This is a genomic window from Streptomyces sp. NPDC002669 (assembly GCF_042889165.1).
Lineage (GTDB): Bacteria > Actinomycetota > Actinomycetes > Streptomycetales > Streptomycetaceae > Streptomyces.
Window position 1 is genome coordinate 115,344 of record NZ_JBIAQQ010000019.1, and the last position, 55,323, is coordinate 170,666.

General features: G+C 72.5%; 42 protein-coding genes and 2 pseudogenes. 31 read left to right on the forward strand and 13 right to left on the reverse strand.

Annotated features, from left to right (window positions below; genetic code table 11):
- Nucleotides 1-29: 29 nt before the first annotated feature.
- On the forward strand, nucleotides 30-1,139 hold the full coding sequence (locus ACFYW1_RS25995) for an NAD(P)-binding domain-containing protein (RefSeq protein ID WP_388997840.1): 1,110 nt from the start codon (nucleotides 30-32) through the stop codon (nucleotides 1,137-1,139).
- Nucleotides 1,140-1,604: 465 nt separating this feature from the next.
- Here the strand turns inward: ACFYW1_RS25995 and ACFYW1_RS26000 are convergent, their stop codons facing one another.
- Nucleotides 1,605-3,410, reverse strand: a complete 1,806-nt coding sequence (locus tag ACFYW1_RS26000; protein WP_388997843.1) for an ABC transporter ATP-binding protein — start codon at nucleotides 3,408-3,410, stop codon at nucleotides 1,605-1,607.
- Nucleotides 3,411-3,554: 144 nt separating this feature from the next.
- Between ACFYW1_RS26000 and ACFYW1_RS26005 the strand changes: the two genes are divergently transcribed.
- From ACFYW1_RS26005 to ACFYW1_RS26025, 5 genes are all read left to right on the forward strand, one after another.
- A complete protein-coding gene (locus ACFYW1_RS26005; RefSeq protein WP_148837886.1) occupies nucleotides 3,555-3,998 on the forward strand; it encodes a MarR family winged helix-turn-helix transcriptional regulator in 444 nt (147 codons plus the stop codon).
- A gap of 80 nt (nucleotides 3,999-4,078) precedes the next feature.
- Nucleotides 4,079-7,030 (forward strand): FAD-binding and (Fe-S)-binding domain-containing protein, encoded by a 2,952-nt coding sequence (locus ACFYW1_RS26010; protein ID WP_388997847.1) that lies wholly within the window; start codon nucleotides 4,079-4,081, stop codon nucleotides 7,028-7,030.
- A 367-nt stretch (nucleotides 7,031-7,397) separates the two neighbouring features.
- Complete coding sequence (locus tag ACFYW1_RS26015; RefSeq protein ID WP_388997850.1) at nucleotides 7,398-8,852, forward strand: Gfo/Idh/MocA family protein; 1,455 nt, start codon at nucleotides 7,398-7,400, stop codon at nucleotides 8,850-8,852.
- Nucleotides 8,853-9,023: 171 nt separating this feature from the next.
- Nucleotides 9,024-10,883: an ABC transporter transmembrane domain-containing protein gene (locus ACFYW1_RS26020; protein WP_388997853.1), complete on the forward strand. Its 1,860-nt coding sequence runs from the start codon at nucleotides 9,024-9,026 to the stop codon at nucleotides 10,881-10,883.
- Entirely contained in the window at nucleotides 10,880-12,661 is a 1,782-nt protein-coding gene (locus ACFYW1_RS26025) for an ABC transporter ATP-binding protein (RefSeq protein ID WP_388997856.1), read from the forward strand. The genes ACFYW1_RS26020 and ACFYW1_RS26025 overlap by 4 nt, the downstream gene beginning before the upstream one ends.
- A 112-nt stretch (nucleotides 12,662-12,773) precedes the next feature.
- Here the strand turns inward: ACFYW1_RS26025 and ACFYW1_RS26030 are convergent, their stop codons facing one another.
- Nucleotides 12,774-13,565: a metal-dependent hydrolase gene (locus ACFYW1_RS26030; RefSeq protein WP_388997859.1), complete on the reverse strand. Its 792-nt coding sequence runs from the start codon at nucleotides 13,563-13,565 to the stop codon at nucleotides 12,774-12,776.
- Between the two features lie 78 nt (nucleotides 13,566-13,643).
- On the opposite strand from ACFYW1_RS26030, the gene ACFYW1_RS26035 reads away from it, so the two are divergent.
- Nucleotides 13,644-16,217: a DEAD/DEAH box helicase gene (locus ACFYW1_RS26035; protein ID WP_388997862.1), complete on the forward strand. Its 2,574-nt coding sequence runs from the start codon at nucleotides 13,644-13,646 to the stop codon at nucleotides 16,215-16,217.
- Between the two features lie 46 nt (nucleotides 16,218-16,263).
- Nucleotides 16,264-17,136 (forward strand): acyl-CoA thioesterase, encoded by an 873-nt coding sequence (locus tag ACFYW1_RS26040; RefSeq protein WP_388997865.1) that lies wholly within the window; start codon nucleotides 16,264-16,266, stop codon nucleotides 17,134-17,136.
- A gap of 32 nt (nucleotides 17,137-17,168) precedes the next feature.
- Here ACFYW1_RS26040 and ACFYW1_RS26045 read toward each other — a convergent pair whose 3' ends face one another.
- Complete coding sequence (locus tag ACFYW1_RS26045; protein WP_283850398.1) at nucleotides 17,169-17,417, reverse strand: DUF6011 domain-containing protein; 249 nt, start codon at nucleotides 17,415-17,417, stop codon at nucleotides 17,169-17,171.
- Between the two features lie 67 nt (nucleotides 17,418-17,484).
- Between ACFYW1_RS26045 and ACFYW1_RS26050 the strand changes: the two genes are divergently transcribed.
- Together ACFYW1_RS26050 and ACFYW1_RS26055 are read left to right on the forward strand one after the other, a co-directional pair.
- The gene (locus tag ACFYW1_RS26050) at nucleotides 17,485-18,189 is read left to right on the forward strand and encodes a hypothetical protein (RefSeq protein WP_388997868.1); all 705 of its coding nucleotides are present in this window, start codon (nucleotides 17,485-17,487) and stop codon (nucleotides 18,187-18,189) included.
- Between the two features lie 203 nt (nucleotides 18,190-18,392).
- Nucleotides 18,393-19,838 (forward strand): DUF2252 domain-containing protein, encoded by a 1,446-nt coding sequence (locus ACFYW1_RS26055; RefSeq protein ID WP_388997871.1) that lies wholly within the window; start codon nucleotides 18,393-18,395, stop codon nucleotides 19,836-19,838.
- Between the two features lie 33 nt (nucleotides 19,839-19,871).
- On the opposite strand, the gene ACFYW1_RS26060 is transcribed toward ACFYW1_RS26055, so the two are convergent.
- Nucleotides 19,872-20,306, reverse strand: a complete 435-nt coding sequence (locus ACFYW1_RS26060) for a hypothetical protein (RefSeq protein ID WP_388997874.1) — start codon at nucleotides 20,304-20,306, stop codon at nucleotides 19,872-19,874.
- Nucleotides 20,307-20,468: 162 nt separating this feature from the next.
- Here ACFYW1_RS26060 and ACFYW1_RS26065 point away from each other — a divergent pair, with 162 nt between their 5' ends.
- The 3 genes from ACFYW1_RS26065 to ACFYW1_RS26075 all read left to right on the forward strand — a co-directional run bounded on the left by ACFYW1_RS26065 (nucleotide 20,469) and on the right by ACFYW1_RS26075 (nucleotide 22,368).
- The gene (locus ACFYW1_RS26065; RefSeq protein WP_388997877.1) at nucleotides 20,469-21,050 is read left to right on the forward strand and encodes a helix-turn-helix domain-containing protein; all 582 of its coding nucleotides are present in this window, start codon (nucleotides 20,469-20,471) and stop codon (nucleotides 21,048-21,050) included.
- Between the two features lie 69 nt (nucleotides 21,051-21,119).
- Nucleotides 21,120-21,662, forward strand: coding sequence for a GNAT family N-acetyltransferase (locus ACFYW1_RS26070; RefSeq protein WP_388997880.1), 543 nt, complete (start codon nucleotides 21,120-21,122; stop codon nucleotides 21,660-21,662).
- A gap of 217 nt (nucleotides 21,663-21,879) precedes the next feature.
- The gene (locus ACFYW1_RS26075) at nucleotides 21,880-22,368 is read left to right on the forward strand and encodes a glutathione peroxidase (protein ID WP_388998014.1); all 489 of its coding nucleotides are present in this window, start codon (nucleotides 21,880-21,882) and stop codon (nucleotides 22,366-22,368) included.
- Nucleotides 22,369-22,472: 104 nt separating this feature from the next.
- Here ACFYW1_RS26075 and ACFYW1_RS26080 read toward each other — a convergent pair whose 3' ends face one another.
- The gene (locus ACFYW1_RS26080; RefSeq protein ID WP_388997883.1) at nucleotides 22,473-23,699 is read right to left on the reverse strand and encodes an acyl-CoA dehydrogenase family protein; all 1,227 of its coding nucleotides are present in this window, start codon (nucleotides 23,697-23,699) and stop codon (nucleotides 22,473-22,475) included.
- A gap of 173 nt (nucleotides 23,700-23,872) precedes the next feature.
- On the opposite strand from ACFYW1_RS26080, the gene ACFYW1_RS26085 reads away from it, so the two are divergent.
- Nucleotides 23,873-24,523: a TetR family transcriptional regulator gene (locus ACFYW1_RS26085; RefSeq protein WP_388997886.1), complete on the forward strand. Its 651-nt coding sequence runs from the start codon at nucleotides 23,873-23,875 to the stop codon at nucleotides 24,521-24,523.
- Nucleotides 24,524-24,540: 17 nt separating this feature from the next.
- Here the strand turns inward: ACFYW1_RS26085 and def are convergent, their stop codons facing one another.
- Nucleotides 24,541-25,089 (reverse strand): peptide deformylase, encoded by a 549-nt coding sequence (def, locus tag ACFYW1_RS26090; protein ID WP_388997889.1) that lies wholly within the window; start codon nucleotides 25,087-25,089, stop codon nucleotides 24,541-24,543.
- Between the two features lie 114 nt (nucleotides 25,090-25,203).
- Here def and ACFYW1_RS26095 point away from each other — a divergent pair, with 114 nt between their 5' ends.
- The 5 genes from ACFYW1_RS26095 (at nucleotide 25,204) to ACFYW1_RS26115 (ending at nucleotide 29,664) form a co-directional block, all read left to right on the forward strand.
- A complete protein-coding gene (locus ACFYW1_RS26095; RefSeq protein ID WP_388997892.1) occupies nucleotides 25,204-26,442 on the forward strand; it encodes a MurT ligase domain-containing protein in 1,239 nt (412 codons plus the stop codon).
- Between the two features lie 34 nt (nucleotides 26,443-26,476).
- Nucleotides 26,477-27,205 (forward strand): type 1 glutamine amidotransferase, encoded by a 729-nt coding sequence (locus ACFYW1_RS26100; protein ID WP_388997895.1) that lies wholly within the window; start codon nucleotides 26,477-26,479, stop codon nucleotides 27,203-27,205.
- A gap of 143 nt (nucleotides 27,206-27,348) precedes the next feature.
- On the forward strand, nucleotides 27,349-28,377 hold the full coding sequence (locus ACFYW1_RS26105) for a 6-phosphofructokinase (protein ID WP_388997898.1): 1,029 nt from the start codon (nucleotides 27,349-27,351) through the stop codon (nucleotides 28,375-28,377).
- 111 nt (nucleotides 28,378-28,488) lie between these two features.
- On the forward strand, nucleotides 28,489-29,439 hold the full coding sequence (locus ACFYW1_RS26110; RefSeq protein ID WP_388997901.1) for a cytochrome c oxidase assembly protein: 951 nt from the start codon (nucleotides 28,489-28,491) through the stop codon (nucleotides 29,437-29,439).
- Nucleotides 29,440-29,505: 66 nt separating this feature from the next.
- Entirely contained in the window at nucleotides 29,506-29,664 is a 159-nt protein-coding gene (locus ACFYW1_RS26115; protein WP_384230573.1) for a hypothetical protein, read from the forward strand.
- A gap of 120 nt (nucleotides 29,665-29,784) precedes the next feature.
- On the opposite strand, the gene ACFYW1_RS26120 is transcribed toward ACFYW1_RS26115, so the two are convergent.
- From ACFYW1_RS26120 to ACFYW1_RS26130, 3 genes and pseudogenes are all read right to left on the reverse strand, one after another.
- Nucleotides 29,785-30,171 carry a hypothetical protein gene (locus ACFYW1_RS26120; RefSeq protein ID WP_388998023.1) on the reverse strand — a complete coding sequence of 129 codons (387 nt, stop codon included), beginning with the start codon at nucleotides 30,169-30,171 and terminating at the stop codon, nucleotides 29,785-29,787.
- A 61-nt stretch (nucleotides 30,172-30,232) separates the two neighbouring features.
- Nucleotides 30,233-30,607, reverse strand: a pseudogene (locus ACFYW1_RS26125) (class I SAM-dependent methyltransferase); the annotation flags it as partial.
- Nucleotides 30,553-30,918, reverse strand: a complete 366-nt coding sequence (locus ACFYW1_RS26130) for a MerR family DNA-binding transcriptional regulator (protein WP_388997904.1) — start codon at nucleotides 30,916-30,918, stop codon at nucleotides 30,553-30,555. The pseudogene ACFYW1_RS26125 and the gene ACFYW1_RS26130, both read right to left, overlap by 55 nt.
- A gap of 695 nt (nucleotides 30,919-31,613) precedes the next feature.
- Here ACFYW1_RS26130 and ACFYW1_RS26135 point away from each other — a divergent pair.
- Nucleotides 31,614-33,002 (forward strand): annotated as a pseudogene (locus tag ACFYW1_RS26135) (glycoside hydrolase family 6 protein); the annotation flags it as partial.
- Nucleotides 33,003-33,144: 142 nt separating this feature from the next.
- Here the strand turns inward: ACFYW1_RS26135 and ACFYW1_RS26140 are convergent.
- The gene (locus ACFYW1_RS26140) at nucleotides 33,145-34,749 is read right to left on the reverse strand and encodes an alkaline phosphatase D family protein (RefSeq protein WP_388997907.1); all 1,605 of its coding nucleotides are present in this window, start codon (nucleotides 34,747-34,749) and stop codon (nucleotides 33,145-33,147) included.
- 309 nt (nucleotides 34,750-35,058) lie between these two features.
- On the opposite strand from ACFYW1_RS26140, the gene ACFYW1_RS26145 reads away from it, so the two are divergent.
- The 6 genes from ACFYW1_RS26145 (at nucleotide 35,059) to ACFYW1_RS26170 (ending at nucleotide 45,606) form a co-directional block, all read left to right on the forward strand.
- Nucleotides 35,059-37,959, forward strand: coding sequence for a family 78 glycoside hydrolase catalytic domain (locus ACFYW1_RS26145; RefSeq protein WP_388997910.1), 2,901 nt, complete (start codon nucleotides 35,059-35,061; stop codon nucleotides 37,957-37,959).
- A complete protein-coding gene (locus ACFYW1_RS26150; protein ID WP_388997913.1) occupies nucleotides 37,956-39,263 on the forward strand; it encodes an extracellular solute-binding protein in 1,308 nt (435 codons plus the stop codon). Before ACFYW1_RS26145 ends, ACFYW1_RS26150 begins: the two co-directional genes overlap by 4 nt.
- Nucleotides 39,260-40,216 (forward strand): carbohydrate ABC transporter permease, encoded by a 957-nt coding sequence (locus ACFYW1_RS26155; RefSeq protein ID WP_388997916.1) that lies wholly within the window; start codon nucleotides 39,260-39,262, stop codon nucleotides 40,214-40,216. Before ACFYW1_RS26150 ends, ACFYW1_RS26155 begins: the two co-directional genes overlap by 4 nt.
- A complete protein-coding gene (locus ACFYW1_RS26160; RefSeq protein WP_388997919.1) occupies nucleotides 40,213-41,085 on the forward strand; it encodes a carbohydrate ABC transporter permease in 873 nt (290 codons plus the stop codon). The genes ACFYW1_RS26155 and ACFYW1_RS26160 overlap by 4 nt, the downstream gene beginning before the upstream one ends.
- A 9-nt stretch (nucleotides 41,086-41,094) precedes the next feature.
- Nucleotides 41,095-45,171 (forward strand): hypothetical protein, encoded by a 4,077-nt coding sequence (locus ACFYW1_RS26165; RefSeq protein WP_388997922.1) that lies wholly within the window; start codon nucleotides 41,095-41,097, stop codon nucleotides 45,169-45,171.
- A 111-nt stretch (nucleotides 45,172-45,282) separates the two neighbouring features.
- Complete coding sequence (locus ACFYW1_RS26170) at nucleotides 45,283-45,606, forward strand: hypothetical protein (RefSeq protein WP_388997925.1); 324 nt, start codon at nucleotides 45,283-45,285, stop codon at nucleotides 45,604-45,606.
- A gap of 120 nt (nucleotides 45,607-45,726) precedes the next feature.
- On the opposite strand, the gene ACFYW1_RS26175 is transcribed toward ACFYW1_RS26170, so the two are convergent.
- From ACFYW1_RS26175 to ACFYW1_RS26185, 3 genes are all read right to left on the reverse strand, one after another.
- Nucleotides 45,727-47,094, reverse strand: coding sequence for an MFS transporter (locus tag ACFYW1_RS26175; RefSeq protein WP_388997928.1), 1,368 nt, complete (start codon nucleotides 47,092-47,094; stop codon nucleotides 45,727-45,729).
- Between the two features lie 70 nt (nucleotides 47,095-47,164).
- A complete protein-coding gene (locus ACFYW1_RS26180) occupies nucleotides 47,165-47,953 on the reverse strand; it encodes a 3-hydroxybutyrate dehydrogenase (protein ID WP_388997931.1) in 789 nt (262 codons plus the stop codon).
- Between the two features lie 213 nt (nucleotides 47,954-48,166).
- Entirely contained in the window at nucleotides 48,167-49,615 is a 1,449-nt protein-coding gene (locus ACFYW1_RS26185; RefSeq protein ID WP_388997934.1) for a 3-hydroxybutyrate oligomer hydrolase family protein, read from the reverse strand.
- A 389-nt stretch (nucleotides 49,616-50,004) separates the two neighbouring features.
- Between ACFYW1_RS26185 and ACFYW1_RS26190 the strand changes: the two genes are divergently transcribed.
- The 5 genes from ACFYW1_RS26190 to ACFYW1_RS26210 all read left to right on the forward strand — a co-directional run bounded on the left by ACFYW1_RS26190 (nucleotide 50,005) and on the right by ACFYW1_RS26210 (nucleotide 55,191).
- Nucleotides 50,005-51,486 carry a PHB depolymerase family esterase gene (locus ACFYW1_RS26190; RefSeq protein ID WP_388997937.1) on the forward strand — a complete coding sequence of 494 codons (1,482 nt, stop codon included), beginning with the start codon at nucleotides 50,005-50,007 and terminating at the stop codon, nucleotides 51,484-51,486.
- 227 nt (nucleotides 51,487-51,713) lie between these two features.
- Nucleotides 51,714-52,490, forward strand: coding sequence for a CoA transferase subunit A (locus ACFYW1_RS26195; protein WP_388997940.1), 777 nt, complete (start codon nucleotides 51,714-51,716; stop codon nucleotides 52,488-52,490).
- Nucleotide 52,491: 1 nt separating this feature from the next.
- Nucleotides 52,492-53,151 (forward strand): CoA transferase subunit B, encoded by a 660-nt coding sequence (locus tag ACFYW1_RS26200; protein ID WP_388997943.1) that lies wholly within the window; start codon nucleotides 52,492-52,494, stop codon nucleotides 53,149-53,151.
- A gap of 206 nt (nucleotides 53,152-53,357) precedes the next feature.
- Complete coding sequence (locus tag ACFYW1_RS26205) at nucleotides 53,358-54,098, forward strand: lysophospholipid acyltransferase family protein (RefSeq protein WP_388997946.1); 741 nt, start codon at nucleotides 53,358-53,360, stop codon at nucleotides 54,096-54,098.
- A 43-nt stretch (nucleotides 54,099-54,141) separates the two neighbouring features.
- On the forward strand, nucleotides 54,142-55,191 hold the full coding sequence (locus ACFYW1_RS26210; protein ID WP_388997949.1) for an NAD-dependent epimerase/dehydratase family protein: 1,050 nt from the start codon (nucleotides 54,142-54,144) through the stop codon (nucleotides 55,189-55,191).
- Nucleotides 55,192-55,323 lie beyond the last annotated feature (132 nt).

A 55,323-nucleotide genomic window follows, 5' to 3' on the forward strand; every position in this document is an offset into this window, starting at 1 on the left:
CGGTTAGTAGAAACGTGAACAACTTTGGGGTGGCTGCGGCACGTGCGGTCGATGTCGTCGTGATCGGCGCCGGACAGGCGGGACTGTCCGGCGCCCACCATCTGCGGCGCGCCGGCCTGGAACCCGATCGCGACTTCGTCGTGCTCGACCACGCCCCGCGCCCCGGCGGCGCCTGGCAGTTCCGCTGGCCGTCGCTGACCTACGGCAAGGTCCACGGCATGCACGCCCTGCCGGGCATGGAGCTCACCGGGGCCGACGACGACCGCCCCTCCTCCGAGGTCATCGGTGAGTACTTCGAACGGTACGAGCACGCCTTCGACCTGCGGGTCCACCGCCCCGTCGAGGTGAGCGCGGTACGCGAGGGCGGGGACGGGCGGCTGCTCGTCGAGACGTCCGAGGGCACGTACGCCACCCGCGCCCTCATCAACGCCACCGGCACCTGGGACCGGCCGTTCTGGCCGCGCTACCCGGGCCAGGAGAGCTTCCGGGGGCGGCAGTTGCACACCGCGAACTACCCCGGCCCGGCCGAGTTCGCCGGACAGCGCGTGGTGGTGGTCGGCGGGGGCGCCTCCGGTACGCAGCACCTGATGGAGATCGCCGACGTGGCGGCCGAGACGTACTGGGTGACGCGCCGGCCGCCGGTCTTCCGGGAAGGCCCGTTCGACGCGGACCGGGGCCGGGCCGCGGTGGCGATGGTGGAGGAGCGGGTCAGGCGGGGACTGCCGCCGCAGAGCGTGGTGAGCGTGACCGGGCTGCCGCTCACCGACGCCGTCCGGCGCGCCCGCGAGCAGGGGGTGCTCGACCGGCTGCCGATGTTCGACCGCATCACGCCCGACGGGGTCGCCTGGGACGACGGCCGGTCGGTCGAGGCGGACGTCATCCTCTGGGCGACCGGCTTCCGGGCCGCCATCGACCACCTCGCACCGCTGAAGCTGCGCGAGCCGGGCGGCGGCATCCGGGTCGAGGGCACACGGGCGGTGCGGGACCCCCGCATCCATCTCGTCGGCTACGGGCCGTCCGCCAGCACGATCGGCGCCAACCGGGCGGGGCGGGCCGCGGTGCACGAGATCACCCGGCTGCTGGAGGGGCGCGACACGCCGGCGCGTACCGACGAGGAATTCGCGCCCGTCACACCGTGAGGGGACGCCCCCCGGATCGCGCGGGCCCCGGGCGGTGCGGGTTCGGAACCTCACGAGCCGGGCACCGCATGCCCCCACCTCGGAAACAGAACACGCGAACAAGGGATCGGATGTTCGCTGGAACGCGTGATCGTTTCGCCATTCGTTGCCCGGGGCACCCGCGGCGGCTGATGATTACAGGGCGCAAGCGACGGGCTGCAGACCGCGACTGTGCTGTCCCACATATGCATACGCACAAGGAGAAACACCGAATGAACGTCATCACCAACCTGCTCGCCGGCATCGTCCACTTCGTGGGTTGGCTCGTCTGACCATCGCTCCGCCCGACGCCGTCGCTCCCCGTCCCACGGGAGCGGCGGCGTCGTCGCGTTTCCGGACGGGTCGCGATCGGGATCGGCGAAACCGGGCGCAGACGCAGTCGGACCATATGGGCCGGGCAGGCGGGGGCGGGGCCGCCGTCCCCGATCACCCCGTGGCAGGGGTGAGTTGGGTGTCCCGGCGGACCAGGGCGGCATAGCGGCCCTCCTGTTCCAGGAGTTCCTCGTGGGTGCCGCGCTCGGCGATCCGGCCGCCGTCCAGGACGACGATCTGGTCCGCGTCGCGGACGGTGGAGAGCCGGTGCGCGATGGTGATGGTGGTGCGGCCCGCGGAAAGCGCGTCGATCGCCTCCTGCACGGCGAACTCCGTGCGGGTGTCCAGGGCGCTCGTCGCCTCGTCGAGCACCAGTACGGGCGGGTCCCGCAGGATCGTGCGGGCGATGGCGAGGCGCTGCTTCTCGCCTCCCGAGAAGCGGTGACCGCGCTCGCCGACGAGGGTGTCGTAGCCGTCGGGGAGCGATGCGATGTGGTCGTGGATCTGCGCCGCGCGGGCCGCCGCCTCGATCTCCTCGTCGGTCGCGTCCGGCTTGGCGAAGCGCAGGTTGTCGGCGACCGAGGCGTGGAAGAGGTACGTCTCCTGGGAGACCACTCCCACGGCTCTCGCCAGGGTGTCGAAGTCCAGGTCGCGCACGTCGATGCCGTCGAGCGTGACCCTGCCGCCGGTGACGTCGTAGAGCCTGGGCACCAGATGGCCGAGGGTCGACTTGCCCGATCCGGTCGGTCCGACGACCGCCAGGCTGCTTCCGGCCGGGACGGTGAGGTCGATGCCGCCGAGCGTCGGCCCGCTCTTGGCGTCGTAGCCGAAGTCGACGTCCTCGAAGCGGATCTCGCCGCGGATCTCCGCCGGCCGGACGGGGTTCTCGGGTTCGGTGATGTCGACGTCGAGGTCCAGGTACTCGAAGATCCGCTGGAAGAGCGCGAGGGACGTCTGCATCTGCACCCCGGTGGAGAGCAGGCTCACGGCGGGCCGGAAGAGTCCCTGCTGGAGCGAGACGAAGGCGACGAGCGTGCCGATGGAGACCGCCGGTCCGCCGGACTGCAGGGCGATCCCCGCCGCCCAGTAGATGACGGCGGGCATGGCGGCCATGACGATGCCGATCGTCGACATCCGCCACCGCCCGGCCATGCTGGAGCGCACTTCGAGGTCGACGAGCTTCTCGGACTCCTCGGCGAAGTTCTTGACGAGGGAGTCCGAGCGGCCCATCGTCCGGCCGAGCAGGATGCCGCTGACGGAGAGCGACTCGGTGACCGTGGCCGCCATGGCGGCCATCTGCTTCTGGCGGCGGGTGGTGATCCTCTTGCGCTCCCGGCCGACCCGGCGGCTGATCCACACGAAGACCGGCAGCAGGAGCAGCGAGACCAGGGTGAGCCGCCAGTCGAGCGCCAGCATGGCGACGACCGTGGCGACGACGGCGGTGAGGTTGGAGACCAGCGACGTCGCGGTGGAGGTGACGGTCGCCTGCATGCCGCCGATGTCGTTGGCGATGCGGGACTGCACCTCACCGGTGCGGGTCCGGGTGAAGAAGGCGAGCGACATCCGCTGCAACTGGGCGTAGACCGCGGTGCGCAGGTCGTGCATGACGCGCTGGCCGACCGTGGTGGAGATCAGGGTCTGCAGGACTCCGAAGACGCTGTTCATCACGGCGGTGAGGATCATGCCGAGGGCGAGCAGCGACAGCAGTCCCGTACGCCCCTGGGGAATGGCCGTGTCCAGGATCTCGCGCAGCAGGAACGGCGAGGCGACCGACACCAGCGACGAGGCGCCGACGAGCAGTCCGACCAGCGCGAGCCGGCCGCGGTAGGGGCGGAAGAGGCGCAGGATGCGTCGCACCTCGGCGGGCGGGCGCTCCTCGTCCCGCGGCGGGGGCGTCCAGTTGATTTCGTCGGGCTTCATGGGCTCCTTCGTCGGGCGTGCGAGAGCCGTCGGCCGTGCGGCAGCGGCGGCTCGACCCCGAGGGATCGACCGGTCAGGACTTTTGGGAGCATAGCTCATTGTTACCCATACTCACAATGCACAAGGTCCTGATACTGTTCCCCCATGGACTCCTCCGACGCCGACGGCGTCCTCGCCGAGCAGCTGTTGCGGGTCACCCGCAGGCTCCAGCGGATCCAGAGCCGCCAGCTGGAGCCGATCGGCATCACCCCCGCGCAGTTCCGCCTGCTCCGCACCGTCGCGCATTACGACGGCCCGCCCCGGATGGCGGATCTGGCCCAGCGCCTGGACGTGGTCCCGCGTGCCGTGACGAGCCTGGTCGACGGCCTGGAGGCGAGCGGCCGGGTGCGCCGCGCCCCCGATCCGGACAACCGCCGGGTGGTCCGGATCGAGATGACCGAGGAGGGCCGCGCCACCCTCCGGTCGCTGCGCGACGCGCGCCGGGCCGCCGCGGAGGAGATCCTGGCTCCATTGACCGTCGAACAGCGCGAGGTGCTCGGCGGACTGCTGACCGCCCTGGTCAACGGAATGCCGGAGCGCCGCTGTTAGACGCGCGGCCGCGCTCCGCCCGTCGGGCGTGGGCATGTCCGCCGCCGCCGTACCGACCGAACCGCCGAGGAGAACCCGACATGCCACTGCTGGAGCCGAAGCCGGAAACACTCCGCCCCGAGGTGCCGCGCACGCCCTCCGTGGACAGGGTTCCCGCCCGCCAGGCTCCGGGCACCCCCGACGCGCTGCGCGACGAGCTGGTCGCCCTGCTCGGGCCGGAGAAGGTGCTGTGGAAGGTCTCCGACCTGGTGAAGTACGCCTCCGACGCCAGTCCCTACCGGTTCGTCCCCCAGGTCGTCGTGGTCCCGGAGGACATCGACGACGTCTCCGCGATCCTGTCGTACGCGCACGGCAGGGGCCGCGAAGTGGTCTTCCGGGCAGCCGGCACCAGCCTGAACGGGCAGGCCCAGGGCGAGGACATCCTCGTCGACGTGCGCCACCACTGGGCGGGCATCGAGGTCCTGGACGACGGCGCGCGGGCCCGCGTCCGCCCGGGGACGACGGTCCTGCGGGCCAACGCCACCCTCGCCCGGTACGGGCGGCTGCTGGGCCCCGACCCGGCCAGCGCCATCGCCTGCACGATCGGCGGAGTCGTCGCCAACAACGCCTCCGGGATGACCGCGGGCACGACCCGCAATTCCTACCGCACCGTCTCCTCCCTCACCTTCGTACTGCCGAGCGGCACCGTCGTCGACACCGGCGACCCGAGGGCGGACGAGGACCTGGCCCACGCCGAGCCGCGGCTGTGCGAGTCGCTGATGGCGCTGAAGGCGGAGATCGAGGCGGACGCCGGACTCACCGCCCGGATCCGTGCCAAGTACGAGATCAAGAACACCAACGGCTACCGGCTCGACGCCTTCCTGGACGGCGCCACGCCCGTGCAGATCCTGCGCGGTCTGATGGTCGGTTCCGAGGGCACCTTCGGCTTCATCTCCGAGGTCGTCTTCGACACCCTGCCGCTCGACCGCCATGTCTCGACGGCCCTGCTGTTCTTCCCGTCCCTGACCGCCGCGGCGGCGGCCGTGCCCCGTTTCAACGAGGCGGGGGCGATCGCCGTCGAGCTGATGGACGGCAACACGCTGCGCGCGTCGGTGAGCGTCCGGGGCGTGCCCGCGGACTGGGCCGGGCTCCCCAAGGAGACCGCGGCGCTGCTGGTGGAGTTCCGGGCCCCGGACGAGGCGGGCCAGGAGGCGTACGAGCGGGCGGCGGCGGCCGTCGTCGAGGAACTCGACCTGGTCGCCCCGGTGGCCTCGGTGACCAACTGCTTCACCCGTGACGCCGGGACCATCGCGGGCTACTGGAAGGCCCGCAAGGCGTTCGTCACCGCGGTCGGCGGCTCCCGGCCCTCGGGCACGACGCTGATCACGGAGGACTTCGCGGTGCCGCCCTCCAGGCTGGCCGACGCCTGCGAGGCCCTGCTCGCGCTCCAGGAGGAACACGGCTTCGACGCCGCCGTGGCGGGCCACGCGGCCCACGGAAATCTGCACTTCCTGCTCGCCTTCGACGCGGCGAAACCGTCCGACGTCGACCGCTACGCCGCGTTCATGGACGACTTCTGCCGGCTGACGGTGGAGCGCTTCGACGGCTCGCTGAAGGCCGAACACGCCACCGGCCGCAACATCGCCCCCTTCCTGGAGCTGGAGTGGGGTCCGAAGGCGACCGAACTGATGTGGCGCACCAAGCAGGCCATCGATCCCGACGGGGTGCTGGCCCCCCGCATCGTCCTCGACCGCGACCCGAGGGCCCATCTGCGCGGGCTGAAGACCATTCCCGAGGTCGAACCGGTCGCCGACCCCTGCATCGAGTGCGGTTTCTGCGAACCCACCTGCCCCAGCCACGACCTGACGACCTCGCCGCGCCAACGGATCGTGCTGCGCCGGGAGATGATGCGGCAGCCGGACGGCTCCCCCGTGCAGACACAGCTGCTCGACTCGTACGGCTACGACGCCGTCGACACCTGCGCGGGCGATTCGACCTGCAAGCTCGCCTGCCCGGTCGGCATCGACACCGGCGCCATGATGAAGGACTTCCGCCACCGGCGGCACTCGCCCCGCGAGGAACGGATCGCGGCGCTCACCGCGAAGAACTTCAAGGCGGTGGAGGCCGCGGCCCGGCTCGCGGTCGCCGCGGCCGACCGGATCGGCGACCGCATCGGCGACGGGCCGCTGGAGACCATCACCGGGCTCGCCCGCCGGGCCGTGCGCCCCGATCTGGTGCCCGAGTGGCTGCCCGAGATCCCCGGCGCCGCCGCCCGGCAGCTGCCCCGTACCTCCCGCACCGGAGCGAGCGCCGTCTACTACCCGGCGTGCGTGAACCGCATCTTCGGCGGCCCCGAGGGGCATCGCGGCCCGTCGCTGCCGGAGGCGGTCGTCGCGGTCTCCGCCCGTGCCGGGAAGCCGGTGTGGATCCCGGACGACGTCGCGGGGACCTGCTGCGCGACGATCTGGCACTCCAAGGGGTACGACGAGGGCAACACCGTGATGGCCAACCGCATCGTGGAGGCCGCCTGGGGCTGGACGGCGGGCGGAAAGCTGCCGCTGGTCGTGGACGCCTCCTCGTGCACCCTGGGCATCGCCCACGAGGTGGTGCCGTACCTCACCGAGGACAACCTCGCACTGCACCGGGAGCTGACCGTCGTCGACTCCCTCGTCTGGGCGGCCGACGAACTGCTCCCGGAGCTGACCGTGCTGCGGAAGACCGGTTCGGCGGTGCTGCACCCGACGTGCTCCATGCAGCACCTGGGCGATGTGGAGCAGTTGCGCGCGGTCGCCGAGGCGTGCGCGGAGGAGGTCGTGATCCCCGACGACGCCGGATGCTGTGCCTTCGCGGGCGACCGCGGCATGCTGCACAAGGAGTTGACGCGATCCGCCACGGCGAAGGAGGCCGCCGAGGTGAAGCAGCGGGAGTACGACGCCCATCTCTCGGCCAACCGGATGTGCGAGATCGGGATGGACCGGGCCACGGGCCGTTCGTACTACTCGGTCCTGATGGAGCTGGAGCGGGCGACGCGACCGGGGCCGGTCGGGCGGTGACGCCCTCGTCCCCCGGGCAGCGGTAGACGGCGAACCCGCGGACCGACCCGCCGGACGGGCCCGATCCTTCGGGCCCGTCCGGCTTTTCCGTGCTTGCGCGCGCGAGGAGTTCGCGGGACAGGCCCGCGTGCACGGCACGTTCGCGCATGCAGCAGGCTCGCGCACACAGCACGTGGACATACGCGCAAGTGCCCGCGCGCGTGAAAGTTCGCACGTGCGCGAAAAGCCCTTCCCTCGCGCACAAAAGTCCATGGTTTCAAAGCAGGAGTCCAATCGCTCCCCTTGCGCACCAGCAGCGCCAACTACCAAGGTCCTTAACCAGGTTCATTCAGAAGCCGCGCACATCAGACCCCCTTCCGGAGGATCGATGAACGACGCAGCACAGCAGGACGACGGCGCTCGGGGCCGCGACGAGGGCTCGATGAGCCGTCGCTCGGTCCTGCGCACGACCGCCGGTGCGGCCGGTGCCGGGCTCGGGCTCGGCGCCCTCGCCGGTGGTACCGCATCCGCCGCCACTCCGGCCCGGGGCCCCGAGGGCGCCGCCGCGGAACCGGCGTCCGTCCCCGAGCGCCAGGGGCGCACCATGGCCGGGGTGCCGTTCGACCGGCGCTCCACCGTCCGGGTCGGCATCGTCGGCCTCGGCAACCGCGGTGGCAGCATGATCGACCTCTTCCTCGCCGTCAGCGGTGTGCAGGTCGTCGCCGTCTGCGACCCGGTCAAGGCCAAGGCGCAACGGGCCGCCGCGAAGGTGACCGCGGCGGGCCAACCTGCGCCCGCCGTCTACACCAACGGCGAGGACGACTACGAGAACCTCTGCAGGCGCGGGGACATCGACTTCGTCTATGTGGCGACGCCCTGGGACTTCCACTTCCAGATGGCGAAGACCGCCATGCTGAACGGCAAGCACGTCGGCGTGGAGTGTCCGATCGCGCTCCGGCTCGACCAGCTCTGGGAGCTGGTCGACCTCTCCGAGCGCACCAGACGCCACTGCATGCAGTTGGAGAACTGCTGTTACGGGCGCAACGAGATGCGGGTGCTGCGCATGGCGCACGCCGGGCTCTTCGGCGACCTCCTGCACGGCGCGGGCGCGTACAACCACGATCTGCGCGGCCTGATGTTCGACCCGGACTACTACGAGGGGCCCTGGCGCAGGCTGTGGCACACCCGGCTGCGCGGCGACCTCTACCCCAACCACGGTTTCGGGCCGGTCGCCAACTACATGGACATCAACCGCGGTGACCGCGCGGTGAGCATCACCAGCGTCGGTTCCCCGGCGCTCGGGCTCGCCGAGTACCGCGAGAAGCACATGCCGGCCGGTGACCCGAGCTGGAAGGAGACCTACATCGAGTCCGACCGGACGATCAGTCTCGTCCAGACAGCCAAGGGACGGGTCATCCGGCTGGAGCACGACGTCTCCACCCCGCACCCCTACTCCCGGATCAACAGCCTCGGCGGGACGAAGGGCGTCTTCGAGGACTATCCCGCGCGCATCTACATCGAGCCCGACCACACGAACGACAGCTGGGGCGACTTCTCCAAGTACCAGGACTGGGACCACTGGCTGTGGAAGGAGCACGCCAACCCGCCCGGCGGTCACGGCGGCATGGACTACATGCTGGTGTTCCGGCTGATGCAGTGCATGCGGCTCGGCCTCGTCCCCGACTTCGACGTGTACGACGCGGCGACGTGGACGGCGCCCGTACCGCTCAGTCATCTGTCGATCAAGGCGAAGGGCGCGCCGCAGCAGATCCCCGACTTCACCCGCGGCGAGTGGAAGAAGGCCCGTTCCGGAATGGACTCGCAGGATCCGGAAAAGGCCTGACGTCCCAGGTCGGGGCCGTGGGTCCGGTGCTGCTCGGCCGAGCCGTTCCGGACACCGCGGCCCCGTCCGGAACGTCCAGAAAATCAATTGCTCCGACTGACGTTCCGGGGCGAACCTGGGACGGTTCGCGGCATTCGCTGCACGAACCGGCACATCGAACCATGGGACGTCATGCAGATTCGCGATCTTCCGTACTCGGATCCCGGCGACCCCGATATCCGGTCGGGCCCACGCTTTCTGCTCTGGCTCGGCCGCAACCAGCTCCGCGGACAGCTCGCCTCGATGGCCTGGGGTCTGCTGCACCAGTGTTCGCTGGCCGGTCTACCCCTCGCCGCGGGTCTCGCCGTGCAGGCCGTCGTGGACCGTTCCGGCGACCGGCTCGCATGGGCGGGCGGTCTGATTCTGGTCCTGGGCGTACTGATCGCCCTGGGCGACACCATGCTCCACCGCACCGCCGTCACCAACTGGATCACCGCCGCGGCGCGGGTGCAGCAGCTGCTGGCGCGCAAGACCGCCGAGCTCGGCTCCGCGCTGACCCGCCGGGTCGCCGCGGGCGAGGTCGTCGCCGTGTCCACCGGCGACGTCGAGAAGATCGGCTGGTTCGTCGAGGCGCTCTCCCGCTTCGCCTCGGCCGCCGCCGCCCTCGTGCTGATCTGTACGGGGCTCCTGCTCTATCTGCCGTCGCTGGGCCTCCTGGTGACCCTCTCCGTGCCCCTGCTGGCCCTGGCGGTGCTGCCGCTGCTCCCCCGGGCCACCCGGCGCGCCGACCTCCAGCGGGAGAAGGCGGGCCGGGCGACCGAGCTGGCCTCGGACACCGTCGCCGGGCTGCGGGTGCTGCGCGGGATCGGCGGCGAGGAGCTGTTCCTCGGCCGCTACCGGCGCGCCTCGCAGGAGGTCCGCGAGGCCGCGGTGCACAGTGCGCGGATGTGGTCGCTGATCTCGGCGATCCAGGTGCTGCTGCCCGGCGTGCTGCTCATCTCGCTGGTCGTGTACGGGGCGGCGCTGGCCCGGGACGGCCGGATCGAGGTCGGTCAGCTGGTCACGGTGTACAGTGCGGCGGCGCTGCTGCTGTTCCCGTTGCGGCACTTCGAGGAGATCGCGATGGCGTACTCCTTCTCCCGGCCCTCCGCCAGGCGCGCGGTGCGGGTCCTGTCGCTGGACCACACGGACCGGCCGGCGAGCCTCGACACCGCACCGGCCGGCGATCTGTACGACCCGGTGACCGGGCTGATGGCCCCGGCGGGCCTGTTCACCGCGGTGGTCTGCGGCGATCCGGACGAGGCGGGGCGGCTGGCCGAACGCCTGGGCGGGCACGCGCAGGCGGACCCGGAACCCGGCCCGGCCACGGACGGGAACGAACCCGGGGACGGGAACGCGTCGAAGCCGGAAACGGTCCCCTCCGTCCTGCTCGGCGGCGTACCGCTGGACGAACTCCCGCTGGACACCGCCCGGACCGCCGTACTCGTCCAGGACAAGGACCCGGTGCTGCTCTCCGGCACGCTGGGCGAGTTGCTGGACGTGCCGTCGTCCGGCCTGGTGACAGCCGAGGACGCGCTGGCCGCCGCCCGGTGCGGTGACGTGCTGGACGCGTTGGCGCAGGCGTCCGCCGACGCGGGCGGCGATCCGATGACCACGCGCATCACCGAGCGCGGCCGTTCGCTCTCGGGCGGCCAGCGCCAGCGCCTGGCCCTGGCCCGCTCGTTGGTGGCCGACCCGGAGGTGCTGGTTCTCGACGAGCCGACCTCCGCCGTCGACTCGCACACGGAGTCCCGGGTGGCCGCCGGGATCAAGGAGCTGCGCCGGGGCCGCACCACCGTGGTGCTCGCCTCGTCGCCGCTGCTGCTCGACCTGGCCGACCGGGTGGTGCTGGCGCACCGGGGCACGGTCGTCGCGGTCGGTTCGCACCGCGAGCTGCTGCGCACGGAGCCCCGCTACCGGGCGGTCGTGACGCGCGAGACGGACGACGAGATCGCCGCCCCGGATGCCGGGGACGCGTTCAGGACGATCGAGGAAATAGGGGAACGGGCATGATCGGCGTCGCGGAACCGGCGTACGACCCGGCCGCGCCGGAATCGGCGACGACCCTGCCGGTGGGTACTCCCGCCACCGTGCGGAGCTATGTGCGGGAGCTGTTGCGGCGCCATCGCGGGCCGTTCGCCGTGCTGATCTCGTTCAACGCCATCGCGGTGATCGCCTCGATCGTCGGCCCGTACCTGCTGGGCGGGCTGGTGGAGGATCTCTCCGACGGGGTCCGGGACCTGCGTCTGGAGCGCACGGCCGGGGTGTTCGCGCTCGCGCTGGTGGTGCAGACCGTGTTCACCCGGATGATGCGGCTGCGCAGCGCGATGCTCGGCGAGGAGATGCTGGCCGATCTGCGCGAGGACTTCCTCGTGCGGTCGGTGGGGCTGCCTCCGGGGGTGCTGGAGCGGGCCGGGACGGGTGATCTGCTCTCCAGGATCACCACGGACATCGACCGGCTGGCCAATGCGATGCGCGAGGCCGTGCCGCAGCTGGCGATCGGTGTGGTGTGGGTGGGGCTGCTGCTGGGCGCGCTCACCGTGACGGCCCCGCCGCTGGCGCTCTCGGTGCTGCTCGCGCTGCCGGTCCTGATCGTCGGCTGCCGCTGGTACTTCCGGCGGGCCCCGTCCGCGTACCGCTCGGAGGCCGCCGGTTACGCGGCGGTCGCGGCGACGCTCGCGGAGACCGTGGACGCCGGGCGGACCGTGGAGGCGCACCGGCTGGGCGCGCGCCGGGTGGAGCTGTCGGACACCCGCATCCGGCAGTGGACCGCGTGGGAGCGGTACACGCTCTTCCTTCGTTCCGTGCTCTTCCCGGTCGTCAACGCCACCTATGTGACGATCCTGGGCGCGGTGCTGCTGCTCGGCGGCTGGTTCGTCCTGGAGGGCTGGCTGACGGTGGGGCAGCTGACGACGGGCGCGCTGCTGGCGCAGATGATGGTCGACCCGATCGGCCTGATCCTGCGCTGGTACGACGAGTTGCAGGTCGCCCAGGTGTCGCTGGCCCGGCTGGTCGGCGTACGGGACATCGAGCCGGACGGGGGTGACGCGGAGGTGGTCCCGGACGGCCGGGAGGTACGGGCCGACGAGGTGCGCTTCGGTTACCGGGCCGGGCTGGACGTCCTGCACCGGGTGTCGCTGGACGTGGCCCCGGGCACCCGGCTGGCGCTGGTCGGTCCGTCGGGGGCCGGCAAGTCCACGCTGGGCCGGTTGCTGGCCGGGATCTACGCGCCGCGCGCGGGTGAGGTGACGCTCGGCGGTGCGGAGTTGTCCCGGATGAGGGCGGAGCAGGTGCGTACGCAGGTGGCGCTGGTCAACCAGGAGCACCACGTGTTCGTCGGTTCGCTGCGGGACAACCTCCTGCTGGCCCGGGCGGGTGCCGAGGACGCGGAGCTGTGGGCGGCGCTCGCGGCGGTCGACGCGGACGGCTGGGCGAGGGCGCTGGAGGAGGGGCTGGACACCGAGGTCGGTTCCGGTGGTCTGGCGCTGACCCCGGCCCAGGCCCAGCAGATCGCCCTGGCCCGGCTGGTCCTGGCCGATCCGCACACGCTGGTGCTGGACGAGGCGACGTCGCTGCTGGACCCGCGGGCCGCCCGGAACCTGGAGCGGTCGCTGGCCCGGGTGCTGGAGGGGCGCACGGTCGTGGCGATCGCCCACCGTCTGCACACCGCGCACGACGCGGATGTGATCGCGGTGGTGGAGAGCGGCCGGATCAGTGAACTGGGCAACCACGACGAGCTGGTGGCGGCGGACGGCGCGTACGCGGCGCTGTGGCGGTCCTGGCACGGCTGAGGGGGCCTGCCGGCCGGGGCGACGAAAACCCCCGGTCGGCAGGCGCGCGGTCCCGACGGGGGGCTGTGGAGCGGTCGGGGCCGGGGCGTCGTGCGGTGCCCGGCCCCGCTGGTCAGATGATGTTCAGCGCCACCGCCCCGCCCACTCCCCCGAGCACCATGAAGGCCGGCATCAGCACCTTCAGCTCCACCCAGCTGCCGGCCCGGAACCGCATGGCCTTCGGCGGGCCGACCGGGTACCAGCGCTTGCGGCCGATCGGGATGGGCCACAGGATCGGGCAGCCCGAGACGGTCAACGCGTCACCGATGTCGTGGACGAGGGCGCCGAGCACGATCGGCAGCCCGAGCCACAGGTACTCCTGGCCGGGGGCGGTGAACAGCCAGTCCGAGCCGTTGCCCGGCTCGTCCAGGACGCCCGCCAGTATCCAGGCGCTGGTCGCGCCGAGCAGCCAGACCAGGACGTCGCTGGACATCCGGGCAGCCCGCCACAGCAGTCCTTCGACGGCCAGCACCAGGTGGACGAAGAGGATTCCCAGGACCGCCCACCGGCCGCCGGTGACCGCCGCGGCGGAGGCCCCGGCGCCGATCAGAACGGCCCAGAGCCAGGTGTGCGTCAGGGTCCGGTGGCCGCCGTTGCGCTGCGAGTCGCCGCGCATCTTGGTGGCCTTGTAGACGGCGTGCGAGAGCTTGTCGACGATCTCGCAGAGCCCGCGCGAGACCGGTCCGAAGGCGCGCGAGATGGTCGCGGACTTGTGGTCGAGGTCCGGGGCGAGCGCGGCTCCGGCGGTGATGAGCGCGCCCACGACGAGGACGGGCCACGGCATCGCGTGGCCCGCGGCGGCGGCAGCGGCGCCCACCCCCAGCCAGGCCGCCGCCCCTGACAGCGAGTGTGCCGGTCCCATCATGGTGCTTCCGCCCCCAAAATCGTCCTGCCGCCGTTTGCCGTTGTGGCACGGCCGAGTTGAGTGGGCAGCGTATCGCCCATGATCTTCATACGGTCGTCCGGTTCCCTCATCCGGGCGGAAGGCAGGCAAGATGGGGGCGTGACCCTTATCGATCAGCTGCCCCCGACCGACGACCCCGACGCCCTCTTCGAGGCTTTCTCGTCATGGACCGAGAGCCGGGGCATCTCCCTCTATCCGGCCCAGGAGGAGGCGCTGATCGAGGTGGTCTCCGGTGCGAACGTGATCCTGTCCACCCCGACCGGCTCCGGGAAGAGCCTGGTCGCGGCGGGCGCGCACTTCACCGCGCTGGCCCAGGACAAGGTCACCTTCTACACCGCGCCGATCAAGGCGCTGGTCTCGGAGAAGTTCTTCGACCTGTGCAAGCTGTTCGGCACGGAGAACGTCGGCATGCTCACCGGCGACGCCTCGGTCAACGCCGACGCCCCGGTGATCTGCTGCACGGCCGAGGTGCTGGCCTCCATCGCGCTGCGCGACGGCAAGTACGCCGACATCGGCCAGGTCGTGATGGACGAGTTCCACTTCTACGCCGAGCAGGACCGCGGCTGGGCCTGGCAGATTCCGCTGCTGGAACTTCCGCAGGCCCAGTTCGTCCTGATGTCGGCCACGCTCGGCGACGTCCGGATGTTCGAGGAGGACCTGACCCGCCGCACCGGCCGTCCCACCTCCGTGATCCGCTCGGCGACCCGGCCGGTGCCGCTCAGCTACGAGTACCGGCTGACCCCGATCACCGAGACCCTCACCGAGCTCCTGGACACCCGGCAGTCGCCGGTCTACATCGTGCACTTCACCCAGGCCGCGGCCGTCGAGCGGGCGCAGTCGCTGATGAGCATCAACATGTGCACCAAGGAGGAGAAGGAGAAGATCGCCGATCTGATCGGCAATTTCCGCTTCACCACCAAGTTCGGCAAGAACCTCTCCCGCTACGTGCGGCACGGCATCGGGGTGCACCACGCGGGCATGCTGCCGAAGTACCGGCGCCTGGTGGAGAAGCTCGCCCAGGCAGGTCTACTGAAGGTGATCTGCGGTACGGACACGCTCGGTGTCGGCGTCAACGTCCCCATCCGCACGGTGCTGTTCACGGCGCTCACCAAGTACGACGGGACCCGGGTGCGGACGCTTCGGGCCCGGGAGTTCCACCAGATCGCGGGCCGGGCGGGCCGGGCCGGTTTCGACACGGCGGGCTTCGTGGTGGCCCAGGCGCCCGAGCACGTCATCGAGAACGAGAAGGCCGTCAAGAAGGCGGGCGACGACCCGAAGAAGAAGCGCAAGGTGGTCCGCAAGAAGGCCCCCGAGGGCTTCGTCGCCTGGTCGGAGACCACCTTCGACAAGCTGATCCAGTCCGATCCGGAGCCGCTGACCTCCCGTTTCCGGGTCACGCACACGATGCTGCTGTCCGTGATCGCGCGCCCCGGCAACGCCTTCGAGGCGATGCGGCGACTGCTGGAGGACAACCACGAGCCGCGCCGGGCGCAGTTGCGGCACATCCGCCGGGCCATCGCGATCTACCGCTCGCTGCTGGACGGCGGCGTGGTGGAGCAGCTCGACGAGCCGGACGCGGAGGGCCGCATCGTCCGGCTCACCGTCGACCTCCAGCAGGACTTCGCGCTCAACCAGCCGCTGTCCACCTTCGCGCTGGCCGCGTTCGACCTGCTGGACCCGGACTCCCCCTCGTACGCGCTGGACATGGTCTCCGTCGTCGAGTCGACGCTGGACGACCCGCGGCAGATCCTCGCGGCGCAGCAGAACAAGGCGCGCGGCGAGGCGGTCGGGCAGATGAAGGCGGACGGGGTCGAGTACGAGGAGCGGATGGAGCTGCTCCAGGAGGTCACGTACCCGAAGCCGCTGAGCGAGCTGCTGTGGCACGCGTACGACGTGTACCGCAGGAGCCACCCGTGGGTGGGCGACCACCCGGTGTCGCCGAAGTCCGTGATCCGTGACATGTACGAACGCGCCATGACGTTCACCGAGTTCACCTCGCACTACGAGCTGGCCCGTACCGAGGGCATCGTGCTGCGCTATCTGGCGAGCGCGTACAAGGCGCTGGAGCACACCATTCCGGACGACCTCAAGTCCGAGGACCTGGAGGACCTGATCGCCTGGCTCGGCGAGATGGTGCGCCAGGTGGACTCCAGTCTCCTGGACGAGTGGGAGCAGCTGGCCAACCCGGAGATCGAGACGGCCGAGCAGGCGCAGGAGAAGGCCGACGAGGTGAAGCCGGTGACGGCGAACGCCCGCGCCTTCCGGGTGCTGGTGCGCAACGCGATGTTCCGCCGGGTGGAGCTGGCCGCGCTGGACCGGGTCGGCGAGCTCGGCGAGCTGGACGGCGACGCGGGCTGGGACGAGGACGCCTGGGGCGAGGCGATGGACGCCTACTGGGACGAGTACGACGAGCTGGGCACCGGCCCGGACGCCCGTGGTCCGAAGCTGCTGAGGATCGAGGAGGACGCGGCGCACGGGGTGTGGCGGGTCCGGCAGGCATTCGCCGACCCGAACGGCGACCACGACTGGGGCATCAGCGCCGAGATCGACCTGGCCGCTTCCGACGAGGAGGGCCGCGCCGTCGTCAAGGTCACCTCCGTGGGCCAGTTGTGAGGGCGTCCGCCGTGGAGACACCGCAGCGAGAGTGGAGACGAACCGCATGACGAACCCCGCCGAGCGCCTGGTCGACCTGCTGGACCTGGAGCGGATCGAGGTCAACATCTTCCGGGGTCGCAGCCCCGAGGAGTCCCTGCAACGGGTCTTCGGCGGGCAGGTCGCCGGGCAGGCGCTGGTCGCGGCCGGCCGGACCACCGAGGGCGACCGCCCGGTCCATTCGCTGCACGCGTACTTCCTGCGTCCGGGGCGGCCGGGGGTGCCGATCGTCTACGACGTGGAGCGCGTCCGGGACGGCCGGTCGTTCACCACGCGCCGGGTCACGGCCGTCCAGCAGGGCCGGACGATCTTCAATCTGACGGCGTCCTTCCACCGGCCGGAGGAGGCGGGGTTCGAGCACCAGCTGCCGCCCGCCCGTGAGGTCCCGGATCCGGAGGGGCTGCCGACCGTCGCCGACGAGGTGCGCGAGCACCTGGGCGTGCTGCCGGAGGCCCTTGAGCGGATGGCCCGGCGGCAGCCCTTCGACATCCGGTACGTCGACCGGCTGCGCTGGACGAAGGAGGAGGTCAAGGGCTCCGACCCGCGCAGCGCGGTGTGGATGCGGGCGGTCGGCCCGCTGGGCGACGACCCCCTGGTGCACACCTGTGCACTGACGTACGCGAGCGACATGACGCTGCTGGACGCGGTCCGCATCCCGGTGGAGCCGCTGTGGGGGCCGCGCGGTTTCGACATGGCGTCCCTGGATCACGCGATGTGGTTTCACCGGCCGTTCCGGGCCGACGAGTGGTTCCTGTACGACCAGGAGTCGCCGATCGCGACCGGCGGCCGGGGGCTGGCCCGGGGCCGGATCTACGACCGCGGGGGCAATCTGCTGGTGTCCGTGGTGCAGGAGGGGTTGTTCCGGGCCCTGGGCTCGTAGCCGTACTTCTTCGGGCGCCGGGCCGCGGGGCTTCAGACGCCGGGCAGCGGGTCCTGCTCGACCTCGTGGCGGCGGGTGCGGATGTCCGGGGGCGCGGGGTGCAGTTTGGCGTCGCAGGCGGGGCCGAGTCCGGTGCGGCGCGACTCGGTGCCGGTGAGCGGGCGGCCGCACAGGCGGCAGCGCACCACCCGTCGCCGGGCGGCCGGGCCGTCCCCGGGGGCGGGCTCGGCGCCGGGGGCCGGGGCGGGGAGGGGCTCGGGGAAGAGTTCGGCGGACACCACGGAATCGATCTTCCCAGAGCGCCCGTCTACTGTGCGACTTCCGAGCACACGACGGAGGGGGTTCCCTGTGAGCCACGTGCTGGCGATGAAGCCGGTGATCCAGCCCGAGAAGGGCGGCGGGGCGAGCGCCGCGGCCTCGGGGGCTGCCGCGCCCGTCGGTCATGTCATCAAGGCGACCGACGGGACCGACGGCAAGCGCCGGGAGGTGGCGCACGTGGAGCGCGAGCTGCCGCCGGGCGGCGTTCCCGCGTATCTGGCGGCCCGCAAGTCGGGGGCCCGTTCCCTCGTGCTGTGGGCGGACCCGGAACGCCGCAACCGGCTGGCCACGCTGGTCACCGAGTCCGTGTCCGACGGCGTCTGCGTCTACCGGGTGCTGGGCGCGGGGGGCGAGACGATCGGCAGGCTCGTACGGGAGAAGGCCCTCTCCGGCAAGGGGCTGCGGACCCGGTGGGCGGTGGCGCAGCCCGGCTGCCCGGAGGCGGTCGGTTTCAAGGGCCGGATCTTCTGGTGGTTCGTGTGGTGGCTGCTGCTGCCCGTCCAGACGGCCATCGGGGTGGGCAGTCTCCTGAGCGGGGGCGGCGATGTGGCGCGTGGGCCGCGTCGCATCATCTGGCGGGCCGGCCGGGAGGTTCCGCTGGAGTTCCTCTCGGACGGCAACGAGGTCCACGTCCACGCGTCCTGGGTCGACTGGCGGCTGGCGGCCGCGCTGGCGGCGCTGATACCCACCTTCGACAGCTGGCTGGGCACGCCCTGGGACGACAAGCGGAACTGAGCGGGGCCGTACCGCCCCGAGGGCGTCGTCGTGCCGACCGGGCGTGCGGCGTTCCCGGGCCGGGAGGCCCGGAATGCCGGAAGCCCGTCGAACCGCGATGATCGGACTCGGGGCCCGCGGCACCTGCCGGGAAGGCAGCCGTCCCGCGGCCCCGTTCCCCGGCGCCGTACGGCGCGGCGCCCGTACAGTGGCAGGAGGGTCCCATGCCCCAGGACCCGGGCTCGACGCCCCAGACCCCGGACCGGCTGCTGCGGATCGCACCGCACGCGACGCCCGAGCAGCGGGCGGCCCGCGGGAAGGCGGCCAGGCGGAACACCCCGCGGTCGAGCCACGCCGAGTTCGAGCCACCGGCCCACCGGCCCGATCCGCTGGGCATCCTTGAGGCCCAGTCGGCCGCCAGGGTGCCCGAACTCGTACCGATCCGCTACGGGCGGATGATCGAGTCGCCGTTCCGTTTCTACCGGGGCGCCGCCGCGATCATGGCCTCCGATCTGGCCACCACCCCGGACAGCGGGATCAGGGCCCAGCTGTGCGGGGACGCCCATCTGCTGAACTTCCGGCTGCTGGCGTCGCCGGAACGGAACCTCCTGTTCGACATCAACGACTTCGACGAGACGCTGCCCGGCCCCTGGGAGTGGGACGTCAAGCGCCTGGCGACCAGCTTCGTCATCGCGGGCCGCGCGAACGGCTTCACGGACGGGGAGCGCGCGGACATCGTGCGCACCACGCTGAGGTCGTACCGGGAGTCGATGCACCGGTTCGCCGGCATGCGCAATCTCGACGTCTGGTACGCGCGGATCGACATCGACCGGCTCAAGGAGCTGGCGTCCGGGCAGCTGGCGAAGCGCGGCCGCAAACAGCTGGACCGGGCCGCGGCGAAGGCCCGTACCCGGGACAGTCTGCAGGCGTTCGGCAAGCTCACCGGGACGGTGGACGGGCGGCCGCGCATCGTGGCGGACCCGCCGCTGCTGGTGCCGGTGGCCGATCTGCTCCCGGACGTCGAGCGCGACGCGCTGCAGGAGTTGTTCCGCGGGCTGATCACGCGCTACGGACACAGTCTGCCGTCGGACCGGCGGGCCCTGCTCTCGGACTTCCGGTTCGTGGACATGGCGCGCAAGGTGGTCGGCGTCGGCAGCGTCGGCACGCGCTGCTGGATCATCCTCATGCTCGGCCGGGACGGTGACGACCCGCTCCTCCTCCAGGCCAAGGAGGCCGACGTCTCGGTCCTCGCGCCCCATGTCGGCGCCTCCTCCTGCGACAACCAGGGCGAGCGCGTGGTCTCGGGCCAGCGGATGATGCAGGCGGCGAGCGACATCTTCCTCGGCTGGGAGCGGGTGGAGGGGCTGGACGGCCGGCGTCGCGACTTCTACGTGCGCCAGTTGCGCGACTGGAAGGGGATCGCCGAGCCGGAGGAGATGGTGCCGTCCGGCATGCGGGTGTTCGGCGAGGTGTGCGGCGCCACGCTGGCACGGGCCCACGCGCGGTCCGGGGACCGGATCGCCATCGCCGCGTACCTGGGGCGCGGGCCCGCGTTCGACCGGGCGGTGGCGCGCTTCGCCGAGAAGTACGCCGACCTCAACGAGCGGGACCACCGGGCACTCGTCGACGCGGTGCACGCGGGCCGGCTCCCGGCGGCCGAGGCGTCCTGAGACGCCCGGCCGGTCCGATCCGGACGAAGGGTCCTAAGTGGTTCCCTCCTTGTACGGGTCCGCGCACAGGGCCCAGATGATGAAGACGTTGATGGCGATGAGCACCAGCGCCCAGAACGGGTAGTGGGGCAGCCACAGGAAGTTGGCGAGCGCAGACAGTCCCGCGAGCACGATGCCGACGACGCGCGCCCAGGCGGCGCCGGTGAACAGCGCGCAACCCGCGATGAGGATGACGATGCCCAGGATGAGGTGGATCCAGCCCCAGCCGGTGAGGTTGAACCGGAACAGGTAGTCGCGCGCGACCACGAACACGTCGTCCTTGGCGATGGCGGCGATGCCTTCGAAGATCGTCATCGCCCCGCCGAAGATCATCAGGACCGCCGCGAAAGCGGTCCAGCCGAACCGGAAGGGGTGGCGCGAACTCGCGGCGCCCGGCGCCGCTCTCGGTGCGTGGCCGGTGCTGGCCATTGCGACCTCCTCGGTTAGCAGAGCAGCCCGGCAGGCCCGGGTCGGGCCACCGGGACCTCCCCCGAACAAGCCTGGCACGTCGCCACCCGTTCGGCAGAACGGCCGGGGCGCGCGGCGCCGCCACGGCACGGTCCGTCTCAATTCCAGGATATTGTCTCCAGTATGGGAGAACCCGAGGAGATGGAGCCCGACTCCGTCGATGCCCGGCTCGCCGCCCGGCTGGGCGGGCTGCGCGCCGAGCGCGGCTGGTCGCTGGACGAGCTCTCGCGGCGCAGCGGGGTGAGCCGTTCCTCGCTGTCCCGGCTGGAGCGCGGCGAGTTGAGCCCGACGGCGTCCCTGCTCAACACGTTGTGCACGGTCTACGGACGGACGATGTCCCGGCTGTTGCTGGAGGTGGAGGCGGAGGCCCCGCAACTCGTCCCCGCGGCGCGGCAGCCGGTGTGGCGGGACGAGGCGTCGGGCTTCGTACGCCGGTCGGTCTCGCCGCCGCACGCCGGTCTGCGCGCGGAGGTCGTCGAGGGCACCCTCGACGCGGGGGCCGCCATCGCCTACGAGGACGCGCCCGTGCCGGGGACGGAGCAGCACGTCTGGGTGCTGGAGGGGACGGTCGAGATCACCGTCGACGGCACCGCGCACACGGTGCGCAGCGGCGACTGCCTCCGCTTCCGCCTGCGCGGCCCCTCGCACTTCCACTGCCCCGGGCCGGAGCCGGTCCGCTACGCGCTGATGATCGTCCTGCCGTGACGGCCTGACGGCCCCGACGGCCGGGAAGAAGTCCGCGGCACCCGTGAACCCCATGAAAGGACTCCGCCCATGACCGGGATCGTCTGTGCTTCCGGCCCCGAACTGGTCACCTACGCCGATGAGTTGGCCGCCCTGCTGATGGACGCGGTGGACGGCGGTTCGTCGGTGGGCTTCCTCGCGCCGCTGGACCGGGACGTGGCCGCCGCCTGGTGGCGGGAGCGGGCCGAGGCCGTCGACGCCGGTCTCCTCCAGGTCTGGATCGCCCTCGACGCGGAGCGGGTGGCCGGAACCGTCACGCTGGCCCGGGCCCGGCTGCCCAACGCCCGTCACCGCGCGGAGGTGGCCAAGTTGATGGTCCGTTCGTCGGCCCGCGGCCGGGGGCTCGGCCGGTCGCTGCTCGACACCGCCGAGCGGGCGGCCGCCGAGGCGGGCGTCACGCTGCTGGTCCTGGACACCGAGAGCGGCAGCCCCGCCGAGCGGCTCTACCGTTCGGCGGGCTGGACGCGGTGCGGTTCGATCCCGGACTACGCGGGCGACCCGTCCGGGACCCTGAAGCCGACGACGCTCTACTACAAGGCCATCGGGCCCGCCCGGCCGGGGGCGACGGCATAGACCGCGCCGAACCGGCGGGCAGGGCGCGGGAGTCCGGCGGCCCGGTCCGTATCCGGTCACGGGTCGCCCGTCGGGGGCACGCCCCGTCCGGGGCGGGGCCGGGCTCCCGCAGGTCGGCGGCGTGCGCGGGATTCGAACGGCCCCGCCGCCGATTTCGTACCGGTCGGCCGGGGGCGCGACAATGACCGCCGGTAGCCACACCTACGAGGAGGCCCTCATGACGCTGCACGACATCCCCCTGCGCACCCTCACCGGCGAACCCACCTCCCTGGCCGACTACGACGGGCGGGCGGTCCTGCTGGTGAACGTCGCGTCGAAGTGCGGGCTCACCCCGCAGTACGCGGGGCTGGAGCGGCTCCAGAACACGTACGGGGACCGCGGTTTCACCGTGCTCGGCGTCCCGTGCAACCAGTTCGCCGGCCAGGAGCCGGGGAGTGCGGAGGAGATCCGGACCTTCTGCTCGACGACCTACGGGGTCAGCTTCCCGCTGCTGGAGAAGACCGAGGTGAACGGTGAGGGGCGTCACCCGCTCTACACCGAGCTGACCGCCCTCGCGGACGAGGACGGCGAGGCGGGCGACGTCCAGTGGAACTTCGAGAAGTTCCTCATCTCCCCGGCGGGCGTGCCGGTCGCCCGGCTGCGCCCGCGCGTGGAGCCGGAGGCCCCGGAGCTCATCGCCGCCATCGAGGCCCAGCTGCCCGCCTGACCCGTTGCGTCGCGGGCCCGGCAGGGTTTCCCGGCCGGGCCCGTCCGTCGGCCGCCCCGTCCCCGGCGGCCGACGACGGGGCGGGGCCGCCGTCCCGTCCAGCGTCAGCGGATCGGCATGCCCGACAGGGTGCGGGCGATGACCAGGCGCTGGATCTCGCTGGTGCCCTCGAAGATCGTGTAGATCGCCGCGTCCCGGTGCATCCGCTCCACCGGGTACTCGCGGGTGAAGCCGTTGCCGCCGAGGATCTGGACGGCCTGGGCGGTGACCTTCTTCGCCGTCTCGCTCGCGTACAGCTTGGACATGGAGCCCTCGGCCGAGGTGAACGGCTTCCCGGTGGTCGCCATCCACGAGGCGCGCCAGACCAGCAGCCGGGCCGCGTCGATCTGCGTCCGCATGTCGGCGAGCTGGAAGGCGACGCCCTGGTTGTCGATGATCGGCCGGCCGAACTGGGTGCGGGTCTTCGCGTAGTCCAGCGCGACCTCGTACGCCGCGCGGGCGGTGCCGACGGCCATGGCGCCGACCGCGGGGCGGGACGCCTCGAAGGTGGCCATCGCGGCGTTCTTCACCCGCTCACCGCCGGACGCGGCCCGCTCGCGGGCCCGTGCCAGGCGCTGGTCGAGCTTGTCCTTGCCGCCGAGCAGGCAGTGGCCGGGGACTCGGACGTCCTCCAGCACCACCTCGGCGGTGTGCGAGGCGCGGATGCCGTGCTTCTTGAACTTCTGGCCCTGGGAGAGGCCGGGGGTGTTCGGCGGCACGATGAACGAGGCGTGCCCCTTGGAGCCCAGCTCCGGGTCGACCACGGCGACGACCACGTGGACGTTGGCGATGCCGCCGTTGGTCGCCCAGGTCTTGGTGCCGTTCAGCACCCACTCGTCCTTCGCCTGGTCGTACACCGCGCGGGTGCGCATCGAGGCGACGTCGGAGCCCGCGTCCGGCTCGGAGGAGCAGAAGGCGGCGACCTTGACGTCACTGGCGTCGCCGTACATCTGCGGGATCCAGGTGCCTATCTGCTCCTCGGTGCCGTTGGCCAGGACGCCCACGGCCGCGAGGCCCGTTCCGACGATCGACAGGGCGATGCCCGCGTCGCCCCAGAAGAGCTCCTCCATCGCCATCGGGATGCCCAGGCCCGTGGGGTCGAAGAACTGCTGGGCGTAGAAGTCGAGGGAGTAGATGCCGACCTTGGCCGCCTCCTGGATGACGGGCCAGGGAGTCTCCTCACGCTCGTCCCACTCCGAGGCCGCCGGCCGGATCACGTCCGCGGCGAAACCGTGAAGCCAGTCACGGACCTGCTTCTGGTCGTCGTTGAGTTCGAGCGTGAACTCCGCCATGTTCCCCTCCACGTACTGCCGTGAAAAAACCACTCGTTACTTGCGGTAACCGCAGTCTGTTACCGACAAGTAGCCTCTGTCAACCACACTGCTTCCGATCCGTGCTCCCCAGGGCAGAGTGTTACGTTGCGCAGGCAGGACGTAATGGCACGGCCAGGGCGGGGAGAAGCCACATGGAGACCACACGACAGGCCGAGCGCCAGCGGACGGCGGCCGAAAACCGCCGTCGCGAGCTACTCGAAGCCGCCGACCGCGTGGTGCTCAGGGACGGTCCGGGCGCCTCGATGAACGCCATCGCGGCGGAGGCCGGGATCACCAAGCCCATCCTCTACCGGCACTTCGGCGACAAGGGCGGCCTCTACCGCGCCCTGGCCGAGCGGCACACCGACGCCCTGTTGGTCGCCCTGCGCGCCGCGCTCGACGCCCCCGCCGAGCGCCGGCAGCGCGTCGAGGCGACGCTCGACACCTACCTCGCGGCGATCGAGGCCCGCCCCCAGGTCTACCGCTTCCTGATGCACCCCGCCGACGACGCGGTCCCCGCGACGGAGCAGGGGTTCGACGTCGGGCGGCACTCGGCGCCGCTGCTGCGCCGGCTCGGCGAGGAACTCGCCCTGGTGATCGCCGAGCGGGTGGACCTCGGCCCGGACAGCGAGGCCACGGCCCGCATCTGGGGCCACGGCATCGTCGGCATGATGCACGCGGCCGGCGACTGGTGGCTCGGCGAACGCCCCTGCTCCCGCGAGCAGTTGGTGCGCAGCCTGGCGGACCTGCTGTGGGGCAGGCTGTCCGCCGCGCAGGACCGGCCCGGCGGGCCGGGCTTCTGAGGCCGGCCGACGGGCGCTCAGCCGGTGGTGCGCGCCCAGGGCGCCCGGCGGGCCGCGCGCAGCGCCCTGCGACGGCGCAGTCCGGTCAACCGGTCCGTGTAGACGGTGCCTTCGAGGTGGTCGCACTCGTGCTGGAGGCAGCGCGCGAAGAAGCCGGTGCCGGTGACCCGCACCGGCTCGCCCTCCACCGTGAAGCCCTCGACGACGGCCCGGTCGAAGCGCGGGGTGCCGGCCTCCAGACCGGGCAGCGACAGACAGCCCTCCGGGCCGCGTACGGTGATGCCGTCCGCCTCGACGAGCGTCGGGTTGACGAGATGTCCGAGATGGCGGACGTCCTCGTCGTCCGGACAGTCGTAGACGAACACCCGCAGCGGAACGCCGATCTGGTTGGCCGCGAGGCCGACCCCCTCGGCCGCGTACATGGTGGCGTACATGTCCTCGACGAGCCGGGCGAGCGAGGGGCCGAAGTCCGTGACGGGTTCGCAGGCACCGTGCAGCACCGGATCGCCGAGCAGACTCATGGCACGGATCAGCCCGGAACTGCCGGGGATCGGGCGGTTTCGCATGGCCGCAATCGTACGTTCCGCATGGCCACGGCCCCTCCGGCGGTGCCAGGGTGCGGCCGTCGCGCCGGACATCGATAGGCTGGGCACGGACCGATGCAAGGAGGATCTAGGACGATGGCAGGCAACACGGAGCCGCTGTCGCCGCGGGCCAAGCTGGCCGTGACGGCGGGAAAGGCCGCGGCGGCGGTGTCGCGCGCCGCCGGGCGCGGCAGCGGATCGGTGATCGGCGGCCGGGTGGCGCTCAAGCTCGACCCCGACCTGCTGGGGCGGCTGGCGCAGCACCTGGACGTGATCCTCGTGTCGGCGACGAACGGCAAGACGACGACCACCCGGCTGATCGCCGAGGCACTGCGGGCCGCGGGCCCGGTCGTGTCGAACGCGCTCGGCGCCAACATGCCCGCGGGCATCACCTCGGCGCTGGCCGGCGGCTCGGACGCGCAGTACGGCGTGATCGAGGTCGACGAGAAGTATCTGGCCGGGGTCGCCCGCGACACGACGCCCAAGGTGATCGCGCTGCTCAACCTCTCCCGCGACCAGCTGGACCGCGCGGCGGAGACCCGGATGCTGGCGGAGAAGTGGCGTGAGGGACTGTCCGGCTCCAAGGCCGTGATCGTCGCCAACGCCGACGACCCGCTGATCGTCTGGGCAGCCTCCTCCTCCCCCAACGTGGTGTGGGTGGCGGCCGGTCAGGCATGGAAGGACGACGCCTGGTCCTGCCCCGCCTGCGGCGGTGTGATGCAGCGTCCGGGCGACGACTGGTTCTGCGGCGAGTGCGGATTCCGCCGTCCCGCGCCGAGCTGGGTGCTGCACGGCGACTACGTGCTGGACCCGCACGGCTCGGCGTGGCCGATCCAGCTCCAGCTGCCCGGCCGCGCCAACAAGGCCAACGCCACCAGCTCCGCAGCCGTGGCCGCCGTCTTCGGCGTGCCGCCGCAGGTCGCGCTGGAGCGGATGTACCAGGTGCAGGCCGTCGCCGGCCGCTACGACGTGGTGACCTTCCTCGGCCGTGAGCTGCGGCTGCTGCTGGCGAAGAACCCGGCGGGCTGGCTGGAGACGTTCTCCCTGATCGATCCGCCGCCGACGCCGGTGATCCTCTCCGTCAACGCCCGCGGCGCGGACGGCACGGACACCTCCTGGCTGTGGGACGTGGACTACACCCAGCTCGCCGGTCACCCGATCTTCGTGCTCGGCGACCGCAAGCTGGACCTGGCGGTCCGCCTCGAAGTGGCCGGTCTGGACTTCCGGGTCTGCGAGACCCTCGACGAGGCCGTGCAGCAGGCCCCGCCCGGCCGCATCGAGGTCATCGCCAACTACACCGCCTTCCAGGATCTGCGCCGTCGTGTCGGCAACTGACCCCGGCCCCGGCCACCTCCGGAGAGGACGAAGCATGAGCAACAACGGTCTGCGTCTGGTCTGGGTCTACCCCGACCTCCTCAGCACCTACGGCGACCAGGGCAACGCGCTGGTGGTGGAGCGCCGGGCCCGGCAGCGCGGGCTCGACGTGCAGCGCGTCGACGTGCGCAGCGACCAGCCGGTGCCGACGTCCGGCGACATCTACCTGATCGGCGGGGGCGAGGACCGGCCGCAGCGCCTGGCCGCGGAGCGGCTGCGCCGCGACGGCGGGCTCAGCCGGGCCGCGTCCAACGGCGCGATCATCTTCTCGGTCTGCGCCGGCTACCAGATCCTCGGGCACGAGTTCATCAACGACCTCGGCGAGCGCGAGCCCGGCCTCGGGCTGCTCGACGTGGTCTCCACCCGCGGCGAGGGGGCCCGGTGCGTCGGTGACGTGCTGGCCGACATCGACCCGCAGCTCGGCCTGCCGCCGCTGACCGGTTTCGAGAACCACCAGGGCGTCACCCATCTCGGCCCGACGGCACGGCCGTTCGCCCGGGTGAAGCTCGGCCGGGGCAACGGCACCGGCGACGGCACCGAGGGCGCGTACAACGACACCGTCTTCGGCACGTACATGCACGGCCCCGTCATGGCGCGCAACCCGCAGATCGCGGACCTGCTGCTGAAGCTGGCCCTCGATGTGAACGCCCTGCCGCCGACCGACGACCGCTGGTACGAGGCGCTGCGCGCCGAGCGCATCGCGTCCGCGACACAGCCCGCCTGATGAGGCCGAATTCGCTCGTCTGAGCGGATTCCAGCAGGTGGACGCCCGGTTCGGTCCCGCCACCCTGCGCCGGTAGGGTGGCGGGGAACCAGCCGGACGACGGGGTCCGGTCGTCGGCCCACGTTGCAAAGGTTTCCCGGGCAATGCGAATTGGTGTTCTCACCTCCGGCGGCGACTGCCCCGGCCTCAACGCCGTCATCCGTTCCGTCGTACATCGCGCGGTGGTCGACCACGGCGACGAGGTCATCGGCTTCCACGACGGGTGGAAGGGCCTGCTGGAGTGCGACTACCGCAGGCTCGATCTCGACGCGGTCGGCGGCATCCTCGCCCGCGGCGGCACGATCCTCGGCTCCTCCCGGGTCCAGCCCGCCCATCTGCGCGGCGGCGTCGAGCAGGCCCGGGGCCACGTCTCCGACCTCGGCCTCGACGCGATCATCCCGATCGGCGGCGAAGGCACGCTGAAGGCGGCCCACCTGCTGTCCGAGGCGGGTCTGCCGATCGTCGGTGTGCCCAAGACCATCGACAACGACATCGCGTCCACGGACGTGACCTTCGGCTTCGACACCGCCGTCGGGGTCGCCACCGAGGCGCTCGACCGGCTCAAGACCACTGCCGAGTCCCACCAGCGGGTGCTCATCGTCGAGGTCATGGGACGCCACACCGGCTGGATCGCCCTGCACTCGGGCATGGCGGCCGGCGCGCACGCCATCGTGGTGCCGGAACGCCCCTTCGACATAGACGAGCTGACCGAGGTGGTCGGCAAGCGCTTCTCGGCCGGGAAGAAGTTCGCGATCGTGGTCGTCGCCGAGGGCGCGAAGCCGCGCCCGGGCTCGTCCATGGAGGTCGAGCAGGGCACCAAGGACATCTACGGGCACGAGCGCTTCGCCGGCATGGCCACGCGGCTCTCCATCGAGCTGGAGCAGCGCCTGGCCAAGGAGGCCCGCCCGGTGATCCTCGGCCACGTGCAGCGCGGCGGCACGCCGACCGCGTACGACCGGGTGCTCGCCACCCGCTTCGGCTGGCACGCGGTGGAGGCCGCGCACCGCGGGGAGTTCGGCATGATGACGGCGCTGCGCGGCACGGACATCGTGATGGTGCCGCTGAACCAGGCCGTGGAGACCCTGAAGACGGTTCCGGCGGAGCGGTACGCCGAGGCGGAGTGCGTGCTCTGAGCGACACCCCGTCCCAGGGACCGCCCCCGGCCGCACCCGCGGCCGGGGGCGGTTCTACTCTGGTCGGGACAACCGGCGCGAAACGGGGACGTCCCCAGCGGGAGTGAACAGATGGACCACAGCGGGCACGGCATGAACATGGACCTGCCGCCGTTCACGCTGGGACGGGGGCTTCAATTCTCCGCCGACCCGTTCTTCCTCATCGGCTGTGTACTGGGCCTGGCCCTGTACGGGTACGCCGTGATGCGGCTGCGCAGACGCGGGGACGAGTGGCCGGTCGGCCGGATCGTCTTCTTCGTCGTCGGCGTGCTGAGCATCGCCCTGGTGATGTGCACCAAGCTGAACGACTACGGCATGGTCATGTTCAGCGTGCACATGGTGCAGCACATGGTGATCAGCATGCTGTCGCCGATCCTGCTGCTGCTGGGGGCCCCGGTGACCCTGGCCCTGCGCGCGCTGCCGGTCGCCGGGCGCGGCCGCACCGGTCCGCGCGAGCTGCTGCTCATGCTGCTGCACAGCCGGTACATGAGAGTCATCACGCACCCGGCCTTCACGATCCCGATCTTCATCGCCAGCCTGTACGCGCTGTACTTCACCCCGCTCTTCGACTTCCTGATGGGTTCGAAGACCGGCCACATCGCGATGATGGTGCACTTCCTCGCGGTCGGCCTGGTGTTCTTCTGGCCGATCATGGGCGTCGACCCGGGGCCGCACCGGCCCGGTTACGTCATGCGGATGCTGGAGCTGTTCGCCGGCATGCCGTTCCACGCGTTCTTCGGCATCGCGCTGATGATGGCGTCCACCCCGATGGTGGAGACGTACCAGCATCCGCCGGCCTCGCTCGGCATCGACGCGCTGAGCGACCAGAACTGGGCGGGCGGCATCGCCTGGGCCTTCAGCGAGATCCCGTCGGTGCTGGTGCTGATCGCGCTGGTCTTCCAGTGGTACCGCTCCGAGCAGCGGACGGCGAAGCGCTCCGACCGTGCGGCGGAGCGCAACGGCGACCAGGAGCTGGAGGCGTACAACGCTTATCTCGCCTCTTTGCAGGCGCGCGGACGGTAGCGGTGGACACGCCTCAGGGGTGACGATGGCCTCCACGGCCGTGCGGCCGACGAGGAGGGTGCGGGCATGTCCGGATCCACGAAGACCATGGGAGTGCTCACGCTGGGAGCCCTGGTGGTGGTCACCGCGTACACGGTGGCGCTGGGGAGCAGCGGCTGGCTCTGGTTCGGCTGGGTCGTGCTCGGCCTGATCACCCTGGGGATGGCCGCGACGCGCGAGTCCTGAGCCGGTCCCGGGAGCGACCGGGACCGAGGCGTACGGGGATTCGCCGAGGAGCCGCGAAGGGCCCGGCGCCCGATGCGGGCGGCCGGCCCGCTGCGTGCCCCGGTCGCGGCCGGTGTCCGTTCAGGACACGAGCAGGCGGAGGCCGAGATCTGCCGCGTCGAGGTCCGCGAGGTCGCCGTTGCGTTCGGCCCACCGGCCGGATTCGAGGTCGTCGCCCAGGCTTCGCACCGCCCGCTGTTCGGCCTGTGGCCCGACCCTCGTCCACACCGACATCGCGCGGCGCACACGATCCTCCAGATACGCCCCCGGTCGGCGCCAGTACGCCTCGAACAGGCCGTCGGCGCAGTCCCACGGGACGGGTACCGGCTCGGCGCGGGCCCCGATCGCGTCGGCCATCTTGGCGAGCGGGGGAAATCCCGCGAGGACGGCGGCGAACTCGGGCAGGTAGTCGCGGGTGAGCCAGAACCGGTCCTGCCATCCGGGCTCGTCGGTGTCGAACGTGAGCACCCCCACACGGCGGGGCCACGCGCCGCATCTCGCGCAGCCCCGCCCGCGGGTCCCTCCAGTGGTGAACGGTGGAGACGGCCATCGCGACGTCGAAGGACCGGTCCTCGAACGGCAGGCTCTCCGCGGCGGCGGCCACGCACGGCGCCGAACCGGCGGGCCGCTGCCCCCGCATGACCGCCGACGGCTCCACCGCGGTCACGTCACGGTCGGCGGGCTCGTAGGAACCGGTGCCGGCCCCGACGTTCAGCACCCGCTGCGCGTCCCCGGGCGCGTCCAGGATCTGCGCGGCGATCCGGGGATCGGTACGCCGGGTCGCGGTGCAGGCGCCGCCGATCGCGTCGTACAGGCGTGCGCCGAGCATCTCCAGTTGCTTCTCCGGTGTCACTGCCAGTCCCTTCGCCCGTGCCCCGAGTTCCCTGTCGATGGCCGCCACCATGGCGTCGGCACGGTCACATCGCTCCAGCAGCAGGCCGCGCAGCCGGCGCAGGTGCGCGACCGCGTCGGCCGAGGGGTCGCCGACCAGTTCTGCGACCTCGCGCAGACCGAAGCCGAGTCGCCGGTAGGCCGGCACCTCCCGAAGCCGCTCCACGTCACGCGCCGAGTAGGCCCGGCGGTCCGCGCCGAAGGGCGCACGAGTCCGATCTCGTCGTAGTGGTGCAGCGTGCGGACGATCACACCGGCCGGCTCGGCCACGCGTCCCACGGTCCAGTGATCTTCCACGGGTCCGACTGTGCGGCCTGACGTCACGTGAGGGTCAAGAGCCGGCTGCGTCCGCCGGCCTCCTCACGGTCCGCGGGCCGCTCCGGGTGACCGTCCCGGCGCCGAGAAGCCCGAGCCGGTCGGGAGCCGTGACCGCTCCCGGTGCCGACCGGGGTTCCGCCGGTCCCCGGGGCCGTGGGACCGCGGCCCCTCCCCGGCGTCCCGGGACGCACTCGTCCGATCGCCCCCTTTCACCCGTCGGTGAAGGGGGCGATCGCCGTTTCCCGGGACGGCCGACCGGGGACGGGCAGAACGCTCTTCTCCGGTTCCCGGAGCACCGGCCTTCACCTGCGGTTGTGTGCCGCCGGGCCGCTCCCGTCCGGCCCCGGCCCGCTGCGGAACCGTGAGGCGGCCATGCTTCAACTCTTGACAGGTGCGCATCACCACGCCACCTTGGGAGCGCTCCCACAAACAAGAATCGCACACGGCGACGGCCGTGCGTCCGAGCTCGGGAGCACCCCGAACGCCGGGTTCCATCGTCCCCGGGGCCCCTTTCGCACCGCGCGCATCCCCGTACGCCGCTCCTCTTCCGGCACTCCTCCCCCACGACTCACCGACGGCCACCGCCCTCACCGGCGGGGCCCGGTGCGGGGCGGCGCACCCCGAGCCGCTGCCCCGGTACGGCACCCCCCAGGTCCGCGGGCCGACCTCCCGCGGGCACCCGAGAGAAAACTGGAGCCGCAATGAGAAGGCCAGGCACCACCTCGCACGGGACGTTCCGAAAGCCGGCCGCCCCACGCCGGAGGCAGGCCGCGCTGCTCGCCCTCGCACTGGGCGCGGCGCTGACGGTCGCCCTTCCCCCGCCCGCGTCGGCCGCGGCCCGGGTCGACAACCCCTACTCGGGCGCCACTCCCTATGTGAACCCCGACTGGTCCGCCCGGGCCGCCGCCGAGCCGGGCGGTGGCGCCATCGCCGACGAGCCCTCGTTCGTCTGGATGGACCGCATCGCGGCCATCGAGGGCACGGGGGGCGCGAAGGGGCTGCGCGAGCACCTCGACACGGCGCTGGAGCAGGGCGCCGACCTGTTCCAGGTGGTCGTCTACGACCTGCCCGGACGGGACTGCGCCGCGCTGGCCTCCAACGGCGAACTCGGCCCCACGGAGATCGACCGGTACCGGAACGAGTACATCGATCCCATCGCCGACATCCTCGCCGACCCGGCCTACGCGGGCCTGCGCATCGTCGCCCTCATCGAGCCGGACTCGCTGCCGAACCTGGTGACCAACGCCGGCGGCTCGGACGGCTCCACCGAGGCGTGCGCGACCATGAAGGCGAACGGCAACTACGAGAAGGGGGTCGGTTACGCACTGCACACCCTGGGTGCGATCCCCAACGTCTACAACTACGTCGACGCCGCCCACCACGGCTGGCTGGGCTGGGACTCCAACTTCGTACCGGCGGCGCAGGAGTTCAAGAAGGCCGCCACCACGGAGGGGGCGACGGTCTCCGACGTGCACGGCTTCATCGTGAACACGGCCAACTACTCGGCCCTGAAGGAGCCCCACTTCAAGGTCACCGACACGGTGAACGGGACGACGGTGCGCCAGTCCAAGTGGGTGGACTGGAACTACTACGTCGACGAGCTGTCGTTCGCGCAGGCGTTGCGCACCGAGCTGGTGCGCCAGGGCTTCGCCCCGGACATCGGCATGCTGATCGACACGGCCCGCAACGGCTGGGGCGGCTCCGCCCGGCCCACCTCGGCGGGCCCGCTGACCGGCGTGGACGCCTATGTCGACGGCGGCCGGGTGGACCGGCGCATCCACCCCGGCAACTGGTGCAACCAGAGCGGTGCGGGCATCGGCGAACGGCCGACCGCCGCCCCCGAGCCGGGCATCGACGCCTACGTCTGGGCGAAGCCGCCGGGCGAGTCGGACGGCAACAGCCGGCCCATCGACAACGACGAGGGCAAGGGCTTCGACCGGATGTGCGATCCGACGTACACCGGGAACGGCCGCAACGGCTACAACCCGTCCGGGGCCCTGCCGGACTCCCCGCTCGCGGGCCGCTGGTTCTCCGCCCAGTTCCAGGAGCTGGTGCGCAACGCCTACCCGCCGCTGGGCGGCGGGAGCGAGTGACTCCGGGCGCATCGCCCCTGTCGGGCGGCCGTGCCGCCCGACCCTCCCCCCTTCGTCGCTCGCGCGGTCGACGAAGGGGGGAAGGACCGGACCCGGGCCGTCCCCGCCGCTCTCCCGGCGGGGGCGGCCCGCAGCCCGCTCAGCCCTGCTGGAGGCCGGGCCTGCCCGCCTCGGTCACGAAGGAGGTCCGGGTCGAGACGGGCGCGCCGGGGGCGGTCACGTACGGCAGGACCCGGAAGTCGGCCCGGCAGGTCTCCCGGGTCAGCGCGCAACGCACGTATCCCCGCTGGAAGTTGGTGAACTTTATGTGCTCGTTGGCGGCGAGCAGCCTGGCGCCCGAGGGATCCAGGTCCATGCCGTCCTTGCTGGTGGAGATGGACGAGCCGACGAACTCCACGCCGAGCGTGGGTGATTCCGGGTCGTCGAAGTTCTGCTTGAGGTCGGCGGCGAGGTGCCGGTGCATGTCGCCGGTGAGCACCACCGGGTTGTTCACGCTGCGATCGGTGATCTCCTTGAACAGCCTCTGGCGCGCGTCCACGTAGCCGTCCCAGAAGTCCATCACGAAGGTCTGGCCGGGGCCGGGGTCGGTGTCGACCTGGGTCACCGGGATCTGCTGGGAGATCATGTTCCAGGTCGCGTCGGAGCGGCCGAGGCCGCGGTACAGCCACTGTTCCTGCTCCGGGCCGAGGATGGTGCGGCCGGGGGTCAGCCGGTCGGTGCAGCCGCTCCTGGAACCGTCGCCGCAGGGCTGGTCGTCGCGGAAGAGCCTGGTGTCGAGGATGTGGAAGGTGGCCATCCGCCCGTAGCGCAGGCTGCGGTACATCCGTGCCCGGAATCCGTTCGGCCGGTTCGGCAGCCGCAGCGGCAGGTGCTCGTAGTACGCCTGGAAGGCCGCCGCCGCCCGCTCGCGGAAGACCGCGGGGTCCTGGTCGGGCTCGGTGTCGGCCTTGGACCTGTCGCGCGCCCAGTTGTCCTCGACCTCGTGGTCGTCCCAGACGACGGCGAACGGGTGGGCGCGGTGGGCGGCGATGAGGTCGGGGTCGAAGCGGTGCAGGGCGTGGCGGTTGCGGTACTGGACGAGGTTCATCGGCTCGGGGCGCAGTTCGGCGGCGACGGGGACGTTGCGCACGCCGCCCATGGCGTCGATGGGGTTCTCGTAGATGTAGTCGCCCAGGTGCAGGACCAGGTCGACGTCCTCCTCGGCGAGGTGCCGGTAGGCGGTGTAGAAGCCCTCGAACCACGCCTGGCAGGAGACGAAGGCGAAGTCGAGTTCCCTGGGCCGGCTGTGCGGCGGGGGCGCGGTGCGGGTGCGCCCCACGGGGCTGTGCACGCCGCCGGCCCGGAAGCGGTAGTAGTAGTGCCTGCCCGGCTGCAGTCCGGAGACCTCGACGTGGACGGAGTGGGCGAGTTCGGGCACCGCGCGGGTGCGTCCCCGGCGCACGACGGACCGGAAGCGTTCGTCGCGGGCGATCTCCCACTGCACGTCGACGGCGTACGGCGGCATGCCGCCGGCTCCGTCGGGGGCGAGGGGCTGGGGGGCGAGGCGGGTCCACAGCACGACCCCGTCCGGCCACGGGTCGCCGGACGCGACCCCGAGGGCGAACGGGTCCTCGTGGAAGGGCGTGTCGCCCCATGCCCTGCCCGCGGAGGCGCCGGCCGCGGCCAGGGCCAGGCCGATCGTTCCGCCGAGCATCATCCGTCTGCCGAACGCTCCGGTACCACTTGACGCACTGTCCATCTGCATGAAACTCGTCCCTTCGTCGGGCGGAATTCCGTCCGGTACGAGCCGGGAGCGGCACGTGATTTCACGTCCGTCCATGTGGTAATCACAGGGTGAATATCACAGGGAATCATGTGCCACAAGACCACCCGCCGACGTCCGCAATACCGTTCACAGACGGTTAGTTGGGGCAACATCACCCCTTTTCCGAGGTGAACGGGAGACACATCGGCAACACCCTTGACACCCCCCAGGGCGACTCATAGTCTCCACGCCACAGAATTAACGTTAGATTTCACATCGGGAAATTCGGTGCGACGGAAGGACGTGCTCGTGTCCGGTTCCCCGGCAGCCGATCCACCCGTCTCCCGACCCTCCGAAGGGGCGGCGCACAGCCGCTCCGGAACCACGACGCTGCGCCCCCATGCCCTGCGGTGCGAGCACCGCACCACCCCGCTGGGGATCGACGAGGCCGCGCCCCGGCTGTCCTGGCGGCTCGTTTCCGATCACCGGGGCGACGATCCCGTGGCCCACCGGGTCCGGGTCGCCGAGCGCGTCGAGGACCTGGACGGGGACGGCCGGCTCCTGTGGGACACCGGCCGGGTGGCCGATCCCGGTGCGACGGCCGTCCAGTACGCCGGGCCGCCCCTGCCGCCCCTGACGCGCTGTCACTGGCGGGTGTCCGTGTGGCGGGCCGGGACGGACGTCCCCGCCGAGGCCACGTCCTGGTTCGAGACGGCGTTCACCGGCGCCGCCCGGTGGCGGGCGTCGTGGATCGCCCACGAGCCGGGCCCGGTCGATGTCATGGACGCGCCCACCGAGGGCGAGTTCGCCCTCGACGACCACGGGCTCGCCCCGTGCCCGATCCTGCGGCGCTCCTTCACCGCGGCGGCCGGCCCCCGGGCCCGGCTGTACGTCAGCGCGCGCGGGCTGTACGAGGTGCGGCTCAACGGCGTACGGGTCGGCGACGCCGAGCTGGCACCCGGCTGGACGGACTACCGCCACCGCGTCCAGTATCAGACGTACGACGTGACCGGGTTGCTGCGCGACGGGGAGAACGTGCTGGCGGCCACCCTCGCCGACGGCTGGTGGAGCGGGTTCGTCGGCTTCGAGCCGCGCCGGGCGGGGGCCCATTACGGCTCGTTCCCCCAGTTCCTGGCGGAACTCCGGATGACCGGTGCGGACGGCGCCGACACCTCGGTCGTCACCGACGGGACCTGGCGAACCGCCACCGGGGCGGTGCGGCACGCGGATCTGCTGATGGGCGAGTGCCACGACCTGCGCCACGCGCGTGACGGCTGGGAGCTGCCCGGTTTCGACGACTCCGGCTGGTCCCCCGCCCTGGTCACGGACACCGGCCACCGGCTGCTCGTGGCGTCCGTCGACGAGCCCGTGCGGGCGACGCGGGAGCTGCGCCCGCGCTCGGTCCGCCAGGTCTCGCCCGGTACCCATGTCGTCGACTTCGGCCAGAACATCGCCGGCCGGGTGCGGCTGAGGGTGGCCGGGCTCGCGGCCGGGAGCCGGGTGACGATCCGTCACGCGGAGGTCCTGGACGGGTCCGGACAGCTGTACACGGCGAATCTGCGCACCGCCGCCGCGACCGACGTGCTCGTCGGGGACGGGCGCGGGCCCGTCGTGTTCGAGCCGCGGTTCACGTACCACGGGTTCCGGTACGCCGGGATCAGCGGTCTGCCGGAGCTGTCGGAGGACGATGTCGTCGCCGTCGCCCTGCACAGCGACACCCCGTGGGCCGGGGAGTTCGACTGCTCGGACGCCGAGCTGCGGCGGCTCCACGACTGCGTGGCGTGGGGACAGCGCTCGAACTTCGTCAGCGTGCCCACGGACTGCCCGCAGCGCGACGAGCGGCTCGGCTGGCTGGCGGACGCGCAGGTGTTCCTGCCCACCGCCGCGCTCAACGCGGACGTCGCCGCGTTCTTCACCAAGTGGCTGCGCGACGTCGACGACGCCCGCGCCCCGGACGGCGGCTTCCCCAACGTCGCCCCGCGGCTCGTGGGGGTGGCCGACGAGGGTGCGCCCGGCTGGGGCGACGCGGGGGTGATCGTCCCGTGGCACCTCCACCGCGTCTACGACGATCCGCGCTTCCTCTCCCGGGCGCTGGACGGCATGTGCGCCTGGGTCGACCTGATCCGCCGTCACAACCCCGATCTGGTCTGGCGCCACCGGGTGGGCCCGCACTTCTCCGACTGGCTCGCCCCCGGCACTCCCACCCCGCGCGAGGTCATCGCCACGGCGTACTTCGCGCACAGCGCCCGGCTCACCGCGAAGGCCGCCGGTGTCCTCGGGCAGGAGGACACCGCCCGGCGGTACCACCGGCTGGCCGACGACGTCCGGCGCGTGTTCACCGAGCGCTTCGTCACCGTCGACGAGGCCGGGGCGGACGGCCCCCGGGTGCGCGTCGCCGGGGACACCCAGACCGGGTACCTCGTCGCGCTCGCCTTCGAGCTGCTGCCCGCCCCCCTGGCCGGGGCCGCCGCCGCCCGGCTCGCCGAACTCGTCGGTTCGGCCGGTCCCGCCCTGCTGACGGGCTTCCTCGGGGTCGCGCTCGCCGCCCCCGTCCTCGACGCCCACGGACACTCCGACCTCGCCCACGCCCTCCTGCTGCGCGACGAGGTGCCGTCGTGGCGCTTCCCCCTGCGGCACGGCGCCACCACGATCTGGGAACGCTGGGACGGGTGGACGCCCGACGCGGGGTTCCGCGCCCCTTCGATGAACTCCTTCAACCACTACGCGCTCGGCTCGATCGGCGAATGGCTCTACCGGGGGGTCGCGGGCCTGGACCAGGCGCCGGACTCCACGGGGTACCGGCGGCTGCTGATCCGGCCGCGGCCCGGCCCCCTCCGCCGCGCGAGCGCCCGCCACGAATCGGTCCGCGGCACCGTCGCGGTCTCCTGGGAGCGGGACGAAGAAAGGATCATCCTGTGCGTGCGGGTGCCGCCCGGCGCCACCGCCGATGTGTACGTGCCCACCACGGACCCCGGCTCGGTCCGCGAGTCGGGAGCGGTTCCGGGGGCCGGCGACCCCCATGTCGCACCGGTCGCGGCCGCCTCCGGCCAGGTGTTCCACCGCGTGTCCTCGGGCACGTACCGCTTCACCGCCGCCTACGCCCCGACGGGCGCTCCCCCCGGGGCGCCCGGCACGGTCCGGCCGTCGCCCCGCCCCGGCCGCGGCACGTCGAACCCGCCCATCCGTCAGCACGAGGAGGACACACCATGACGACGCGTTCCCATCCCCGGCCGGGCCGGGGCGCGGTCGGCCGCCGCGGCTTTCTCCGCATCGGCGGCGGGGCCGCGGCGCTCGCCGCGCTTCCCCCCGTCCTCACGGCCTGCTCCGGTTCGGACGGCGGCTCCGGGAAGCTGCGCGTCGTCGGCGTCGCCGACCAGCAGAAGCCGATGGAGGACATGGTCGCGCGCTACCGCACGTCCCACCCCGACACCTCGTTCGCCACCTCCTTCGCGCCCACGGACCAGGTCCAGACGGTGGTGCGCACCCAGCTCGCCGGCGGCAACGCCCCGGACGTGCACGTGCTCTATCCCGGCAGCGGCAGCGCCATGTCCATGGTCGAGCTGGCCAAGGCCGGACTGCTGGCCGATCTCAGCGGGCAGAGCTGGACCGAGGAGGTCCCGAAGAATTTCCACCCCGCCTACCGGCACGAGGGCAGGACCTACCTGTATTCGGCGGGCAGCAGCGTCATCGGTGCCATCCACAACAAGAAAGTCTTCGCCGACGCGAAGGTCGAACCGCCCCGGACCTGGAACGAACTCCTCGCCGTCTGCGCGAAATTGAAGGCGAAGGGCGTGATCCCGATCGCGCTCGGTGCCCAGACCCCCTGGGTGACCCAATTGATCACCTACGCGCTGGTCCCCAATGCCGTCTATGCGAAGAACCCCGGATTCGACGCCGAAATGGCCTCCGGCAAAGCGCATTTCCGCGGTTCGGGATGGGCCGAGGCGATGGGCAGGTACAAGGAGTTGCAGCGCCGGGGTTTCTTCAACGACAACCCCAACGGGACCACGTACGAACAGCAGACCTCGATGGTCGCCGGTGGCAGGGCGGCGATGGCCGTCCAGGTCTCCGCCGTGCTCGCCAACTTCCGCCAGGCCGCCCGCAACCCCGACGACCTCGGCATGTTCCCCTTCCCCGGCGGTGACGACGCCGGGAAGCTGTGGATCCCGGCGGGCATCGTCGTCGGGGTCGGGATCTCCGCGCGGTCCAGGAAATCGGCCGGGGCGAAGGCGTTCGTCGAGTTCCTCGGGAAGCAGGAGAACGTCGACCGCTGGGCGCAGTCCGTGGCCGCGATCCCGTTCAAGCGCGACTCCTCGACCAGAATCGATCCGGTCCTCAGCTCCTTCCTGCCCCTCATCGACGACAACCGCGCCGTCCCCTTCATGGACCAGAGCTGGCCCAACGCCGAGGTGCAGCCCGCCCACTTCGCCGCCGTGCAGGAACTGCTCGCGGACAAGACGGACGTCGACGGCGCGCTGGCCCGGATGGACGAGGCCTACGGGAAGGCACTGTGACGAGCACCTCCTCCGAGGAACGCGCGGTCGCCGGGAGGCGGCCGGGAGCGCGCCCCGGTCCCGGCCGCCCGGCCCGGCCCCGTGACCACACCCTCCCGCCCCGGCTCTTCGTCGTGCCCGCGCTCGTCGTCTACGCGGTCGTCGTCCTCTATCCGAGCCTCGCCGGAGTGATGTACGCCTTCACCGACTGGTCCGGCATCGGCGGTTTCTCCTTCACCGGCCCGGACAACTTCCGCGCCCTGCTCGACGACGACCGGGCCCTGGAGTCCGTCGGCAACACCCTGCTGCTGACCGTCGCCGTGGTCGTCGTCCAGAACGGCATCGGGCTGCTGCTCGCCCTCGGCGTCCATGCCCGCATCCGGTCCCGTGCCGTGCTGCGGCTGATCTTCTTCGCGCCCGCGGTGGTGAGCCCGGTCATGGTCGCGATCCTGTGGAAGTACATCTACAACCCCGACAACGGCGCCGGGCTCAACGGGGTCCTCGGCGCGATCGGGCTCGGCGGCCTGCGCCAGGACTGGCTCGGCGATCCCTCGCTCGCCCTGTGGTCGGTCGCCGCGATGGTCGTGTGGCAGTACGCGGGCTACTCCATGGTCGTCTTCCTGGCCGGGCTCCAGGGCGTGCCGGCCGAGCTGCACGAGGCGGCCCGCATCGACGGGGCGGGCCCCTGGCAGCGCTTCCGCTACGTCACCTGGCCCCTCCTGGCCCCGGCGCTGACGATCAACCTCATGCTGTCGACCATCGGCGGCCTCAAACTCTTCGACCAGGTGTACGCCGCCACGAACGGCGGCCCCGGCACCTCCAGCGAGACGCTGTCGACCGTGCTGTACAAGGAGGCGTTCGTCTACGGGAAGTTCGGGTACAGCACCGCGGTGGCCCTGGTACTCGCCCTGTTCGTGGCCGCGGTGTCCCTGGTACAGCTCCGCTACCTGCGCGCGAGGGAGGTCACCGCGTGAGCGTCGCAACGGCCCGTGGTCCGGTGGGAGAGCGGCTTCGCGGCGGTCGCGGACCACGTTTCGGGCGGTATGCCCTCGAACTGGTCATGATCGCCGTCGCGGTGGTCTTCCTCTTCCCGGTGTACGCCCTGCTCACCCTGGCGATGAAGGACCCCCGGCAGATCGCCGAGTCGCCCCTGGCACCGCCCTCGCCGCCCACCTTCGACAACTTCGGCGACGCCTGGTCCTCCGCGTCCCTGGGGCCCGCCCTGCTCAGCAGCACGGTCATCACCGCCGTCAGCCTGCTGCTCCTCGTCGTCCTCGGCTCCACGGGCGCCTACTACCTCGCGCGCCGGGCCCGCGGCATCGGCTACGGGCTCTACGTCCTGTTCCTGCTGGGCATCGTGCTGCCGTTCCAGCTCGGCATGATCCCGCTCTACAAACTCGTCGACGACCTGGGCTGGCTCGGCACGTACCACGGCATGGTGCTCTTCTACACCGGCATCCAGCTGCCGTTCACCGTGTTCCTGTACACGGGTTTCATCCGTGCGCTGCCGCAGGACTACGCCCAGGCCGCGCTGATCGACGGCTGCAACCACCGGCAGGCCTTCGCCCGGGTGGTCTTCCCCCTGCTGCGCCCCATCACCGGCACCGTGATCATCCTGAACGCCGTGTTCGTCTGGAACGACTTCTTCACCCCGCTGCTGTACCTGGGCGGTTCCGGCCGGGAGACCGTGCCGGTGGGCATCTTCGCCTTCGTCGGGCAGTACGTCTCCGACTACGGCCTCGTCTTCGCGGGGCTGGTGCTGGCCGCCCTGCCGATCCTGGTGGTCTTCGTGCTCCTCCAGCGCTATGTGATCAAGGGTTTCGCAGGCGGCCTCAAGGGGTGAGGACCTCCCATGGCACTTCCCGGACACCGGCCCCTCCCACCGGACGTGGCGGCGGCGTTCGCCGATCCCCCGCGCGCCTTCTCGCCCGTCGCCATCTGGTGGTGGAGCGGGGAGCGGCTCGAACGGTCCCGGCTGCGGGCCCAGCTGGAGCGTTTCACCGAGGGCGGGGTGCATCAGCTCGTCCTCCTCAACCTGGCGCCTTCGGGCCCGCTGTTCGGCTCCGACGCCGATGATCCGCCCTTCCTCTCCGACGCCTGGTGGGCGCTGCTCGACGGCGTGTGCGAGGACGCCCGCGAACTCGGTGTCGGGCTCTGGTTCTACGACCAGCTCGGCTTCTCCGGCGCCGATCTCCAGGCCCGTCTCGTCGACGAGCGGCCCGGGCGCGCCGGGCGCCGGCTCGACCGTACCCGCGCCGTGGTCGATTCCTCGGCCGCCCGGCCCGGGGAACTGCGCTGTCCCCCCGGCGCCCGGCCCCTGGCGGGCGGTGCCGAACCGGTCGACGGCGACGGCCGGGGCACCGGTCCCGCGGTGCGGGTCCCGGTGGCCGGCGGAATCGTGCGGGCACCCGGCCCCGGACGCTGGCGCCTGACCCTCCATCACCACGAGGCGCTCGGTTTCGACTACCTCGGGAAGGAGGCGTGCGCGGCGCTGCTGGACCGGGTGCACGGTGAGTTCGGGCGCCGCCTCGGCGACCGCCTCGGGACCGTCGTCGTCGGCTCCTTCCAGGACGAGCTGCCCGCCCTGCCCACCTGGTCCACCGGTTTCGCCGCGTCGTTCCTGCACCGCCACGGGTACGACGTCACGGCCCGGCTCGACGCCCTGTACGCCGACAGCACGGACCCGGACGCCCACCGGGTCCGCCGCGACTACCACGACACCCGTGCCGAGCTGGCCGAGGAGGCGTTCTTCCGGCCGCTGGCCGCCTGGCACGAGCGGCACGGCCTGCTCGTCGGCTGCGACCAGCAGGACCCCGCCCGTGCCGGGCACCCCGTCGGGGGCGTGCGGCTGTACGCCGACTACGCCCGTACCCACCGCTGGTTCTCGGCCCCCGGCTGCGACCATCACGGCGACGCCCGGGTCCACTCCTCGCTCGCCCACCTCTACGGCCGTCCCCGCACCTGGATCGAGGCGTTCCACTCCACCGGCTGGGGCGGGACGTTGGAGGAGACGTTCGACTGGCTGCTGCCGTGGCTGCGGGCCGGCGCGACGCTCTACAACCCGCACGCGGTCTACTACACGACCAAGGGCGGCTGGTGGGAGTGGGCGCCGCCGGCGACCGACTGGCGGCAGCCGTACTGGCGTCACCACCGGGTCCTCGCCGACGCGGTGGCCCGGCTGTGCGCGGCCCTGAGCACGGGCCGCCACCTGTGCGACGTCGCGGTCCTGCTGCCCACCGCCACGGCCCAGGCCGGCACCGCCCTGGACGGGGTCACGGAGGCGGCGGAGCACGCCCAGTCGGTGTATCTCGGCCTGGTCGGGGAGATGTCCTGGTTCCGCACCCGGCCGGGCCTCCTGGACCGGCTGGGGCTGGACGCCGACGTCGTCGACGACGCCTCCCTGGCCCGTGCCCGGCTCTCCCGGTCCCGCGACGGGGTGCGGCTGGAGGTGGCGGACGAGGCGTACGGCACGGTCCTGCTGCCCGCGTGCACCGTCGTCGAGCGGAAGACGGCGCACCGGCTCGTCGAGTTCGCCTCGGCCGGTGGTCGGTTGATCGCGCTCGGGGCGCTTCCCGAGCGTCTCGTCGGCCCGGGTCCGGCCGTCACGGCGGCCGAGCTGCGGGCCTGCTTCACGGACGGCCGGGCCGTGCACGTCCCGGCCGCTGACGACTCGGACGGTTCCCTCGCCGTCGCGCTGGCCGGGGCGGCCCCGGCCGTCCGCGCCCCGGTGCCCGCGCTCGCGCGCCGGGTGGACGGTGCCACGGTGGTGTTCCTGACCGCGGGCAGTCCCCGGGCGACCCGGGCGAGGGTCGCCGCCCCCGACGAGCGGGGCGCCGCGCTGGGCTGGCTGGACGCCCGCTACGACTTCGATCCCGGCCGCTACGCGCGAAGTGCCCGGGTGCGGGTGCGGGACGTGGCGGGGCCCGCGGTCCTGCTGGACCCGTTCGGCGGGGCGCCGCGGACTCTGCCGGCGGTGCCAGCGGACGGTGACGCCCGCGCCGTGGAGGTCGAGGTCCCCTTCGACAGGGGACCCGCGGCGCTGCTGGTCTTCCCGGCCGAGGGCGGGGGCCCGGCGGTGCCCGTGCCCCCGTCCGTCCCGGTCGCGTCCGGTGCGGGCCCGGCCGTCGTCACCGTCGAGATCCCCCCAGAAGCGGACTGGCGGATGACGCTCGTCCCGACCCTCGACAACACCTGGGGCGACTTCGCCCGCCCCGCGACGGGTCCGCCGGGCGCGGGGCCGGCGGTCACCGAGTGCCGGACCTTCGGGCACCGGGTGGAGGCGGCGGGCGAGGACGGAGTGCGGGACGGCTGGGCCGGGGCGGAAGGGGCCCGCGGGGCACGGACCACGGTGCACGCGACGTTCGGTCCGCGGGCGGTCGTCTCCCGCGGCGCCCCCGGGCGGGTCCGGTCGTCGGTCCTCGAATGGTCCGACTCGCTGGGCGTGCGCAAGGACCCGGTGCACCGCGCCGTACTGGGGCCGAAGGGGCACGTGCCCGAGGAGTTCGTGCACCTGGGCCACGCGGTCGCCGGGGAGCCGGTGCGGCTGCGCACGGTGCTGCACCTCGACGAGGACTTCGACGGGCACCTCGCGGTCGGGGCCGCGGCGGCGAAGAGCGTCCTGCTCGACGGGGCGCCCGTGCCCCTGGACGACCGGGGCCATCTCGCGACGGGCCGGGTGCGGGCGGCGGCCGGCCCCCGGCTGCTCTCCGTCGGTCTGGTCCCCGACCGGGACTGCGTGCTGCGGGCGCACCTGGCGCTCGTCCGCGACCCAGAACGTTACCGGCGCCCGGAGTGGATCCTCGCCCCCGGGGCGGTGAGCACGACGCTGCGCCTGCCGGTCCTCCCCGTCCGGGCCGTGGTCCAGCTGGCCTCCCGGGCGCCCTGCGCGCTGCGGGTGAACGGGCGGCTCGTGGGCAGGCAGGGCGGCTTCGACCCGTACGCCGAGCACGCGGTCCCGCGGGTGCGCCGGCACGACGTGACGGCGGCCCTGCGCCCCGGCGACAACGACATCACCGTGGAGACGTCCGGCGGCGGCGAGCGCGCGGTGCTCGTGGACGCGGTCCTCGACGACGGGGCCGGGGGCCGGACGGTGACGCTGCACAGCGACGCCACGTGGTGGACCGCAGGAGCCCGGGGGCGCGAGCCGGCCGCGGTGCGCCGCGAGCCGGTGGGCGACCCCGCGGCCCTGCATCTGCGCCGTCGCCCGCATCCGCTGCCGGGGGCCCGCTGGCTGGACCCGGACGCGGACGACGGCACGGTGGTGCCGGTCCGGTTCGCGGTTCCCGGCCGCCGGGCCGCCGTGGAGTGGCTGTGGTGTCTGCTGCCGCCCGGCGCGACCCGGCTGACGGTGCCGGTGCACGGCGGGGCCACGGTGTACGTGGACGGCGCCGAGTGCGCCGCCGAGGTGGGCGACGGCGGGGAGCGGGGGGTGCGCACCGTGACGGTCGAACTGCCGACCGACGGGCCGCACGGGCCGCGGACCGCGGCCCTGCGCCTTCGCACCCGCCCCGGCCGGGAGGGCGGTGCCGCGCTGGCCGGCCCGCTGCGCTGCACGGTCGGTCCCGGGCTGATCCGCCTGGGCGACTGGGAGACCCTGGGCCTGGCCGAGTACAGCGGCGGGGTGCGCTACAGCCGTGAGGTGACGGTGCCCGACGGGGCCGTCGGGGGGCGCGTCCTGCTCGACCTCGGGCGGGTCCGGGGGACGGCGGAGGTGTGGATCGACGGGGTGGCCGCCGGGGTGCGGGTGTGTTCCCCGTACGTGTTCGACCTGACGGGGCTGGCCGGTCCCGGCGTCCGTACCGTCGACATCACCGTGTTCGGGACGCTGGCGCCCCGGCTGGACGCGACGAGCCCGACGCATTTCGTCTTCCCCGGGCAGCGGGTGAGCGGGCTGTCGGGCCCCGTGCGGCTGCGGGTGGAAAGGATCTGACGGGGCGGCGGGTACCGGTGATCGGGCGCGCCGGCCGGTATCGGGGCGGTGGGCCGGTCCGGGCCCGGTGCGGGTATGGCGTGCGTCGGGGCGTGCGGGCACACTGGCGGTGTGTCGTACGACGAACTCCGGGCGGAGCCCCGGTGGCGGGCGACGGGGAACACGTCCTTCCCCGCCGCCGCCGAGGTCGGGGGCCGGTGGTGGGTGCTGCGGCTCAACTGTTTTCCCGATCACCCGCTCTGGACGCTGTTCGTGGACGGCGTCGGGCGCTTCGACACCGACGGCACCCCGCCCGCCTGGGGACGGCCCCTGACCCCGTCGGCGCCCCCGCTGGACGCGCGCACCGGAGCGGAACTGCTCGGTCCCCTCCTGGACTTCGCCGCGTACGGCAGCGAGGCCGGCGATCCCTGCGACAACCCGTTCTGCTGCGGCTGACCCGAGGCCGGAAACGGGCCGCGCCTTCTCGTCGGCCTGCGGCCGACCCACGGGGTGCGGCCCGGTCCGCCGGGCGGCTTCCGCCGCCGGTGGACCGGGCCGTTCACGGACGGGGCGGGGTCACGCCGGGTCGCCCGCTGTAACCGGGGGTCGCTTCGCCGCCCGCTCCTCGTCCCGGCTGCGGGTGAGGTCGCGGCCGAGGGTCTCCCGGGTGACCGCCACGGTGACCGTGGTGACCACGGCCGCCGCACAGAGGTAGAGGCTGACGGGCGTGGAGGAGCCGAATTCCCGGAGGAGTTCGACGGCGATGATCGGGGCGAGGGCCCCGGCGACGATGGAGGCGAGCTGGGAGCCCATGGAGGCGCCGGAGTAGCGGACCTTGGTGTCGAACATCTCGGAGATGAACGCGGCCTGCGGCCCGTACATCGCGCCGTGCAGCACCAGGCCGGCGGTGACGGCCAGGGTGATCACGGCGAACGACTCGGAGTCGACGAGGGCGAAGAAGGCGAACGCCCAGACGGCCATGCCCACGGAGCCGATCAGGGTGACCGGGCGGCGCCCGATCCGGTCGGACAGCGCGCCCCAGGCCGGGATGGTGACGAAGTGGATGGCGGAGCCGATCAGGACGGCGTTGAGCGCGGTGCTCTTGGGCAGTTCCAGGTGGGTGGTGACGTACACGAGCACGAAGGAGGTCAGGATGTAGTACGAGATGTTCTCGCCGAAGCGGACGCCGATGGCCGAGAGGACCTCGCGCCAGCTGCGCCGGAACACCTGGACGACGGGGGCCTGTTCCTTGACGCCCCGGGCGGCTTCCGCCTCCGCCCTGGCCTGTGCCTCCAGGAAGACCGGGGACTCCGAGACCGACACCCGGATCCACAGCCCGATCACCACGAGGAGCCCGGACAGCAGGAACGGGACGCGCCAGCCCCAGGACTGGAAGGCGGCTTCCGACTGGAACGAGGCCAGCAGCGCCAGGACCCCGGTGGCCAGGAGGTTTCCGCCGGGGGCGCCGCCCTGCGGCCAGGAGGCCCAGAAACCGCGGTGCTTGTCCCCGCCGTGCTCGGAGACGATCAGCACGGCGCCGCCCCACTCGCCGCCCAGGGCGAAGCCCTGCACCAGCCGGAGCACGGTCAGCAGGATCGGCGCCCCGACGCCGAGGGTCTCGTAGGTGGGCAGCAGGCCCATGGCGAAGGTCGAGCCGCCCATCATCAGGAGGCTGACGACCAGCAGCTTCTTGCGGCCGATCTTGTCGCCGAAGTGGCCGAAGACGATGCCGCCCAGCGGCCGGGCCAGGAATCCGATCGCGTAGGTGACGAAGGCGATCAGGGTGCCCACCAGCGGGTCGGCGGAGGGGAAGAACAGCGTGTTGAACACCAGAGCGGCGGCCGAGCCGTACAGGAAGAAGTCGTACCACTCGATGGTGGTGCCGATCAGGCTCGCGGCGACGATGCGGCCGATGCCGCCTCTCGGCCTGGGGGTGTCAGACATGGATTCACCGGGTTTCACGAGTGGGGACGGGAGGGCGTGGTGCGGGGTGGTGCGGGACGGGCGGAGTGGTTCAGCCGGCGGTCCAGCCGCCGTCGAGCGGCAGGGAGGCCCCGGTGAGGCAGCTCGTGTGGGGGCCGCACAGCCACAGGACGGCGGCGGCGACCTCCTCGGACTCCAGGAGCCGCTTGACCGGTGAGCGGGCCAGCATGACGTCGGAGAGCACGTCGTCCTCGCTGATGCCGTGCGCGGCGGCCTGGTCCCGGATCTGGCCCTCCACGAGCGGGGTGCGGACGTACCCGGGGTTGACGCAGTTGCTGGTGACGCCGTGGGGGGCGCCCTCGATCGCGGCGACCTTGCTCAGCCCCTCCAGGCCGTGCTTGGCCGCGACGTAGGCGGACTTGTAGGCGCTGGCCCGCAGCCCGTGGACGCTGGAGATGTTGACGATCCGGCCCCAGCCCTGTCCGTACATGTGCGGCAGGACCCGCCGCATGAGCAGGAACGGGGCGGTGACCATCACCTTCTGGATCAGTTCGAAGCGCTCCACCGGGAACTCCGTGAGCGGGGCCACGTGCTGCAGACCGGCGTTGTTGACCAGGATGTCGACCTCTGCGGGGAGGAGGCCGACGGCGGCCCGGTCCGCGAGGTCGGCCACGTGGACCGGGCCGCCGGTGATCTCCGCCACCGCACCGGCCGCCGCCGCGTCCCGGTCGACCACGTGCACGGTGGCTCCCGCCTGTGCCAGGGCGAGCACACAGGCCCGGCCGATGCCGCTGCCGCCGCCGGTCACGAGGGCCGTGCGTCCGTTCAGGTCGACCGCGGCGGGCGGCAGCGGAGCCGGGGTGGGAAATGTGTTCGTCATGGCCGGAAACAGTAAGGAGCGCTCCGGGTTCGTCCCATGTGGTGGACCGCCATAAAGCGATGGTCTTTGGTGGCCTCCTCCGCCACAGCCCGGCCGGATGCGGTTCGCGAGGTGGCGCCGTCCGCCGGTTCCGTCCTTCCCGCGGATCGACGACGGCCGGATCGCGAGGGGCGATCCGGCCGGGCCGGGGCGGTGGCGGTGCGGTGGTGCCGGTCAGGTGCGGGGTACGGGCCGGTCGCTTCCCCGTCCGCCGAGGGGGCAGCTGTTGACGAGGGCCGTGGCGTCCGCCCCGGCGGGCTGTGCCACGGTCCGGGAGGCGGGGGGCCGCCGTCCCTCGGTGAGCCAGCCCTCCAGCGCGGTGAACGCCGAGCGGTGGCAGGGGGTCAGCGGCCGCAGCCGGTCGGGGAACACGTCGAACAGGGAGTCGGTGTGGGTGCCGCCCTCGATGCGGTAGTAGCGGTGCAGGGAACCGCGGCCCGCCTCCTTCACCATGCGGGCGTAGACGTCCGAGTCCCGGCTGATCGGCAGCAGGACGTCGAGGGTGCCGTGCACGGTGATCAGCGGTTTGCCGATGCGCCCGGTGAGCCCGATCTTCCGCACGGCCCGGTGCACCTCCTCGGGGCGCGCCGAGTAGTCGTAGTCGGCGTCACAGGCCGGTGTTCCCGGCGCGCAGTACGGGGTGCCCGCTTCGAGTGCCCCGTCGAATTCCGGGTCGACCTCCTCGCGGTAGATGCGCTGCGTCAGGTCCCAGTAGACCTGGTGGTGGTACGGCCAGAGGAACTCCGAGCCCGCCGGGTAGCCGGCGGCGTGCAGGGCGTCCCGGGCCGCCCCGGCACCCTCTCCCCCGGCCGCGTACACCGGGTAGTGGCGCATCGCCTCGGGCAGGAAGTCCAGCAGCGTGGGCCCGTCGGAGCGCCACAGGGTGCCTTCCCAGTCGACTCCCCCGTCGTAGAGCTCGGGGTGGTTCTCCAGCTGCCAGCGCACCAGGTAGCCGGCGTTCGACAGCCCGGTCACCAGGGTGCGGGCCGGCGGCCGGTGGTAGCGCTGGGCGACCGTGGCGCGGGCGGCCCGGGTGAGCTGGGTGAGCCGGTCGTTCCACTCGGCCACGGCGTCGCCCGGCGCCTTTCCGTCCCGGTGGAACGCGAGGCCGGTGTTGCCCTTGTCCGTGGCGGCGTAGGCGTAGCCGCGGGAGAGCACCCAGTCGGCGATGGCCCGGTCGTTGGCGTACTGCTCGCGGTTGCCGGGGGTGCCGGCCACGACGAGGCCGCCGTTCCACCTGTCGGGCAGCCGGATGACGAACTGGGCGTCGTGCTTCCAGCCGTGGTTGGTGTTGGTGGTGGAGGTGTCGGGGAAGTACCCGTCGATCTGCGTGCCGGGCACTCCGGTGGGCACGGGCAGGTCCTTCGGGGTCAGCCCGGCCCAGTCGGCCTCGTCGGTGTGTCCCGAGGCGACGGTCCCGGCCGTGGTCAACTCGTCGAGGCAGGCGGTCTGCTGGCGCTCGGCGCCGGGGACCCGCAGGTGTGCGGCGTTCGCACAGCGGTCGGCGCGGTGGCCGGTGTCGGCCGTCGCCGCCGAGGGGGTGAACGCGAGGGCGGCCAGGGCGAGTACGGCCGGGGCGCCCCGTGTCCAGAAGCGGGGCGGGGAGTCGGTGGAGCGGCGCATCGGGCTGCCTCCGGGGTCGTGTGGTCGGACGCGCGGAGGCTATGCCGCCGGTTCGGCCGGTTCCATGGGTCCGGGAACCACCGTCGGGCTCCCGGCAATGGTGCGGGCCGCCACCCCGGGCCGGGCGGAAGGGCCGGAGAGGGGCATGTGACGCCCCGTCATGAACCTGGACGAGGGTACGGGTGGAAGCCGCCGCCCGTACCGCCGTCCTACACGCCCGTTCGGGGGCGCGACCATGGATGGCCGTCACACAGGGGGTCCGCCAAGCCTGGCTGCCGAGCCCATGCCGGCCCCGGCGCGGGCGCCCCGATGATGGGCGCCACGCCGACGGGCGGCCCCGCCCGGTACCGGCCCGGAGAACGTACTCGTCGTCCCAGGAGGCAGTCCACATGCGACAGCCGAACCCCCCGAACCGCTCTGCGGGAAACCGCCGCGCGAGAGGTGTCCGCCGCCTGCTCACGGTCGCGGCGGGCGCCCTCGCCCTCGCCGCGGGTCTGCTGACCGTCGCCCCGCGGGCGTCCGCCGCCGGCCTCACCGAGATCACCGGTTTCGGCACCGATCCCGGCAACCTCTCCATGTACGCGTACGCGCCCGACGGGCTGCCGGCCAAGGCGCCCGTCGTGGTCGCCCTGCACGGCTGCACCCAGAGCGCGAACGACTACTACGCCCACTCGGGCTGGCCCGAGTTCGCCGACCGCTACGGCTTCTCGCTGGTCTTCCCGCAGACGAGCGGCGCCAACAACGCCAACTCCTGCTTCAACTGGTTCGAACCGGGCGACAGCACGCGCGGACAGGGCGAGGCGCTGTCGATCAAGCAGATGGTCGACGAGGCCGTCGCCCGGTACGACGGCGACCCCGGCCGGGTGTACATCACCGGCCTGTCGGCGGGCGGCGGCATGACCGCGAACATGCTCGCCGCGTACCCCGACGTCTTCGCGGCGGGGTCCATCGCCTCCGGTCTGCCGGCGCACTGCGCGAACAGCGTGGCCGCGGCCTACACCTGCATGTACGCCCCGGCCGACAGGACCCCCGGCCAGTGGGGCGATCTCGTGCGGTCCGCCGCCCCCGCCGGGACCACCTCCTGGCCCCGGGTGGCGATCTGGCAGGGCACCGCCGACACCACCGTCCGGCCCGCCAACGCCGCCGAACTGCGCGACCAGTGGACCGACGTCTGGGGCATCGGGCAGACGCCCTCCCGCACCGAGGAGCTGGCCGGGGGCACCACGCTGAGCGTCTACGAGGACGCCTCCGGCGCACCCGCGGTCGAGGTCTACTCGGTCGCTGGCATGGCCCACGGGCTCGCGGTCGACCCCGGCAGCGGCGCCGAGCAGTGCGGCACCACCGGCACGTACTACCTCGACACCATCTGTTCCAGCTACCGCACCGCCCGGTTCTGGGGGCTGGACGGCGGCGGGACCCCGGGGACGCTGCCGGCCCCCACCGGGGTGACCGTCACCGGCACCACCGACACCACCGCCGCCCTGAGCTGGCACGCGGTCACCGGCGCGGCCTCGTACGACATCCACCGCGACGGCACGAAGGTGGGCACCGCCACGGCGACCGGCTACACCGACACCGGTCTGGCCACCGGCACGGCGTACCGCTACACCGTGGCCGCGGTCGACTCCTCGGGCGCGCGGGGCGCGGCCTCCGCCGCGGTGACCGCGACCACCACCGGGTTCACGCCCACGTGCCACACGGCGGACAACTACGCGCACACCGTCGCCGGACGCGCCCGCCACAGCGGCGGATACACCTACGCCCTGGGGTCCGGCCAGTCCATGGGGCTGTGGAACACCTCCGTCCGGCACACCCTCGAACAGACCTCGCCCGGCCACTACGTGATCGCCGACTCCGGCTGCCCCGCCTGACCCCCGACCGCGGCCCCGGGCTGGTTCCACCCCGGGGCCGCGGTCGGAACCATCGCCTCCGCCACACCCCTCGACCCGTGGTTCCCACACACCCCTCCCCGGAGCGAAGTGTGCTCGGCACCCATGGTCGCGCCCGGCGCGCCTTCCTAGGCTCACTGCCCGTCGGCTGTACTGGCACCGGCTCCGACCTGCGAGGTCATCCCGGTTGCCCGAGGGAAAGGGAGCGTATGGGTCTGGACAAGACAGTCGCGAGCGCGATGGAGGCGGTGGCCGACATCCCCGACGGGGCCTCGCTCGCCGTGGGCGGCTTCGGTCTGTGCGGCATACCGGGCACGCTGATCGACGCCCTCCGGCGCCGTGAGGTGGGCGGCCTCCACATCGTCTCGAACAACTGCGGTGTCGACGACTGGGGTCTCGGCATCCTGCTCGCCGGCGGGCAGATCTCCCGGATGACGAGTTCGTACGTCGGGGAGAACAAGGAATTCGCCCGCCAGTACCTGAGCGGGGAGCTGGAGGTCGAACTCGTGCCGCAGGGAACGCTGGCGGAGCGACTGCGGGCCGGCGGCGCCGGCATCCCCGCCTTCTACACTCCGGCGGGCACCGGCACCCAGGTCGGCGAGGGCGGGCTGCCCTGGCGGCACGCCGCCGACGGATCGGTCGCCGTGGCCTCGCCCGCCAAGGAGACCCGGGAGTTCGACGGGCGCCCCCACCTGCTCGAACACGGCATCATCACCGACTTCGCGCTGGTCCGCGCCGAGGTCGGCGACCGGCACGGGAACCTCGTGTTCCACTCGTCCGCGCGCAACTTCAACCCGCTGGCCGCCATGGCGGGCCGGATCACCGTCGCCGAGGTGGACCGGCTCGTCGAACCCGGCGAGCTCGACCCGGACGAGATCCACCTCCCCGGCGTCTTCGTCCGGCGCGTGGTCCGTGTGGACTCCGGCGACCCCGCGGCCGAGCGGCGCGTCGAACGCCGTACCGTCCGGCGGGAAGGCGGTGTCTGACATGGCCCTCACCCGTGAGCAGATGGCGGCCCGGGCCGCCCGGGAACTGACCGACGGCAGCTACGTCAACCTCGGCATCGGCCTTCCCACGCTCGTCCCCAATCACCTGCCGCCCGGCATCGAGGTGGTGCTGCAGTCCGAGAACGGCATTCTGGGCGTGGGCCCGTACCCGGCCGAGGACGAGCTCGACGCCGACCTCATCAACGCCGGCAAGGAGACCGTCACCACCCTGCCCGGCGCGTCCTTCTTCGACTCCGCGCTGTCCTTCGGCATGATCCGCGGCGGCCACATCGACGCGGCCGTGCTGGGCGCCATGCAGGTCTCCGCCTCGGGCGACCTCGCCAACTGGATGATCCCCGGCAAGATGGTCAAGGGCATGGGCGGTGCCATGGACCTGGTGCACGGCGCGGGCCGGGTCATCGTCCTCATGGAGCACACCGCCAAGGACGGCAGTCCGAAGCTCGTGCCCGAATGCACCCTGCCGCTCACCGGCCGGGCCGTCGTGCAGCGGGTGATCACCGACCTCGCGGTCGTCGACGTCACCCCGGACGGCTTCGTCCTGGCCGAGCTGGCTCCCGGTGTCACCGTCGAGGAGGTCAGGGCCGCCACGGCGGCGGACCTGACCGTGCCGGACGGCTTCGGCGCCGTTCCGGTGAGCTGAGCGGGGCTCCTACGCGCGCTCCGGCCGGTCGCCGCCGGGCTCCGGCCGGTCCCCCCGGGGCCGCGGGCCCGGCGGCGCTCCCGTGCCGCCGTCCGTCCGAACGCGTTTGGCCGGGGCGTCAGTTGTACCGGGACCGCCTTCCCGGGAGGCGTTCACCGTCCTGGCAGAATGCAGCCCTGGAGCCGACCGGAGCTAGGAGCCGCCCTGTGTTCTACTACGTGCTCAAATACGTCGTCCTCGGACCACTTCTGCGGTTGTTCTTCCGCCCCAGGATCGAGGGCCTGGAGCACGTTCCGGAGGACGGCGCGGCCATCATCGCCGGCAACCACCTGTCGTTCTCCGACCACTTCCTGATGCCCGCGATGCTCGGACGGCGCATCACCTTCCTCGCCAAGGCGGAGTACTTCACCGGGCCGGGCCTGAAGGGACGGCTGACCGCCGCCTTCTTCCACAGCATCGGGCAGATCCCGGTGGACCGTTCGGGGAAGGAGGCGGGGCAGGCCGCGATCCGGGAAGGGCTCAAGGTGCTGGGCCGGGGCGAGCTGCTGGGCATCTACCCGGAGGGCACCCGTTCGCACGACGGCCGGCTCTACAAGGGCAAGGTGGGCGTGGCCGTCATGGCGATCAGGGCTCAGGTGCCGGTGGTGCCGTGCGCGATGGTGGGGACCTTCGAGATCCAGCCGCCCGGCCAGACCATCCCGCGCATCAAGCGGGTCACCATCCGCTTCGGCGAGCCGCTGGACTTCTCCCGCTACGCGGGCCTGGAGAACCAGAAGGCGGCGGTCCGGGCCGTCACCGACGAGATCATGTACGCGATCCTGGGACTTTCCGGACAGGAGTACGTCGACGAGTACGCGGCCAAGGTGAAGGCGGCGCAGGCCGAACAGACCGGCCCGTCGGAAAAGTTCCCGAAACTGCGACGCCGACGGCGGATCCGCGCTCGGTGAACCCCGCTGTCCCGGGTCGCGGTCCCGGCCTAGCGTCCTTGCCATGGTCAAGGGAAACGCATGGGTTCTGGGAGCGACGGGACAGATCGGACGGGTGGCCGTACGGGCGCTCGTCGAGGACGGCTGGGAGGTGACGGCCGCCTCGCGCGGCGGCGGCAGGGACGACCGGTGGGACGACGCGGTGCGCACGGTCGCGCTCGACCGCAACGAGGAGGGGGCGCTCGCGGCGGCGCTGGGCGACGGCTGCGACGTACTGGTCGACATGGTGGCGTACGGCGCGGACCACGCCGGGCAGTTGACCGGTCTCGCCGACCGGATCGGTTCGGCGGTGGTCGTCTCCAGCGGTGCGGTGTACGAGGACGACCGGGGCCGCAGCTTCGACACGCAGGAAGAGCCCGACGGCGCCCCGTGCTACCCCGTGCCGATCCCGGAGTCGCAGCGCACCGTGGAGCCGGGGGACGCGACGTACGGGACGCGGAAGATCCGGCTGGAGCGGGATCTGCTGGCGGCCGGGGAGGCGCTGCCGGTGACGTTGCTGCGGGCCGGGGCGATCCACGGACCGTACTGCCGCTCGCCGCGCGAACTGTATTTCGTGAAGCGGCTGCTGGACGGCCGGGAGCGGCGGGTGCTCGCCTTCGGCGGGCGGTCGCGCTTCCACCCGGTCCACGTGTCCAATCTGGCGGAGCTGATCCGGCTCGCCGCCCTGCGGCCCGGTTCGCGGGTGCTCAACGCCGGGGACCCGCAGGCGCCGACGGTCTTCGAGATCGGTACGGCGATCGACGCCGTGCTCGGCCGGAGCACCGAGACGGTGCTGATGGAGGGTGCGCCCGGGGAGGAAGGGGTCGGCGTGACGCCGTGGAGCTCCGCCCATCCCATCGTGTACGACATGACGGCCGCCGAGCGGGAGCTCGGGTACCGGCCGGTGACGGACTACGTGGAGTCGTTGCCGGAGACGGTCGAGTGGCTCGCCGCGCGGCTGGCGGAGGGGGACTGGACGGAGGTGTTCCCCGCCATGGTGCGGGCCTACGGCAGGAAGCTGTTCGACTACGCGCCGGAGGACGCCTGGCTGGAGGCGTACGACCGGAAGGCGTGAGGGGGCACTGGGCGCGGGGGGGGGGGGGGGGGGGGGGGGGGGGGGGGGGGGGGCGCGCGGCGGCCGGGGCGCGCGGGGGGGGGGGGCCCCCCCCCCGGGCCGCCCCCCCCCCCCCCCCCCACCCACCCCAGC

What these genes read in the sequence shown, in the direction of transcription:
- ACFYW1_RS26030 (WP_388997859.1), bottom strand. Translation starts at nt 13,565, where the DNA reads ATGATGGGACCGGCACACTCGCTGTCAGGGGCGGCGGCCTGGCTGGGG.
- ACFYW1_RS26065 (WP_388997877.1), top strand. Translation starts at nt 20,469, where the DNA reads ATGGGAGAACCCGAGGAGATGGAGCCCGACTCCGTCGATGCCCGGCTC.
- ACFYW1_RS26020 (WP_388997853.1), top strand. Translation starts at nt 9,024, where the DNA reads ATGCAGATTCGCGATCTTCCGTACTCGGATCCCGGCGACCCCGATATC.
- ACFYW1_RS26040 (WP_388997865.1), top strand. Translation starts at nt 16,264, where the DNA reads ATGACGAACCCCGCCGAGCGCCTGGTCGACCTGCTGGACCTGGAGCGG.
- ACFYW1_RS26010 (WP_388997847.1), top strand. Translation starts at nt 4,079, where the DNA reads ATGCCACTGCTGGAGCCGAAGCCGGAAACACTCCGCCCCGAGGTGCCG.
- ACFYW1_RS26150 (WP_388997913.1), top strand. Translation starts at nt 37,956, where the DNA reads ATGACGACGCGTTCCCATCCCCGGCCGGGCCGGGGCGCGGTCGGCCGC.
- ACFYW1_RS26180 (WP_388997931.1), bottom strand. Translation starts at nt 47,953, where the DNA reads ATGACGAACACATTTCCCACCCCGGCTCCGCTGCCGCCCGCCGCGGTC.
- ACFYW1_RS26055 (WP_388997871.1), top strand. Translation starts at nt 18,393, where the DNA reads ATGCCCCAGGACCCGGGCTCGACGCCCCAGACCCCGGACCGGCTGCTG.
- ACFYW1_RS26060 (WP_388997874.1), bottom strand. Translation starts at nt 20,306, where the DNA reads ATGGCCAGCACCGGCCACGCACCGAGAGCGGCGCCGGGCGCCGCGAGT.
- ACFYW1_RS26015 (WP_388997850.1), top strand. Translation starts at nt 7,398, where the DNA reads ATGAACGACGCAGCACAGCAGGACGACGGCGCTCGGGGCCGCGACGAG.
- ACFYW1_RS26185 (WP_388997934.1), bottom strand. Translation starts at nt 49,615, where the DNA reads ATGCGCCGCTCCACCGACTCCCCGCCCCGCTTCTGGACACGGGGCGCC.
- ACFYW1_RS26070 (WP_388997880.1), top strand. Translation starts at nt 21,120, where the DNA reads ATGACCGGGATCGTCTGTGCTTCCGGCCCCGAACTGGTCACCTACGCC.
- ACFYW1_RS26025 (WP_388997856.1), top strand. Translation starts at nt 10,880, where the DNA reads ATGATCGGCGTCGCGGAACCGGCGTACGACCCGGCCGCGCCGGAATCG.
- def (WP_388997889.1), bottom strand. Translation starts at nt 25,089, where the DNA reads ATGCGAAACCGCCCGATCCCCGGCAGTTCCGGGCTGATCCGTGCCATG.
- ACFYW1_RS26140 (WP_388997907.1), bottom strand. Translation starts at nt 34,749, where the DNA reads ATGCAGATGGACAGTGCGTCAAGTGGTACCGGAGCGTTCGGCAGACGG.
- ACFYW1_RS26195 (WP_388997940.1), top strand. Translation starts at nt 51,714, where the DNA reads ATGGGTCTGGACAAGACAGTCGCGAGCGCGATGGAGGCGGTGGCCGAC.
- ACFYW1_RS26095 (WP_388997892.1), top strand. Translation starts at nt 25,204, where the DNA reads ATGGCAGGCAACACGGAGCCGCTGTCGCCGCGGGCCAAGCTGGCCGTG.
- ACFYW1_RS26190 (WP_388997937.1), top strand. Translation starts at nt 50,005, where the DNA reads ATGCGACAGCCGAACCCCCCGAACCGCTCTGCGGGAAACCGCCGCGCG.
- ACFYW1_RS26075 (WP_388998014.1), top strand. Translation starts at nt 21,880, where the DNA reads ATGACGCTGCACGACATCCCCCTGCGCACCCTCACCGGCGAACCCACC.
- ACFYW1_RS26175 (WP_388997928.1), bottom strand. Translation starts at nt 47,094, where the DNA reads ATGTCTGACACCCCCAGGCCGAGAGGCGGCATCGGCCGCATCGTCGCC.
- ACFYW1_RS26210 (WP_388997949.1), top strand. Translation starts at nt 54,142, where the DNA reads ATGGTCAAGGGAAACGCATGGGTTCTGGGAGCGACGGGACAGATCGGA.
- ACFYW1_RS26105 (WP_388997898.1), top strand. Translation starts at nt 27,349, where the DNA reads ATGCGAATTGGTGTTCTCACCTCCGGCGGCGACTGCCCCGGCCTCAAC.
- ACFYW1_RS26200 (WP_388997943.1), top strand. Translation starts at nt 52,492, where the DNA reads ATGGCCCTCACCCGTGAGCAGATGGCGGCCCGGGCCGCCCGGGAACTG.
- ACFYW1_RS26115 (WP_384230573.1), top strand. Translation starts at nt 29,506, where the DNA reads ATGTCCGGATCCACGAAGACCATGGGAGTGCTCACGCTGGGAGCCCTG.
- ACFYW1_RS26080 (WP_388997883.1), bottom strand. Translation starts at nt 23,699, where the DNA reads ATGGCGGAGTTCACGCTCGAACTCAACGACGACCAGAAGCAGGTCCGT.
- ACFYW1_RS26165 (WP_388997922.1), top strand. Translation starts at nt 41,095, where the DNA reads ATGGCACTTCCCGGACACCGGCCCCTCCCACCGGACGTGGCGGCGGCG.
- ACFYW1_RS26110 (WP_388997901.1), top strand. Translation starts at nt 28,489, where the DNA reads ATGGACCACAGCGGGCACGGCATGAACATGGACCTGCCGCCGTTCACG.
- ACFYW1_RS26100 (WP_388997895.1), top strand. Translation starts at nt 26,477, where the DNA reads ATGAGCAACAACGGTCTGCGTCTGGTCTGGGTCTACCCCGACCTCCTC.
- ACFYW1_RS26085 (WP_388997886.1), top strand. Translation starts at nt 23,873, where the DNA reads ATGGAGACCACACGACAGGCCGAGCGCCAGCGGACGGCGGCCGAAAAC.
- ACFYW1_RS26005 (WP_148837886.1), top strand. Translation starts at nt 3,555, where the DNA reads ATGGACTCCTCCGACGCCGACGGCGTCCTCGCCGAGCAGCTGTTGCGG.
- ACFYW1_RS26035 (WP_388997862.1), top strand. Translation starts at nt 13,644, where the DNA reads ATGATCTTCATACGGTCGTCCGGTTCCCTCATCCGGGCGGAAGGCAGG.
- ACFYW1_RS26000 (WP_388997843.1), bottom strand. Translation starts at nt 3,410, where the DNA reads ATGAAGCCCGACGAAATCAACTGGACGCCCCCGCCGCGGGACGAGGAG.